The following is a 47,306-nucleotide window of genomic DNA, read 5'->3' as shown; positions in this document are numbered from 1 at the left end:
GAATATATCATCCCCTCGCCCTTCGACCCGCGACTGATGGAAATCGTGCCCGCCGCGGTCGCCAAGGCGGCGATGGACACCGGCGTCGCCGGACAGCCGATCGAGGACATGGCGGCCTATCGCAACAGCCTGAAAGCGCGGCTCAACCCGACGACCTCGGTGCTGACGCTCGCCTATGAAGCCGCGCGCGCCAATCCGAAGCGCGTCGTCTTTGCCGAGGGCGAGGAAGAAGTGGTACTGCGCGCCGCAATCCAGTTCCGCGACGGCGGTTACGGCATCCCGGTGCTCGTCGGACGCGAAGGCTTGCAGGACAAGCTCAAGGAGATGGGGGTCGCCGACCCCGAGAGCTTCGAGGTCCACAACAGCGTCAATTCGCCGCATGTGCCGCAGATGGTCGACATGCTGTACGAACGGCTGCAGCGCCGCGGATATCTGCGCCGCGATATCGAGCGCATGGTCAACCGCGACCGCAACATCTTCGGCTCGCTGCTGCTCCAGCTCGGGCTCGGCGACGCGATGATCACGGGCACGACGCGCACCTATTCGCAGACGATGCGCGAAGTGCGGCGCGTGATCGACCCCGCCGAGGGCCAGACCAATTTCGGTATCCACGTCCTCGTCGGACAGCACCACACGGTGTTCATGTCCGACACGACGGTCAACGAACGCCCGTCGGCACAGCAACTCGCCGACATCGCCGAACGCACCGCGCAGGTCGCGCGCCGCATGGGCCATGAACCGCGCGTCGCCTTTCTCTCCTATTCGACCTTCGGCAACCCGCCGGGATCGTGGCTCGACAATATCCGCGACGCGGTGGCGATCCTCGACGCGCGCAAACCGGGGTTCGAATATGAAGGCGAAATGTCGCCCGACGTCGCGCTGAACCCCAAGGTGATGGCAAATTATCCCTTCTGCCGCCTGTCGGGGCCCGCGAATGTGCTGGTCATGCCGGGGCTGCAGTCGGGCAATCTGTCGGCGAAGCTGCTGCGCGAACTCGGCGGCAGCGCGGTAATCGGGCCGATGCTCGTCGGCATGGAAAAGCCGGTGCAGGTCGCGACGATGGCATCGACCGCATCGGACCTGGTGACGCTGGCGGTGCTCGCCGCCGGCGGGATCACCGAGTAAGGCCGGACAAAGAAAAGCGGCGGTCGCCCCGGGGCGCCGCCGCTCTTTTTCCTGTCCGAATGCGCCCGGTCTACGGACCGCCGGGAGCCCCGGCACCCGGCGCGCCGACCGCGCCGATATTGCCGAAGATATCCTGGAAGAAGCTGCGTTCGCGGCCGAGCGTCGGGGTCTTGTCGCCTTCGGGGCTGATCTTGCTGACCAGTTCGATTCCGGTGCGATCGACCGCGGCGACGTTGCCGGCATTGTCGAAGCGCACGCGCAGCACCTGCTGCGCCACCGGGCGCGGGTTGGCAAAGGCGAGCTGGCGCGTTTCGCGCGACACATAATAATATTCATTGTCGCTGAACTGGCCGACGAAGGTCGGGCGGCCGAGCGTCTTTTCGACCGACTCGCGATTGTCGATGCCCGGCGCGATCGCGTCGGTCAGCACCGGGTCGGCGACATAGCCCTGCCGCCCCTTGAGCTGGGTGCAACCACCACTGGCGAGCGCGAGCGCGACGACGCCCAGCAGCAGGGGCGCCCGGCGGGCCGAAAAACTGGTCGTGAAGTGCGGCATCAAATGGTCTCCGTTGCGCTGCCTTGCCGCTCGCCCCCGCGACTGCGCATGTTGTGGGGCCTCTTAGCGCCAAGCGGGCGGCGCGCACAAGCTGCTTGTGGCGCGGCAAAGCTTGCTGCAGCCTGACCGGCGGGCCTTTCGCGCCAACGCAAATCCGCCTAAGCGGGGCGCATGATCTCGTTTCGCAAACTCTTCAAGCCCGACCCCGACCCGCGCGAGGCGCGCCGTCCGCTGTGGAATGCCGTGGTCGCGACCGCGCGCGCGCCGCACTGGTACCAGGCCGGCGGCGTTCCCGACACGCTCGACGGGAGGTTCGACATGATCAGCCTGGTGATGGCGCTCGTTCTTCACCGCATCGACGAGGATCCCGCGCAGACGCTGGCGGGGGTCGAGATCACCGAATTGTTCGTCACCGACATGGACGGCCAGATGCGCCAGATCGGCTTCGGCGACATGGTCGTCGGCAAGCAGATCGGCCGGATGGTCGGGGCGCTCGGCGGGCGGCTCGGCGCCTATCGCGCGCCCGACGGGTCGGACGACCTGCGCGCCGCGCTGGTCCGCAACCTGTGGCGCGGCGAGGCGCCGGGCGCGGCCGAGCTGGATTATATGATAGCAGGCGTGGCGCGGTTGCGCGGCGCGCTCGGCGCGATGCCGGTCGCCGAGCTGGTCGTCGCCGACCGCCTGCCCGACGGCACGCCATGACGACGCCCGAATATTCGCATGTCGTGACGCTCGCCGAGGCGGGGGCGGGCAAGACGGTGACGCTGACCGCCGACGACGCAGCGCGCGCGGCGATCGCGAAGCGGCTCGACCTGGTGCAGTTCGAGCGATTCGAGGCGCGGATCGAGGTGCGCGGCGTCGCGGGCGGGATCGGTCTGCGCGGCGAGGTGCAGGCGAAGCTGGTGCAAAGCTGCGCCGCGACCGACCTGCCGGTGCCCGCGACGATCACCGAAGGTTTCGACCTCAAATATCTCCGCGACCTGCAGCCCGACGAGGATGGCGAGATCGAGGTCGAGCTGGGCACCGAGGATATCGACATATTGCCGCTCGAGCACGACCGCGTCGATCTGGGCGAAGTCGCGGTGCAGACGCTGTCGCTCGCGCTCGATCCCTTTCCGCGTCACCCCGATGCCGATCGCATCCTCGCCGAAAAGGGCGTGCTGAGCGAGGAGCAGGCGGGGCCGTTCGCCGCGCTCGCGGCGTTGCGCGGCAAGCCGAAAGCCTAGCGGCGCTCGGGCTCCTCGTCCTCGGGCACATCCTCTTCGCGCTTCGGCGGGTCGGCGAGCAGGTCGGCCATCGCGTCGTCGAGACCCGATTCGCGTCTGGCGGGTGGCGCGGCCTCGGCCGCTTCGCCCTTGGCGTCGCTCTCGCCTGCGGCTTCGGCCGCCGCTTTCTCGTCGCGCGTCGGCGGCAGGCTGCCGCCGAGCGCCTTGGCGAGGCCGATCAATTGCTCGCCGATCACCTTGTCGACCGCGGGCGCGATCTCGGCGGGTTTGAAGCGCATATAGCCGCCGAGGACATAGTCGAAGCGGATCGCGGCGCCGGTCGGGGTCGGCTTGATCTGGATCGTCAGCGTGCCGATGAGCGCCTCGCCCTGCAGCGGCCCGAAGGCGCCCGACAGGCGGAGCAGTTCGTTCGGCTTGGCGAAGAGGATGCGCGCATGCTGGACGCTGCCCATGCCGACCGTCTTGTCGGGGCCGGTGCCGGGGAGTTTTTCGCAGAAGCAGCCCCCCGCCTGCGAATCGAGCCAGAAATTGGCCGCGTCGCCCGACCAGCTATGCTCCTGCGACCACCATTTCTGGGGCATTTTGAGCATTTTCCAGACGTCTTCGGGGGTCGCAGCGACCTGCGCCGTGTGCGCGACGGTGAAGCCGAGTTCGCTCTGGTCGATGACTTTCGCCTGCGCCGGCTGCACGGCGAGCGCGGCCAGAATCGCGGCGCCCGATATCGTCGAAAATTTCATCGCCCATCCCCTTTGCCGCCATTCTTAAACGGCGGCGGGGACGCTGGCTAGCCGGTCGTCGCGGCGCTGAGGATCGTTTCGATCGCGTCGTTGACGACGTCGATATCGGCCATGCCGTCGACATGCGTCACGATGCCGCGCGCTTCGTAGATCGGCAGGATCGGCGCGGTCTTGGCGCGATATTCGGCCATGCGGGTGCGCACCGTTTCCTCATTGTCGTCGGGACGGCGCTTGAACTCATGGCTGCCGCACACGTCGCAGGTATTTTCGACCTTCGGCAGCTTATAGCGATCGTGATAGCCCGCGCCGCAGTTGGCGCAGCTGAAGCGACCGGTAATGCGGTCGACGAGCGCATCCTCTTCGACGAGCAGTTCGATGACATGGTCGAGCTTGCGCCCGCGCGCGTCGAGGATCTCGTCGAGCGAATCGGCCTGCGCCGCGGTGCGCGGATAGCCGTCGAAGATCACCGAGACATCGGGACCGAGTTCGTCGAGCCGTTCACCGATCAGCCCCGAGACGATTTCGTCCGAGACCAACTCGCCCGCATCCATCACCGCCTTGGCCTGGACGCCGATCGGCGTTCCCGCCTTGACCGCGGCGCGCAGCATGTCGCCGGTCGAGAGCTGGACCATGCCATGCCCTTCCTCGAGGCGGACCGCCTGCGTTCCCTTGCCCGCCCCCGGCGGACCCAGCAAAATGATATTGAGCGTCATGACGGCCCCTGTTTCCCTGCCCTGTTCGAGACTCGCGTAGCGGGCGCGTCAGCGCCGCGCAACGCCGCCCTTCAATTTGGCCTTCTTGATCAGGTCGCCATATTGATGCGCGAGCATGTGGCTCTGAATCTGGGTGATGGTGTCGATCGTCACATTGACGATGATCAGCAGGCTGGTGCCGCCGAGCTGGAAGGGCAGCCCCGACCGCGCGATGAAATATTCGGGGATCAGACAGATCGCCGCCAGATAGGCCGCGCCGATCACGGTGATGCGCGTCAGCACATGGTCGAGATAGGCGGCGGTATTCTTGCCCGGGCGGATGCCGGGGATGAAGCCGTTCTGGCGCTTCAGATTGTCGGCGGTTTCTTCGGGGTTGAAGACGACCGCGACGTAGAAGAAGCAGAAGAAGACGATGCCCGCGGCGTAGAGCAGCATGTAGAGCGGCTGGCCGTGCGCGAGATACTGGTTGAGCGAGATCAGGAAATCGCCGCTCGCGCTGTCTTGCGAGACATTATTGCCCATGAACTGCGTGATCGTCAGCGGCATCAGCAGCAGCGACGAGGCGAAGATCGGCGGGATCACGCCGGCGGTGTTGACCTTCAGCGGCAGGTGGCTGCGGTCGGCCTGCATGCCGCCGCGCTGCGTCGCGCGCTTGGGATATTGGACCAGCACCCGTCGCTGCGCGCGCTCCATAAAGCTGATGAAGGCGATGACGAGGATCGCGCCGACGATCACCGCGAGCACGGTGCCGCCGCCCATATTGCCGTCGCGGACCTGGCTGAACATCTGCGCAAAGCTGCGCGGCAGCTGGGCGAGAATGCCCGCCATGATGATGAGCGAGACGCCGTTGCCGATACCGCGGCTGGTGATCTGTTCGCCGAGCCACATCAGGAAGAGCGTGCCGCCAACGACGCTGATCACGGTGGTGATGCGGAACATCATGCCCGGATCGAGGACGACGGTGATACCCTGCGCGCCGGTCGACGCCTCGGCGGTCAGCGCGAGGAAATAGGCCTGGATCGCGGTGAGCAGCACGGTGCCGTAGCGCGTGTACTGGTTGAGCTTCTTGCGCCCGCTTTCGCCCTCTTTCTTGAGCGCAGCGAGGCTGGGGGCCAGCGCAGAGGCGAGCTGCACGACGATCGACGCCGTGATATAGGGCATGACGCCGAGCGCGATGATGCTGAGGCGCTCGAGGCTGCCGCCCGAAAAGGTGTTGAAGATGTCGAGGACGCCGCCCGAGGCGGCCTGCTTATAGGCCTGCGCCAACGCGACGGGATCGACGCCCGGCAGCGGCACGAAGGACAGGAAGCGGAAGACGATCAGCGCGCCGATCGTGAACCAGATGCGGTTCTTGAGTTCGGTCGCCTGGCCGAATTTCGAAAAGTTCAGATTTTGGGCGAGCTGGTCGGCGCGAGAGGCCATGTCGTTCTTTCCTCAGTGGCGGACCGCGCCCCCCGCGACCCGGCGCCTATGTGCGTTCGCCGGTGCCGAAGCGCAAGGGGAAAGGCCCTGCTTTAGCGGTGGGCCGTTTCGCCCGATCCCGCCCATGCCCGCCGGGTCGACCGGAAACGGACAGGTCACATATGAAGGGGCGGTTCTTTCGAACCGCCCCCTATATTCATTCAGCCTTGGCTTCTTCGGCCTTGGCGGGCAGCTCGACCTTGCCGCCGGCCTTTTCGACCGCCTCGATCGCGCCCTTCGACGCGCCGGCGACCGCGAAGCTCAGCTTGGTGGTGAGCTCGCCCTTGGCGAGGAGGCGAACGCCGTCCTTGCCGCCGCGAGCCACACCAGCGGCCTTGAGCGCGGCGTGATCGATCACGGCCTTGGCATCGAGCTTCTTCGCATCGACCAGCTTCTGGACCATGCCCAGGTTGACGATGGCAAAGTCCTTGCCGAAGATGTTGTTGAAGCCGCGCTTCGGGATGCGCATGTGGAGCGGCATCTGGCCGCCCTCGAAGCCGTTGATCGCAACGCCGCTACGGGCCTTCTGGCCCTTCTGGCCGCGACCGGCGGTCTTGCCCTTGCCCGAGCCGATACCGCGGCCGACACGCATGCGGCCCTTGCGGGCGCCGGCATTGTCACGAAGATCGTTAAGCTTGATAGTCATATTGCACTCGCTTTCGCTGTGTTCGCGCTGGGAACCAGATTAATCCGGTTCGATTTCACTCGATGGCTGGAAGCCGGGATAGGCGCCGGCCTTGTCCATCACGATGGCCTGGGCAACATAGCCACGGCCATCGACCTGGGTAATCGACGGGCTGCCGTGCAGCTGCCACCCCCGGTTGAGCAGGCCTTCGACGCGCGCGCAAAACGCGCTGTCGTCGGGACCGGTCAACAGGCGGTAGAGCTTCATCGGGCTTAGCCCTCGACCACTTCCACCATGTGCGGAAGCTTGCGGATCATGCCGCGCACTTCCGGGGTGTCGACCAGTTCGACCTCGCGATGCATCTTGCCCAGGCCGAGGCCCGTCAGGATCGCACGCTGGCTCTTGGGACGACGGATCGGCGAGCCGATCTGACGGATCTTGATCTTCTTGTCAGCCATGGTCTTACTCCGTCACCGCGGCAGCTTCGGCCTCGGCAGCGCGGTCGGATGCACCGCCACGCTTGATGAGGTCCGACACCTTCTTGCCACGACGCTGCGCAACCGACTTGGGGCTGGTCTGCTCGCCGAGCGCTTCGAAGGTCGCGCGGATCATGTTGTAGGGGTTCGAGGTGCCGTTCGACTTGGTCACGACGTCGGCGACGCCGAGCGATTCGAACACGGCGCGCATCGGGCCACCGGCGATGATACCGGTACCGGCGGGTGCCGAGCGAACGGTAACCTTGCCGGCGCCGAAGTGGCCGAGGCCATCATGGTGCAGCGTGCGGCCATCGCGCAGCGGAACGCGGATCATCGCCTTCTTCGCGGCAGCGGTCGCCTTCGAAATGGCTTCGGGCACTTCGCGCGCCTTGCCATGACCGAAACCGGCGCGACCCTTGCCATCGCCGACGACGACGAGCGCGGCGAAACCGAAGCGCTTGCCGCCCTTCACGGTCTTCGAGACGCGGTTGATGTGGACGAGCTTTTCGATCAGCTCTTCACCGCCTTCTTCGTCGCGCGGGCGACGATCGTCGCGGCGACCACGGCCACCTTCGCGACCGCCACGGCCGCCATCGCGTCCGCCGCCACGGCCGCGGCGCGGAGCCTGGCCCTCGGTGGTCGCTTCGACAGCGCCTTCGACGTTCTGAATTTCGTCAGCCATATTAGAACTCCAATCCGCCTTCGCGAGCCGCGTCGGCCAGCGCCTTGATGCGCCCGTGGAACAGGAAACCGCCGCGGTCGAACACGACCTGGGTCACGCCGGCCTTCTTGGCGGCGTCGGCGAGGCGCTTGCCGACATCGGCAGCCGCTGCGGTGGTGGCGCCGGTCTTGCCGCGGACATCCTTGTCGAGCGTCGAAGCCGAAGCCAGCGTCGTGCCGGCGGCGTCATCGATGAGCTGCGCATAGATGTGACGGCCCGAACGGTGCACCGAAAGGCGGGGACGCCCGGCGGCACGCTGGCGAAGGGCGGTGCGGACGCGCTGGCGCCGCTTCTGGAAAGGGGTAAGATGTGCCATGGCTTACTTCTTCTTGCCTTCTTTGCGGAAGATATACTCGCCGCGATATTTGATGCCTTTGCCCTTATAGGGTTCGGGCTTGCGCCAACGGCGGATTTCCGCCGCGACCTGACCGACCTTCTGCTTGTCGATACCGGTGATCTCGATCGTCGTGTTGTCCGGCGTCTTGATCTCGATACCTTCGGGCACATCGAAGTCGACGTCGTGGCTGTAGCCGAGCTGCAGCTTGAGCGTCTTGCCCTGCGCGTTGGCACGATAGCCGACACCGGTGATTTCGAGCACCTTGGTGAAGCCGTCGGTCACGCCGGTGACGAGGTTCTGGACCAGCGTGCGCTGCATGCCCCAGAAGGCGCGCGCCTGCTTGGTGGCGTTGGCGGGCTGGACCGAAATCTCGCCTTCCTTGACCTCATAGGTGATGTCGTCGGCGAGCGTGAGGGCCAGGGTACCCTTGGGGCCCTTGACCGCCAGCTGACCGCCGTCGATGCTGGCCGTGACCCCCGAAGGAATGGCGACCACTTTTTTACCAATACGCGACATCAGAACACCTCCGCCAGCACTTCGCCGCCGACATTATGTTCGCGGGCTTCGGCGTCCGACAGAACGCCGCGCGGGGTCGACACGATGGTGATGCCCAGGCCGTTGCGCACGATCGGCAGTTCTTTCGAACCCGAATAGACGCGGCGGCCCGGCTTCGAGACGCGGGCCACGTGGCGGATCGCCGGCTGGCCTTCGAAATATTTCAGCTCGATGCGGATGCCCTTGTGCTGGCCCTTGGCGCCCAGCGCTTCTTCGCTGTAGCCGCGGATATAGCCTTCGCGCTGGAGCACATCGAGAACACGGACGCGCAGCGTCGAGGCCGGCGTCAGGACGCTGTCCTTCTTCGCCTGCTGGCCGTTGCGGATGCGGGTGAGCATATCACCCAGAGGATCGGTCATTGCCATCTTGCGTCTTCCTTACCAGCTCGACTTCACAACGCCGGGGATCAGGCCCTTGTTGGCCAGATCGCGGAGCTGGATACGGCAAAGCCGGAACTTGCGATAATATGCGCGCGGACGACCGGTCATCTCGCAGCGGTTGCGGATGCGGGTCGGGTTGCCGTTGCGCGGAACTTCCGCCATCTTGAGGCGCGCGATCAAACGCTCGCCATCGTCGAGCGACGTGTCCGCCGCAATCGCCTTCAGCTTCGCATAACGGCCGGCATATTTCTTCACCAGCTTCTTGCGACGCTCATTCTTGTTCACTGAACTCAGTTTCGCCATGACTTAAGTTCTCTTTCCTCTTGAAAGAGCCTGCCTGGTCCCATGCGGGGATCAGGCGGCTTCCTTTTCCTGCGCTTCGATCGGGAAGGGGAAGCCGAACAGCTTGAGCAGTTCGCGGGCTTCTTCGTCCGTACGGGCGGTGGTGGTGACGATCACGTCCATGCCGCGCACCGTGTCGATGCGGTCATAGTTGATCTCGGGGAAGATGATCTGTTCCTTCAGGCCCATGGCATAGTTGCCACGACCGTCGAAGCTGGTCGCCGACACGCCGCGGAAGTCGCGGATGCGGGGCATCGCGATCGTGATCAGGCGGTCGAGGAACTCGTACATGCGTTCGCGGCGCAGGGTGACCTTGCAACCGATCGGCATGCCTTCGCGCAGCTTGAACTGGGCGATCGACTTCTTGGCCTTGGTCACGACGGGCTTCTGGCCGGCGATCAGTTCCATTTCGGCGGCCGCGATTTCGACCTTCTTCTTGTCCTGGACCGCGTCGCCCACGCCCATGTTCAGCGTGATCTTCTCGATCTTCGGCACTTCCATCACATTCTTGTAACCGAACTTGTCGGTCATCGCCTTGACGATCACGTCGTCATAGCGCGTGCGCATGCGCGGGGTGTAATTGTCAGCCATTGATCGTCTCCCCGGACTTCACGGCCACGCGGACCTTCTTGCCGTCCTTGGTTTCAAAGCGGACGCGCGTCGGCTTGCCGGTCTTGGGATCGGCGAGCGCGACCTTGCTCGCGAAGAGCGGCGCTTCCTTGCGCTCCAGGCCACCCTGCGGGTTGGTCTGAGTCGGCTTGCGGTGACGGGTGATGACGTTGACGCCAGCGACGACGACCTTGCCGTCCTTGGGCAGGCTCTGCGTCACTTCGCCGGTCTTGCCCTTGTCCTTGCCGGACAGGACGACGACGGTGTCACCCTTCTTGATCTTGTTCGCCATGGTTAGAGGACCTCCGGCGCCAGGCTGATGATCTTCATATAGCCACGCCCACGCAGTTCGCGGACGACGGGGCCGAAGATACGGGTGCCGATGGGCTCTTCATTCTTGTTGACGAGCACGGCGGCGTTGCTGTCGAAACGGATCACCGAACCGTCGGCGCGGCGCACATCCTTCGCGGTGCGGACGATGACGGCGCGATGGACGTCGCCCTTCTTCACCTTGCCGCGCGGCTGGGCTTCCTTGATCGACACGACGATGACGTCGCCGACGCCGGCGACGCGACGCTTCGACCCGCCCAGCACCTTGATGCACTGGACGCGCTTGGCGCCGCTGTTGTCGGCGACTTCCAATTGTGACTGCATCTGGATCATCGATGCATTTCCTTCTTGTTTGGCCTACCGGGCAATCCCGGCGGTTCCGTGAAAACCAGCTTAGGCGTCGGCAGCCGTCTTGGGCTTGCTGTGGGTGTCGACCTTGTCGAGCACCTTCCACGTCTTCAGCTTCGAAATCGGCTTCGTTTCCTCGATGCGGACGGTTTCGCCAGCCTTGATGGCGTTGTCCTCATCATGGGCGTGATACTTTTTCGAACGACGGATGATCTTGCCGTAGAGCGGGTGCTTCACCTTGCGCTCCACTTTCACCACGACGGTCTTGTCGCCCTTGTCGGACACCACGGTGCCGGTCAGAATGCGCTTCGGCATCGTCAGTCTCCTTACTTCGCAGCCGAGCGCGAACGCTCGGTCTGCTGCGTCTTGATGCGGGCGATCGAGCGCCGCACTTCCTTGACGCGCGATGCCTTTTCAAGCTGGCCGGTGGCCGCCTGGAAACGCAGGTTGAACGCCTCACGCTTCAGTTCGCCAAGCTGTTCGGCGAGCTGGTCGTCGGTCTTGGCCTTGAAATCTTCGGTCTTGGCCATGTCCTTAGCCCTCCAGGTGCGAGGTGTCGCCGAGGCGGGCGATAACCTTCGTCTTGATCGGCAGCTTCATCGCGGCGCGTTCGAACGCCAGCGCGGCCACCGGGCCCGGAACGCCGTCGAGTTCGAACAGGATGCGACCCGGCTTCACGCGCGCTGCCCAGAATTCCGGCGAACCCTTGCCCTTGCCCATACGGACTTCGGCCGGCTTCGACGACACGGGGACGTCGGGGAAGATACGGATCCACAAACGGCCCTGGCGCTTGATCGCACGGCTGATCGCACGGCGAGCCGCTTCGATCTGGCGCGCGGTGATGCGCTCGGGTTCCATCGCTTTCAGCCCGTAGGAGCCGAAGTTCAGCGCGGTGCCGCCCTTGGCGTTGCCGTGGATGCGGCCCTTGAACGCCTTGCGGAACTTGGTTTTTTTCGGTTGCAGCATGTCAGCAGTCCTTAGCGGCGGTCTTCGCGCGCCGGGCGCACGCCCGACGTCTGCGCGTCGAGCATCAACCGGTCGGTCGCCATCGGGTCATGACCCAGGATTTCGCCCTTGAAGATCCACACCTTGATCCCGCACACGCCATAGGCGGTGTGCGCGGTCGCTTCGGCATAGTCGACGTTCGCGCGCAGCGTGTGCAGCGGAACGCGGCCTTCGCGATACCATTCGGTGCGCGCGATTTCCGCGCCGCCCAGACGGCCGGCGCAGTTGATGCGGATGCCCTCGGCGCCGAGACGCATCGCCGACTGCACCGCGCGCTTCATCGCACGGCGGAAAGCCACGCGGCGCTCGAGCTGGTCGGCAATGCCTTGGCCGACGAGCTTGGCGTCGACTTCGGGCTTGCGGATTTCGACGATGTTCAGCGACACGTCGGCACCGGTGAGTTCGCCGAGCTGCTTGCGCAGCTTTTCGATGTCGGCGCCCTTCTTGCCGATGATGACGCCCGGACGGGCGGCATAGATCGACACGCGGCACAGCTTCGCCGGACGCTCGATCACCACCTTCGAGATCGCGGCCTGCGGCAGCGTCTTGAAGATGAAGTTGCGGATCTTGAGATCCTCAACGAGCATGCGGCCATAGTCCTGGCCTTCGGCGAACCAGCGGCTGTCCCAGGTGCGGTTGACCTGCAGGCGCAGGCCGATCGGATTGCTCTTCTGGCCCATCTTACGCCTCTTCTTCCTGTTCGCGCACGACGATGCGGATGCGGCTGAACGGCTTGACGATCCGGGTCGACTTGCCGCGGCCGCGAGCGTGCCAGCGCTTCATCGAGATCGACTTGCCGACGCTTGCTTCCTGGATGACCAGCGCATCGACGTCGAGGTTGTGGTTGTTTTCCGCGTTGGCGACGGCGCTGGCGAGAACCTTGCGCACGTCGACGGCCATCGCCTTCTTCGAGAAAGCGAGGACGTTCATCGCGTCTTCGACCTTGCGGCCGCGGATCAGCGCAGCGACGAGGTTCAGCTTCTGCGCCGAACCGCGAATCTGCGTGCCGACCGACAGCGCCTCGTTATCCGCAACGCGGCGGGGGGATTTTGCCTTGCCCATTAGCGTTTGCCCTTCTTGTCGGCCGCGTGGCCGGGGAAGAAGCGCGTCGGCGCAAATTCACCCAACTTCATGCCGACCATGTCTTCGTTCACCGACACCGGCACGAACTTGCGGCCGTTGTAGACGTTGAAGGTCAGCCCCACGAACTGCGGCAGGATGGTGGACCGACGCGACCAGGTCTTGATCGGGGCAGAGCTGCCGCCGTCCTGGGCCGTTTCGGCTTTCTTGAGCAGATGGAGGTCCACAAACGGACCCTTCCAGACCGAGCGAGCCATGGCTTACCTCTTCTTCTTCGCGTGACGCGACCGGATGATCATCTTGTCGGTCGACTTGTTCGAGCGGGTGCGCGCACCCTTGGTCGGCTTGCCCCACGGGGTCACCGGATGACGGCCACCCGAGGTGCGGCCTTCACCACCGCCGTGCGGATGGTCGACCGGGTTCTTGGCAACGCCGCGGGTCAGCGGACGCTTGCCGAGCCAGCGGCCGCGACCGGCCTTGCCCAGGTTGGTGTTCTGGTTATCGGGGTTCGACACCGCGCCGACCGTGCCCATGCACTCGCCGCGAATGTAACGCTGCTCGCCCGAACCGAGACGCACGATGACGAGACCGCGGTCACGACCGACGACCTGTGCATAGGTGCCGGCCGAACGGGCGATCTGGCCACCCTTGCCCGGCTTCATCTCGATGTTGTGGACGATCGTGCCGACCGGCATCTGCGACAATTCCATCGCATTGCCCGGCTTCACGTCGGTCTTCTTGCCCGCGACGACGACGTCGCCGACCGCCAGGCGCTGCGGCGCCAGAATATAGGTCTGCTCGCCATCCTCATACTTCACCAGTGCGATGAAGGCGGTGCGGTTGGGGTCATATTCCAGACGCTCGACGGTGGCCGGCATGTCCCACTTGCGACGCTTGAAGTCGATGAAGCGGTACTTCTGCTTGTGGCCGCCGGCGATGCCGCGCGAGGTCACATGACCCTTGTTGTTGCGACCGCCGGTCTTGTTCTTGCCTTCGGTCAGCGCCTTGACGGGCTTGCCCTTCCACAGCGACGACTTGTCGACGAGGATCAGGCCGCGCTGCGCGGGGCTGGTCGGATTATAGGATTTAAGTGCCATTGTTCTTGCCTCTTCCTACAATCAGACGCCGGTGGTGACGTCGATCGACTGGCCTTCGGCCAGGCGAACGATCGCCTTCTTCACGTCGCTGCGGGTGTAGGGCTTGCCCTTCCAGCGCTTGGTCTTGCCCTTGGCGACGAGCGTGTTCACGCCGATCACCTTGACATCGAACAGCGCCTCGACGGCGGCCTTGATGGCGGGCTTGGTCGCGTCGTTCGCAACCTTGAACACCACCGCGTTATTTTCGCTGAGCAGGGTCGACTTTTCGGTGATCACCGGAGCGAGGATCACGTCATAGTGACGCGCGTCGACAGTTTTTGCCTTAGCCATTGAAACGGGCCTCCAGCTTTTCGACCGCCGCGCGGGTCAGGACCAGCGTGTCGGCACGGATGATGTCATAGACGTTGGCACCAGCCGCCGGCATCGAGTCGATACCGATCAGGTTGGCCGACGCCATGGCGAAGCTTTCATGGACCGCATCGCCGTCGATGAAGAGTGCGCGGTTGCCGAGTTCGAGCTTGCCGAGCTTGCCGGCGAGCGCCTTCGTCTTGGCATCCTTGAGCTCGAGCGTGTCGAGAACGACGATCTTGCCGCCCTTCGCCTTGTCGCTGAGCGCCATCTTGAGGCCGAGCGCACGGATCTTCTTATTCAGCGAGTGACCGAAGGTGCGGGCCCGGGGACCGTGCGCCTTGCCACCGCCGATGAAGATCGGCGCCTTGCGATCGCCGTGACGCGCGGTACCGCCGCCCTTCTGGCGACCGAACTTCTTGCCGGTGCGGGCGACGTCGCTGCGTTCGCGGGCGGCGCGAGCCGGACCACGACGCTTTTCGAGCTGCCACGACACGACGCGGTGCAGGATGTCGGCGCGCGGATCGACGCCGAAGACGTCGTCGTTGAGGTCGATGTCGCTACCGGCCTTGCCGTCGATGGTCTGAACCTTGACCTTCATGTTCAGGACTCCTGCGCGCCGTCGGTGGCCGCGGTGTCGACGACGGTTTCTTCGACCGGCGTTTCGACCGGCGCGTCAGCCGGGGCATCGTTGCTGTTGGCCGCGCTCTTGATGCCCGCCGGATAGGGGGCCTCGGGGTGGCGGGGCAGTTTCACCGCGTCGCGGACGAGCAGCCAGCCGCCCTTCGAGCCAGGGACCGAGCCCTTGACGAAGAGAAGGCCGCGCTCGGCGTCGGTGCGGACGATTTCGAGATTCTGCTGGGTGCGGTTGCGCGCGCCCATGTGGCCGGCCATCTTCTTGTTCTTGAAGACGCGGCCCGGATCCTGGCGGTTACCCGTCGAACCATGGGCACGGTGGCTGATCGACACGCCGTGCGTGGCGCGCATGCCTCCGAAACCCCAGCGCTTCATCGCGCCGGCAAAGCCCTTGCCCTGCGTGACGCCCTGGATATCGACGATCTGGCCGGCGACGAAATGGTCGGCCGACAGTTCGGCGCCGACGTCGAGCGTCGCGTCGTCAGCGACGCGGAATTCGACGACCTTCGCCTTGGGTTCGACTTCGGCCTTGCCGAAAGCGCCGCGCTGGGGCTTGGCGACGTTCTTCGCCTTCGCCGAGCCGGCACCGAGCTGGACGGCGACATAGCCGTCACGTTCTTGTTCGCGCACGGAAATGACCTGGCAGCCTTCGAGGCTCAGGACGGTGACGGGCACGTGGCGGCCGTCGTCCTGAAACAGGCGGGTCATCCCCATTTTCTTCGCGATCACGCCAGTCCGCATGATCAATACTCCTCAACAGAGGCCGGGCGGACCATTCCGCACGGCTTGCGGGACCCGATGAGGCAAGCCTCTCCGGAACCCTCCCAGCCCATAATTTCGATGCATCGCCCCGTCCGGGCTGAGGTGCCGCCTTCCCGAAGGAGGAGCGGCGAGACGGGGGACGCAGCCCGGACCATGATGCTTCCGAGGAAGCGGTCCGGCGGTATCCACCCTATCGTGATACAGGCGGCGAACCGTCCTGCCGATAGAGACCCCCGCTTTCGCGGGGGCAGCGTTGGCTTAGGCCAACTTGATCTCGACGTTCACGCCAGCAGCCAGGTCGAGCTTCATCAACGCGTCGACGGTCTGCGGGGTGGGCTGCACGATGTCGAGCAGCCGCTTGTGGGTACGCACCTCGAACTGCTCGCGCGACTTCTTGTCGACATGGGGGCCGCGGTTCACGGTGAATTTTTCAATACGCGTCGGAAGCGGGATCGGGCCGCGAATAAGCGCTCCGGTACGACGCGCCGTGTCGGCGATGTCGGTGGTGGCCTGATCGAGCACGCGGTGATCAAAGGCCTTCAGGCGAATGCGAATATTCTGCGTTTCCATGACTGTTCCAGTCGAATCCCGTCTAACGATGCGAAAGAGCCGAAATGGCTTGTACCGGCCCCCATCAGGAAGCCGGCCCGGCCATCAAAAACCTTTAAGCTACGAGCCGCGCGAATCAGTCCGAATCGCGCGGCTCGCGGCCCTATATTACTTTGTGATGGTCGCGACAACCCCTGCGCCGACCGTACGGCCACCTTCGCGAATCGCGAAGCGCAGACCCTGGTCCATGGCGATCGGGGCGATCAGCTTGACCGACAGCTGGACGTTGTCGCCCGGCATGACCATCTCGGTCCCCTCGGGGAGGATGACCTCGCCGGTGACGTCCGTGGTGCGGAAGTAGAACTGCGGACGATAGTTCGCGAAGAACGGCGTGTGACGGCCGCCTTCGTCCTTCGACAGGACGTAGACTTCCGAGGTGAACTCGGTGTGCGGCTTGATCGTGCCGGGCTTGCAGAGAACCTGGCCACGCTCGACTTCTTCACGGCCGACGCCGCGGATCAGCGCACCGACGTTGTCGCCAGCCTGGCCCTGGTCGAGCAGCTTGCGGAACATTTCGACGCCGGTCACGACGGTCTTCTTGGTGTCCTTGATGCCGACGATTTCGACTTCTTCACCAACCTTGACGACGCCGGTTTCGATACGGCCGGTGACGACGGTACCGCGACCCGAGATCGAGAACACGTCTTCGATCGGCATCAGGAAGGGCTTGTCGAGCGGACGTTCCGGCTGCGGGATCCACGCGTCGACGGCAGCCATCAGCTTCAGGATCGCGTCCTTGCCGATGTTGTCGTCGCGACCTTCGAGGGCAGCGAGAGCCGAACCCGGGATGATCGGAATATTGTCGCCGTCGAAGTCGCGCTTCGACAGTTCTTCGCGGATTTCCAGCTCGACGAGTTCGAGCAGCTCGGGATCGTCCAGCTGGTCGACCTTGTTGAGGAAGACGACCATGGTGGGGACGCCGACCTGCTTGGCGAGCAGGATGTGCTCCTTGGTCTGCGGCATCGGGCCGTCAGCGGCCGACACGACGAGGATCGCGCCGTCCATCTGGGCGGCACCGGTGATCATGTTCTTCACATAGTCAGCGTGACCCGGGCAGTCGACGTGCGCATAGTGGCGGCCATCGGTTTCATATTCGACGTGGGCGGTCGAAATGGTGATGCCGCGCTCGCGCTCTTCGGGAGCCTTGTCGATGTTCGCGAAGTCGACGGCGGCGTTGCCGGCGACGTTTTCGGCGAGCACCTTGGTGATCGCTGCGGTCAGCGAGGTCTTGCCATGGTCGACGTGACCGATGGTGCCGATGTTGCAGTGCGGCTTCGTCCGCTCAAATTTAGCCTTGGCCATGATTAAAGAACCTTCTTCTTTAGGTGTTTCGTTTGATCAGTCCGGACGGGCCTGCTGAATCAGGCGCCGCCCTTAGAGGGCTTTGCCGCGCGGCGCAAGTCCGCGCGGCTCTGTCCCTATCAGGCCATACGGGCCTTCACTTCTTCGGCGACGTTGGTCGGCACTTCCTCATAATGCGAGAATTGCATCGAGTAGCTGGCGCGACCCTGGCTGAAGCTGCGCAGCTGATTGACGTAGCCGAACATGTTCGCCAGCGGAACGATCGCCTCGACGACCTGGGCGATGCCCCGGCTGTCGGTGCCCTGGATCTGCCCGCGACGGCTGTTGAGGTCACCGATCACGTCACCCATGAATTCCTCAGGGGTAACGACTTCGACCTTCATCACCGGTTCGAGCAGCTTGATGCCGGCTTTCGCCGCCACTTCGCGCATCGCCGCACGGCCCGCGATTTCGAACGCCAGCGCCGACGAGTCGACGTCGTGATAGGCGCCGTCCGTGAGCTTGATTTCGAAGTCGATGATCGGGAAGCCGATCATGTGACCGTTTTCGGCCGACTCGCGCATGCCCTTTTCGACCGACGGGATATATTCGCGCGGAATGTTGCCGCCCTTGATCTCGTCGATGAAGGTGATGCCCGAGCCGCGTTCGCCGGGAGCGACGCTGACCTTGACGCGGCCGAACTGGCCCGAGCCGCCCGACTGCTTCTTGTGGGTGTAGTCGACGTCGACCGGCTTCGCGAGCGATTCGCGGTACGCCACCTGCGGCGCGCCGACGTTCGCTTCGACCTTGAACTCGCGCTTCATGCGATCGACGAGGATGTCGAGGTGAAGCTCGCCCATGCCCTTGATGATCGTCTGGCCCGATTCATGGTCGGTCGACACGCGGAACGAGGGATCCTCGGCGGCCAGGCGGTTGAGCGCGATGCCCATGCGTTCCTGGTCGGCCTTGGTCTTCGGTTCCACCGACAGCTCGATGACCGGCTCGGGGAATTCCATCCGCTCGAGGATGATCGGCGCGCTGGTGGCGCAGAGCGTGTCCCCGGTGGTGGTTTCCTTGAGGCCGGCGAGCGCGACGATGTCGCCAGCATAGGCTTCTTCGATGTCTTCGCGGCTGTTCGCATGCATCAGCAGCATACGACCGACCTTTTCCTTCTTGTCCTTCACCGAGTTCAGGTAGGTGCCCTTGTTGAGCGTTCCCGAATAGATGCGGGCGAAGGTGAGCGAGCCGACGAACGGGTCGTTCATGATCTTGAAGGCGAGCAGCGACAGCGGCGCCGAGTCCGAGGTCTCGCGCGAGTCGGGCTGGTCGTTCGCCGGGTTGATGCCCTGGACGTCAGGGATGTCGAGCGGCGAAGGCAGATAGTCGACAACCGCGTCGAGCAGCGTCTGGACGCCCTTGTTCTTGAACGCCGAGCCGCAGAGGACCGGAACGAACGCCTGCGCCAGCGTGCCCTTGCGGATCAGCGCCTTGAGCTGGGCGACGTCGGGGGCATTGCCTTCGAGATAGGCTTCCATCGCGTCGTCGTCCTGTTCGACGGCGAGCTCGACGAGCTTTTCGCGATATTCGGCAGCCTTGTCGGCGAGGTCGGCGGGGATTTCCTCATAGAAGAATTCGGCGCCGAGGCTTTCGTCCTTCCAGATGATCGCACGCTCGTTGACGAGGTCGACGAGGCCCTTGAAGCCGCCTTCGGCGCCGATGGGCAGATAGAGGACGGCCGGAACCGCACCGAGGCGATCGATGATCGTCTGGACGCAATAATAGAAATCGGCACCGGTGCGGTCGAGCTTGTTGATGAAGCACATGCGCGGCACGCGATACTTGTCGGCCTGGCGCCACACGGTTTCCGACTGCGGCTCGACGCCGGCAACGCCGTCGAACGCGGTGATCGCGCCGTCGAGCACGCGCAGCGAACGCTCGACTTCGATGGTGAAGTCGACGTGGCCGGGGGTGTCGATGATGTTCAGGCGATGCTCGGGACCCTGACCTTCGTCAGCCTTCCAGAGACAGGTGGTCGCAGCCGACGTGATCGTGATGCCGCGTTCCTGTTCCTGCTCCATCCAGTCCATCGTCGCGGCGCCGTCATGGACTTCGCCGATCTTGTAGGACTTGCCGGTGTAGTAGAGGATACGCTCGGTCGTCGTGGTCTTGCCGGCGTCGATGTGCGCCATGATCCCAAAGTTGCGATAATGTTCGAGCGAATGGCTGCGTGCCATGGTCTTTTCCTTGGATTTGGGGGGAGGCCTTTGGAGCCACCCCCGATATAGGAACGATTGTTACGATTGCGAGACGCGCCGACCGATGCGGCGTCGCCCCGCGACCGCTTACCAGCGGTAGTGGCTGAAGGCGCGGTTCGCTTCGGCCATGCGGTGCGTGTCTTCGCGCTTCTTCACCGCGTTGCCGCGGTTGTTCGACGCGTCGAGCAGTTCGCCCGACAGACGCGCGGCCATCGTGGTCTCGCTGCGGTTGCGCGCGGCGGTGATCAGCCAGCGGATCGCGAGCGCCTGCGCACGGTCCGGACGGACCTCGACCGGAACCTGGTAGGTCGCACCGCCGACGCGGCGGCTGCGGACTTCGATGTTCGGGCGGATGTTCGCCAGCGCTTCGTGGAACACGCCGATGGGTTCCTTCTTGGCGCGGGCTTCGACCGTCTCGAGCGCACCGTAGACGATGCTTTCGGCGGTGGACTTCTTCCCGTCCAGCATGACGCTGTTCATGAATTTCGACAGCACGACATCCCCGAAACGGGGATCGGGCAGGATTTCGCGGCGTTCAGGACGACGACGACGAGCCATAGGTAATTCCTTTTAACAACAGCATCCCGGCGCAAGGCGCTGCGGGATGATCAAAAGCCGAAAAGCGGTCCTTACTTCGGACGCTTCGCGCCGTACTTCGAACGGCTCTGCTTGCGGTCCTTCACACCCTGCGTATCGAGCACGCCGCGCAGGACGTGGTAACGCACACCGGGAAGATCGCGGACACGACCGCCGCGGATCAGCACGACGCTGTGTTCCTGGAGGTTGTGGCCTTCGCCGGGGATGTAGGTGATGACTTCGCGCTGGTTGGTCAGGCGGACCTTCGCAACCTTGCGGAGCGCCGAGTTCGGCTTTTTCGGGGTCGTCGTGTAAACACGGGTGCAAACGCCACGCTTCTGCGGGTTTGCGTCCATCGCCGGGACCTTGGACTTCACCTTCTGGGGAGTCCGGCCCTTGCGGACCAGCTGGTTGATCGTGGGCATGAATGCTTCACCTTAAAATGTTCGCCCATCAAAGCGAACGGTTACTGTACCGCGGTGGATGAAGCATCGGTCCGACGCCTGCGGAAAACCGCAGAAAACGGGCGACCTTGTAACAGCAAAAGACCCCGGCAGACCTGCAAGATCTTCCGGAGGCTCCATCCGCGCCAGCAATGTTCAAGCGCTGTTGTGCCCGAAGTTGGCGGAAGTCCGCCGCTTTCGAACGGGGGCGCCCCTAGCCCCGATTCCCCCGGCGGTCAAGGGGCCAGCAATATTGTTGCGCCGGTCGGGGCACGCTATCGGACGGTCCATGCCCCCCGTCCGCCATGCCAGTTTCGCCCCGCATGTCTACCCCGACACGCGGCTGCTGATCCTCGGCAGCCTGCCCGGCGCGCGGTCGCTCGCCGAGCGGCGCTATTATGCGCATCCGACAAACCAGTTCTGGCGGCTCGTTGGCGAAGTGATCGACCGGCCGCTGGCGGCGATGGATTATGACGATCGGCTGGCGGCGCTGCGCAAGGCGCGCATCGGCCTGTGGGACGCGATCCGCACCGCCGAGCGGCGGTCGAGCAGCGACAGCGAGATTCGTGGAGTGGAGGCGCAGGATCTGGCGGCGCTGGTCGCGACGCTGCCCGACCTTCGGATGATCGCGTTCAACGGCGGCAAGGCCGCGGCGATCGGACGGCGGCAGTTGCCGGCGCTCGAAGGCGTGGCACTGGTCGACCTGCCGTCGAGCAGCGCGGCGAATACCCTCCGGTTTGCGACGAAAGCCCCGCGATGGCTATCGCTGGGTGATGCACTTGCCAAATGAACTTCTCATCGCGCGTGGGGCTGGCGGGATTCCTTGATGGTATTTATGATGATCGGTACAACTCGCCGCGCGCCGGCGTTGCTCAGATGATCATCGTCATAATAGTAGATTCCCTGCGCATCCGCATTCACACATCGATCGGTAGCAGCAACGCAGAATGCGGATTCCACGCGGGCGGCATGCACCGACGGTACTTCTGTCACTAAGCGGTCGAAAAGTTCCCTCACCTCGATCGTTCGCTCTTTGTAGCGATTATAGGATGTGCTGACGACAGGTTGCCGTTGACCGTCGAATAGCGCTTTCTTGAAGGCATATCGGGGGACATTCCATCCGGCCTCAGGTACAGGGTAGACCAGCACCACATTGAATTCACTGGCGAGTTCACGAATCCGGCTCTCATAGCCATGAAGGACTCGCATGCGGCGCGCAGGATCGTCCCAACGGCTTTGCGTGCGTTCGTCCAAGTCAGCAAATATTCGGTCGCCTGACTCTATGCCCCCTTCGCCATTATCATATCGGTCGCCGCGAAGGTACATCGGAAAACGAGCCATAAGAACGACGGACCCAACGCCAAGCGATCGCGCGAATTCTAGCGTGTCTCTGTTGAATTGCGAGCATTGATGGTTTTTCACCGGCTCGAACTTGCGAAAACCGGCTAGCGGTAAACACGATCCATAAGTCGCATAATAATAGCTAATCCCAGCCTTTTGCAATTCTGCCATCATCACCTGCGAAGCCGCCCAGGCATGGCTATCACCGATTATCAGCACCGGCGGGCGCGCATCACCGCTCAGATACAGGCAGTCAGCACGTGGGTGACGGGGAAGGCTCGAGCGCTCATCGGAAAAGCATGTCATAGGCGCTTTGTCATCGGATGACTGCGCAAACTGCAACACGGCTGGATCGAAACGCTGCGGCAATCCGCTCATGTAATGTCCAGTGACACCCAGGATTGCGATGACCCCCGCAACTGCGGCGCTCGCCGTGAAAAGCTTTCCACGCGTTGGCAGGAACAGCTTCTCCGGCTTCCGAAAGAGCTGTTCAACAAAACGCCAGCTGAAATAGGCCAGTATCAGAGAGGCCAGCGCCAGTAACGCCATCAGAATCGGCGCAGGCTCATTGATGCTGCGTATGCGGGCAAAGGCAAACAGCGGCTGATGCCAAAGATAGGCGCTATAGCTGATCAATCCGACCCCAACCAAAGCCGGTAGACTCAACAGTCGGTTGACCCATGTTTCCCCGGAAGCGAAGAGGATCACCAGCATCGTGCCAACGACCGGTATGATTGCGTAAAGGCTCGGGAACGGCGTTGCCTCGTCAAACGTGAAAACCGCATAGAAAATCATCGCCAGACCTGCTGCGCTCAGCCAATTGTTCGGCGTCGGCCGCCGATCGCGAAGCATGAAGGCACAGGCCGATCCTGCCATCAATTCCCATGCTCGTGTGGGCGCGAGAAAGAAGTTGGCGCTCGGTTGGTGGCGCCATGCCCATTCGCTGGCAAGTAAGCTGAAGACGGCTATCGCGACGATCGTCAAGAAAATCTTCCGCCGCCCTAATCGCCACAGCAACAGGAGAAGAACGGGGAACACCAGATAATATTGCTCTTCGACGGCCAAGCTCCATGTGTGAAGCAACGGACTCAACTCCGCCGTAGGTGAAAAATAATTTTGCTCTCTCCAGAAAAGAAAGTTCGAAGAGAAAATCACTACGGCAAATGCACTTCTCGCAAATGCACTCAGTTGATTGGGTGTCATCCAAATCAACGCGAATGGGATGCAGCAAAATATAACTAGGAATAATGCCGGAAGGATACGCCGGGCGCGTCGTTCATAGAAATGAACAATAGAAAACTTGCCGCTTTCCAATTCGTCGATCAGTATCCCCGTGATCAGATAACCGCTGATGACGAAAAACACGTCTACGCCTACGAAACCGCCGCCGAAAATCGACGCGCCGGCATGAAAGAGAATGACAGGAATGACAGCAACGGCCCTCAGACCGTCAATCTCACTCCGATAACCCATATCTTCTCATCCCCACCAAATGCGTAGCGATGTCGACATAGAGAGGAAGAATCAATCTGTCTGCCGCCATTCTGATGCCATCGGCTCAGCACATCTAACCCCACCACCAATCCAGACTCCTTGTTCTCTCTACTGGCCACCGCTAAGCGCCGCCGCATGACCGCGCGCCTCGCCGATATCGACAGCTGGATCTTCGATCTCGACAACACGCTCTATCCGCCGTCGGCGAAGCTGTTCGACCTGATCGACGAGCGCATGGGCGCCTTCATCATGCGGCTGCTCGATGTCGACGCGGTCGAGGCGCGGCGGGTGCAGAAGCAATATTTCCACGACCATGGCACGACGATGGCGGGGCTGATGCGCCATCACGGCGTGCTTCCCGAGGATTTCCTGGTCGACGTTCACGCCATCGCGCTCGACCGCATCGCCCCCGATGCGCGGCTGCGCGCAGGCCTCGAACGGCTGCCCGGCCGCAAGCTGATCTTCACCAACGCCGATGCCGATTATGCGGCGCGGGTGCTGGAGGCGCGCGGAATCGCCGACCTGTTCGACGGCATCTGCGACATCCGGATCACCCGATATACGCCCAAGCCCGACCCCGCCGCCTACCGGATGATGGTCGACCATCTGGGCGTCGTTCCCGAACGCAGCCTGTTCGTCGAGGATATGGCGCGCAACCTGACCCCGGCGAAGGCGCTGGGTATGACGACCGTGTGGCTGGACAATGGCAGCGAAAGCGGCCATCGCGACCACCTGCCGGATCAGGTCGATTTCCATGTGAACGACATTTCGGACTGGCTCGACAATTTGCCGACACCCTGGGGGATTTCATGACGACCGACCTGCAATCGACGATCGAGGCCGCCTGGGACGATCGCGACAATCTGGGACTGACGACGACGGGCGCGGTGCGCGACGCGGTCGAGACCGCGCTCGCGGGGCTCGACGACGGCAGCTTTCGCGTCGCGGAGCGCGATGTGGACGGCACCTGGCAGGTCAACCAGTGGCTGAAGAAGGCGGTGCTGCTGTCCTTCCGCCTCAACGACATGGAAATCATCGAGGGCGGCGCCGGCGGCGCGACCTGGTGGGACAAGGTGCCGTCGAAATTCGCCGGCTGGGGCGAGAATCGCTTCCGCGACGCGGGCTTCCGCGCCGTCCCCGGATCGATCGTCCGCCGCGGCGCCTTTATCAGCAAGGGCGCGGTGCTGATGCCGAGCTTCGTCAACATCGGCGCCTATGTCGGCGAGGGATCGATGGTCGACGCCTGGGCGACGGTCGGCAGCTGCGCGCAGATCGGCGCCAATGTCCATCTGTCGGGCGGCGCGGGGATCGGCGGCGTGCTCGAGCCGCTGCAGGCCGGACCGGTGGTGATCGAGGACGGCGCCTTCATCGGCGCGCGCGCCGAGGTCGCCGAGGGCGTGATCGTGCGCGAGGGCGCGGTGCTGTCGATGGGCGTCTATCTCGGCGCCTCGACGAAGATCATCGACCGCGCGACGGGCGAGGTCTTTATGGGCGAGGTTCCGGCTTACTCGGTCGTCGTGCCGGGGTCGCTGCCGGGCAAGCCGCTCCCCGACGGAACGCCGGGGCCGTCGCTCTATTGCGCGGTGATCGTCAAGCGCGTCGATGCCAAGACGCGCGCGAAGACCGGAATCAACGAGTTGCTGCGCGACTGAAATTGCGGGTCAAACGGCGCTCGTCGAGGGCTGGGCGCCGTTGGTAGACAATCGCGGGCCATTTCACTATTGCGAACTAGTCGCATAAAGACGGGCTGCATCTCGATCGCGGCGCGGTTGGGGGGAGTCATGTCGGCCTTTGTTTTTCGCACGTCGTTCGCGGCGATCCTGCTGGCGTCGGCGGCCCCCGTCTGGGCGCAGGAGCCAACCGGCGACGCGCCCGCCGCGATCCCGGTTCCCGTCAATGGCGCCGAGCGCTATACCCCCGCCGACTTCACCCGCTTTGCCCCGCGCACCGCACTCGACATGGTCGAGAAGGTCCCCGGCTTCCTGATTGTCACGGGCACCAACGGCGGCGATCGCGGGCTGGGGCAGGCGACCGAGAATGTGCTGATTAACGGCGAGCGCATCGCGAGCAAGACCACCGATGCGCGCACTGCGCTGTCGCGGATCACCGCGACGCAGGTGGCCTATATCGATATCGTCGACGGCGCGAGCCTGAGTGTCCCCGGCCTGACCGGGCAGGTCGCCAATGTCGTGCTGGTCGCGGGCGCCGGCGCGACCGGCGGCTTCAAGACCACGATCCGCTGGCAGCCCGAATGGCGCCCGCGCATCGAGGATAATTGGCTGAACGGTGAGATTTCGACCACCGGCAAACTGGACGGCACGCAGGTCACGCTGAGCCTGAAGAATGAGGCAAACCGGTCGGGCCATTGGGGGCCCGAGCGGCGCTTCGACGGCGATGGCAATCTGTTGTTCGTGCGCGACGAGTTTGGCGCCTATGACGGCGACCGGCCGCGGCTGTCGGCGGCGCTCGCGCGCACCACGGCGAATGGCAACAAGTGGAATTTCAACGCCGGCGGGCAGTTGCAGCTGCTGCGCGAGCAGGTGACCGGCACTTCGGTCCAGCCCGTCTTCGGCCGGGTGACCGAGGAATTCCGGTTCACCGAAGACGAATATAATTTCGACATCGGTGGCGATTACGAGATGGGGCTGGGCAAGGGCCGCCTCAAGCTGATCTCGCTCTATCGTTTCGAGCACAGCCCCTTCGTCGACAGCTTCATCGTCGATCGCGAGAACGACGGTCGCAAGGGCGAACGCTTCAGCCAGACCGCCGACGAGAGCGAATCGATCCTGCGCGGCGAATATAGCTGGCGCACCGGCAGCGGGACCGACTGGCAGGTCGCGCTCGAAGGCGCGTATAATACACTCGACGTTGATGCCGAATTTGCGGTGCTGCAACCGAACGACAGCTTCCTGCCGGTTCCTTTCGGCGGCGAGCGGACCAAGGTCGAGGAAAAGCGCGGCGAGGCGTCGCTGACCTGGGGCCGCGCGCTCGCGCCGAACCTGACCGCGCAGCTCAACCTCGCCGCCGAATATAGCGAGCTGAGCTCGTCGGGGCCGGACGGCGCGACGCGGCGTTTCGTCCGGCCGAAGGGCAAGTTCGCGCTGGCGTGGAAGGTGGGGTCGAAGACGACGATCAACTGGTTCGTCCAGCGCCGCGTCGACCAGCTCAATTTCTTCGACTTCGCGAGCTCGGTCGACGTCGCGAACGGGCAGGGCAATGGCGGCAACGGCCAGCTCGTCCCGCCGGTCGTCAACCGCACCGAGCTCGAATGGGTGCAGGACATGGGCAAGTGGGGCAATGCGTCGGTCGCCTTTGCCTATGGCTATGCGCAGGATCTCGTCGACCAGATCCCGCTATCGGCGACCACCGAAGGACGCGGCAACCTGCCGCCTGCGCATCTCTATCGCGTCACCACCAAGGGGACGTTGCTGCTCGACCCGCTGGGTTGGAAGGGCGCGCGGATCAACGCCGACGTCACCTGGCGCCGCAACCGCGTGCGCGACCCGCTGACCGACCAATGGCGCGACCAGAGCTTCGGGCAGGAATATATAGCCGACCTCAGCCTGCGCCACGATGTGCCGGGCACCAATTTCGCGTGGGGTGGCGGCTATTTCGACGAACGATTCAGTCCGGGTCTCCGGCTCGACGCGATCGAGAAGGAATATACGGTCGGGCCCTTCGTCACCGCCTTTGTCGAGCACAAGAATGTCGCGGGCTTCACGGTCAAGCTGTCGTACCGCAACCTTGCGGGGATGAAGGACGGGTTCGACCGTATCGTCTATGTCGACCGGCGCGACGGACCGATCGCGTTCAGCGAGAGCCGCCAGCGCAAGTTCGGGCAATATTTCCAGCTGACGGTGACCGGGACGCTGTGATCTGGACCCCGGCTTTCGTCGGGGAACAGCAGCTCAGCGTTCGCTGAGGTAATAACGCTCGCGCGCGGTCAGGTCGTCGTTGAGGTCATAGACGATCGGCTGGCCGGTCGGGATTTCGAGCCCGGTGATGTCGGCGTCCGAAATGCCCGACAGATGCTTGACGAGCGCGCGCAGGCTGTTGCCATGCGCCGAGATCAGCACCGTCTTGCCCGCCGCGAGCTCGGGTTCGATTTCGGCCTGATAATAAGGCAGGACGCGCGCGATCGTGTCCTTGAGGCTTTCGGTGTTCGGGATCGCGATGCCGGCGTAGCGCGGATCGCTGGCGAGGTCGTAGGGCGAGCCGGCGTCGAGCGGCGGCGGCGGGATGTCGAAGCTGCGGCGCCAGATCTTGACCTGATCGTCGCCATGCTTCGCCGCGGTCTCGGCCTTGTCGAGCCCGGTGAGCCCGCCATAATGGCGTTCGTTGAGGCGCCAGTCCTTGGTCACCGGCAGCCACAGCCGCCCCATCGCTTCGAGCGCGAGGTTGAGCGTCTTGATCGCGCGCGTCTGGACCGAGGTGAAGCAGGTGTCGGGCGCGATGCCCTTGGCCTTCATCAACTCGCCCGCGGCCTTCGCCTCGGCCGCGCCCTTTTCGGTCACATCGACGTCCCACCAGCCGGTGAAGCGATTTTCTAGATTCCACTGCGACTGGCCGTGACGGATGAGGATGAGCTGCGGCATTTCCGGTCCTTCCCAAGGAGTGATCGCGGGCGCCATAGCGCGGCTTTTGCGCAAAGGCCAAGGCCCCTCTTGAAATGGTTTCAGCCGCCACCAGATTCGCCTCATCCGGCCGCCATCACGGGGCCGGGTGGCGATCGCGGCGCGCTGCCGCGGTCCCTGACTTCGCTTTGCAAAAGGAAGAAAGACCCATGCGTAACAGCTTCGACTGGACCCCCTATCGCCGTTCGACCGTCGGTTTCGACCGCTTGTTCGAATTCCTCGAAACGAGCGGTTCGGGCGCCGAAAACTATCCGCCCTTCGACATCGAGAAGATCGCCGACGACCATTTCCGCATCACCGTCGCGGTGGCGGGGTTCAAGAGCGACGAGATCGACATCACCGCGCAGCAGAATATGCTGCTCGTCAGCGGCCGCAAGGCGGCGGTGGGCGAAGGCGAAGGCCGCCAGCTTCTTTATAGCGGAATCGCGACGCGCGCCTTCGAACGCCGCTTCCAGCTCGCCGACTTCGTGCGCGTGAGCACCGCCGATCTGGCCGACGGCCTGCTGGTCATCGACCTGGTGCGCGAAGTGCCCGAGGCGATGAAGCCGCACAAGATCGCGATCGGCGGCACGCAGCCGACCCTGTTCGACGGCGACAAAAAGGCCGCGTAACCGCGCCTCTCCCGGCTTGAAATAGGCGGGGTCCGGAGTCCCTTCCGGGCCCCGTTTTCATATCTGGAGCGCGCGCGTCATGAAGCGGCTGAACGGGTCGGGTTTGTAATCGGCGAAGGGCTCGCAATCCTCGAAGCCATAGCGGCGATAGAGCGCGAGCGCGGGTTCGAAGGCGGGGCTCGACCCGGTTTCGAGGCTGAGCCTTTCGGCTCCGCGCGCTTGTGCTTCGGCGAGGATATGGTCGAGCATGCGCGCGGCGACGCCCTGGCGCAGGAAGGCGTCGTGCGTGCGCATCGACTTGATCTCGCCATGGCCCGCATCGAGCATCTTGAGCGCGCCGCAGCCCGCGAGGGCGCCATCGCGGTGGATCGACCAGAAGGTCACATTGCCTGCACGCAGCCCGTCGAAATCGAGGAAATGACAACTGCCCGCCGGCGAATTGGCGAGCATGCCGGCAAAATGCTGCTCGAGCAGCGCGCGGATCGCGGCGCCCGACAGATCGTCCTCGACGATATGCCAGGCGCCGCTATCGGCCATCAGAGAATCTGGTCGAGCGTCGACAGGCAAGCGTGTGCGAGCAGCTTCGAGCGTTCGGGCGACCAGCCCTGCACGGGATCGGGGAGGTCGCGATTGTCCTTGAACGGCATTTCGAGCGTCATCGACACCGCGCCGAAGCGTTCGGCGAGCTGGGTCGTCGACATCGTCAGATTCGCTTGGCCCGGCGCCGATTCGACATAGCCGAGATCGACCTGGAAATCGGGGGTCGCGGCGGCGAGCGCGGCCTGGAAATCCTTGTACTTCTGCTGCTGCTCGGGCTTGAGCGAGGGGATGCCCTCGAAGCCCGCGAAGAAGACCGCCGGAATCGCTTCGTCGCCATGGACGTCCATCGCCCAGTCGACCCCGGTCTCGTCCATCGCATTGCGCACGCACAGGACTTCGGGGCTGCGCTCGGCGGTGGGCTCGTGCCATTCGCGGTTGAGATTCACCCCCGCAAAATTGGTGCGCAAATGGCCGCGGCGCGAGCCGTCAGGATTCATGTTGGGCACGATGTGGAAGCGGCATTTGGCGAGCAGCGAGCGCGCGTGCGGATCGGCGGGGTCGGTGAGCTTTTCGAGCGCGCCTTCCATCCACCATTCGGCCATGCTCTCGCCCGGATGCTGGCGCGCATAGAGCCACACCTGCGTGTCGCCGCTGCCCATTTCGAGGCAATCGATCGGCTGGCCTTCTAGGCTGTGGCCGAGGCAGCGATAGGTGACGCCCTCGCATTCGGCGACCGACGCGATCAGGTCGTGATGGCGTTCCATCGAGTAAGGCGCAAAATAGGCGACCCACAGGATCGGGCTTTCGGCGGTGTGCTGGACGATCAGCGAGCCGCCGTCGGCATCGGCGTCGTAACGCGTGTCGAGGCGGAACCAATGTTCGCGGTCGGTGCTGGCGCACACGGCATAGTCGGGCCAGCCGTCGGGATAGGCCGAGGAGGCGACGCCGGTGATGGCGAGTTCCAGCGCATCGCCGACGGCGCAGCCGACGCGAAAGTGGAACCATTGGAAGAAGTCCGATTCACGATCCCTGCGGATCGAGAGCCGGGCGGTGGTGCCGGCGAGCGACTCCACGACGATATTGCCGCTGTCGAAGGCGGCGTCGATGCTGATTGTCATGGAACGCTGATAGTGCGTCCCGATTCGCCGGGAAAGTCCTTGAATAGGGCTTCGGCCAATTTTGCGGCGGCGAGCGACGGCTGCGCGGCGGGCGCCTTCGCGGGGACGGCGGCAAGCGCGCGCCCTTCCCAAAGCGCATTGCCCGTCGCTGCGTCGTCGATGCGTACCGACAATCCGATGTCGTAGATGCGGCGCGGACCGCCACCGAAACTAAAGCCGACGCCGAGCCCGACGCCCGAGCGGTAACCGCCGGTGCCGCCGCCCACGCCGACCGACACCGGGCTGTTGCCGCCGCCGCTCACCCGTTCGCTGCGGTCGAAATCGATACGTACGAGCAAGGGCGCGCGTTCGCCCGATCCCGCGGCGACGAGTCCCTGGCGCTGCAATTGCTGGTCGACCGCGGTGCGGTAGCTGTTCCATTCGATCGACGGCATGCCCGCGGCCGGGCCGTCGACCGGTGCGGTCGCGATAGCGTAGCGCGTGCCGGGCGCCCAGCCGGGAACCGCGTTGTGGAACCGGGTGACTTCGACCGGCGGGACGGCGGTTGCGCAACCGCCGAGCGTCAGCGCCGCTGCACCGAGCAGGGCGACAGAGAGATGAAGCTTCATAGCCGGCATCATGCGCCAGCCATTATGGCTTGGCAATGAACGGGATGCGCCACGCGCCCCCCGCTCGAAGCTCAGCGATAGAAAATGTGGTTGTCGATCTGCGCGATGCGCGTCTTGCGCCAGCCGGGCGAGACGTGGCGCGCGTGGAAGAAGAGCGCGCCGGGCGCCTGGTTCTTCCAGCTGCCGTCGCGCGCGATCTGCGCGATGGCGACCGCGTTCGACCACAGGGTCGAGGATTCGCGGATCGCCGGCATCTTGCCGCCGCGCACGAAGCTGAACTGGCTCGGCTGGTGGACGACGCCGCACAGGCTGGCCGGGAAGCGACCCGATTCGGCGCGGTTGATCACGACATGCGCGACCGCGAGCTGGCCGACGAGCGATTCGCCACGCGATTCGAAATAGACCGCGCCGGCAAGGCAGCGCAGTTCGGGATCGAGCGTTGCCGGACGCGGCGTCGCGGCGACGAGCGCGGCGAGCGATTCGGCGGTGACCGGCGCCGCATCGGGGACGTCGGCCTGATCATCATCGATCGAGGGAGTATCGACCGCAGTTTCGGTCGAAAGATCCGCCTTCTGGAGCAATTCGGGCACGGCGCTCGACGAAGTTGCTACGGGCAGGCTGGCCTGGGCGGCCAGATCATTGGCGAAACCGGGTTCCGCGATGACCAGCATGGTGGCGACTGTCATACCGACGGCAGCCACGCTGGCGACGTTCAAGATGCGACTCATAAAATCCGTCAAAAGGGCGGCTGACGGGCCAAAAGAAAAACAGGCGGGGGACTTATTTCTGTACCCGCCTGCGGCCGTCATCCGACTGCGTGTCCGAACCTTTAACCGGGTATCTCGACCGAAGCCGATGCAACCCGAGGGACGACCTACGCGTTAATTTGTGAGCGCCACCTATTGTGCGGCGCAACAATGTCAAGCCAAAGCGGCCCACTCGGCGACGAGTTGTGGCGCATCTGCGATATCCAGTTCGACGATCCAGAGGTCCGGGTCGGCCTTTTTGCGCCGGTCGTAATAGGCCGCGCGCGTGGTTTCGCCGTCGCCGTCGACAGCGCCGACATCCTCCCAGATATAGCGGCCCGCCATCGAAAAGCGCCGTTCGAGCAATGGTCCCGCGACGCCGCGATCGCTGCACTGGATGAGAATCACCCCCGACTGGTCGTCGCCCGAGGCGATGACGGTCGCAAAGCCCCCCGCCGCGCCGGTGCGACGGATCAGGAGGTCGATGAGGAAGCGGCTGGTGAGCCGGGTCATGGCCGAAACGGCGCCGCGGCCTCAGGCCGCGTCACGCGTCTCGCTGTCGGCGAGCAGCGCATAAAGCGCTTCGTCGCTCTTGGCGCCGCGCAGCCGGTCGGCAATCGCCTCATTGCGCAGCATGCGCGACACGCCCGCGAGGGCCTTCAGATGATCGGCGCCAGCATCGAGCGGCGAGAGCAGAACGAACAACAGGTCGACCGGCAGGCCGTCGACAGCCTGGAAATCGATCGGCCGCGCCAATTGCATGAACAGCCCGCGCACCCCAGTGAGGTCGGCCATCTTGGCATGCGGCAACGCGATGCCGCGACCGAAGCCGGTCGAGCCCAGCCGCTCGCGTTCGAGCAGCGCCTCGCTGACTTCGCCCGAATCGAGCCCGAGCGAGCGCGCCGCAAGGTCGCCGACGAACGGAAACAGCGCCTTTTTCGAATCGAGCTGGACGTGCGCGCGCACGGTCGCCGGATAGAGAAGGGAAGAAAGGTTCATGCGTCTGGTCAAATCTCAAACAACCCGGCACGCGGCACGCAATTGCCTTGCTCGGCAATCGTTCGCGGATCGGTCTGGTGTCCCCGCCATCGCGGCCCCGGGTATCGCGGATGTATCGTTGGGCGCGGCCCTTATGCCGGATGGCGGAGAAAATCCAGTCCTATTGCGGTTCGACCCAGCCGATGGTGCCGTCGGTCCGGCGATAGACCATGTTGTGTGCGCCGGTCTTGCTGTTGACGAAAAGCAGCGCGTTGGTGTTGCGGAGGTCGAGCATCATCACCGCGTCGGACACGCTGCTGCTCGGAATATCGACGCGCGTTTCGGCGATGATCGCCGGGGCATCGCCGGCATCCTCTTCCTCACTGCCGCTGTCGAAGACGATATAGCTCGCATTGTCCTGGATCTCGTCGACCGTCGGCGAGGGCACGCTGGGTCCGTTGTTGCGGTCCTTCAGCCGGCGCATATAGCGGCGCAGCTGCTTTTCGATCCGTTCGGCCGCGCCTTCGAAAGCGACATGCGCGTCCTGCGCCTGGCCATGACCCTTGAGCACGAGGCCCTGCATCACATGCGCGACGATGTCGCACTGGAAACTGTCGTGCGGTCCCTTACCGAAGGTCGCATGGGCGCCGATTGCGCGGGAGAAATATTTGTCGGCAATCGCGTTCATCCGATCCGACACGTGCGACTGCAGCGCTTCGCCGGTTTCGATCTGGTGTCCAGAGACGCGGATTTCCATTTTTCTTCTCCTTCTAGGCCGGGCGATGGTCAGGGAGAGGCCATCACACCGTATCGTGCCACAGCGGCTGGTTCAGCCCTGTGACGAAATCGGCATGGCGCGCCAGTTCGGCGGGCGATGCCATATGCGGGCGCGGTTCGCGCCATGGTCGGTCGGGGACGTGGATCGGAAGGGGAGCGGCGGTCGCAGCGGCCGGCACGCCCGGGGTCGCGGCAAGACCAAGCCCGATCTGCCGCCCGCCGGTCATTTCGATATAGAGATGCGCGAGCAGTTCGGCGTCGAGCAGCGCGCCATGCTTGACGCGGTGGCTGCGGTCGATGCCGTAGCGCGTACACAGCGCATCGAGGCTGTGCTTCGCGCCCGGATGGAGCTTGCGCGCCATCTGCACCGTGCAGCACATGCGCGTCATGTCGAGCGCGGGGCGCCCCGCACGCGCCAGCTCGGCATTGACGAAACCGAAGTCGAAGGCGGCGTTGTGCGCGACCAGCGGCGCATCGCCGAGAAATTCCATCAGTTCGTCGACGCGCGACGCGAACAGCGGCTTGTCCGACAGGAAGGCGATCGACAGTCCGTGCACCGCCTCGGCCGCCGCCGGCATGTCGCGTTCGGGGTTGAAATAGGCGTGGAAGCTGTTGCCGGTCTCGCGGCGATCGACCAGCTCGATGCAGCCGATTTCGACCAGTCTGTCCCCGGTCTTCGGGTCGAACCCGGTGGTTTCCGTATCGAAGATAATCTCTCGCATCGAAGCCATAATCTGGACCCTAACCGGCGCGGAAACAAGAGGCGATGGCGCGAATCTGGCGATGCGTCGCGCTTTTGGGGCGGCCCGTTTCGATGATGAAATCGGCGCGCGCGCGCTTGACGCGGTCGGGCACCTGCAGCCGCCGGATCGCCTTGAGCTTGGCCAGCGTCATGCCCGGCCGGCGCATCACGCGCTTGCGCTGCATCCACGCCGGCGCCGAGACGACAGCGATCGCCCCGACGCGGCGCCAGCCGCCCTTTTCGAAGAGCAAAGGCACGTCGAGCACGACGACGTCGCGCGCGCGATGCTTGGCGAGGAAGCGCTTCTGCGCGCGGCCCACCGCAGGGTGGACGATGGCTTCGAGCGCCGCGAGTTCGTGCATGTTGCCAAGCACTTGCGCGCCCAGCTTTTGCCGGTCGACGCCCTTCGGACCGGTCGTGCCGGGAAAGCGTGCCTCGATCGCCGCGACCAGCGCGCCACCGGGACCCTGGAGTTTGTGGACCTCGGCATCGGCGTCGAACACCGGGATGCCCTCGGCGACGAACATCTTCGCCGCAGTCGACTTGCCCATTCCGATCGACCCGGTGAGACCGAGCAGGAAAGGCCGGCGGAGCCGCGAGGCCGGGCGCTTGAAATGGCTCATGCGGTCAGCAGCGCGCGCAATTCCTCGTCGCGTCCCTCGGGCGGTGCCTTGCCGAAGAAGAGCTCGAAGGCGAGCGCGGCCTGGCCGATCAGCATGTCGAGCCCGTCGACGGTGTCGAGTCCGCGCGACTCGGCGGCGGCGAGCAGCCCGGTGGTGAGCGGCGAATAGACGAGATCGTAGACGATCGCGTCGTCGGGCAAATGCGAGAGGTCGAGGTCGAGCGGCGGCTGGCCTTTCATGCCGAGGCTGCTGGCGTTCACCAGCAGCGCGGCGGGAGGCAGCGTGGCATCGAGCGCAACCACCTCGCCCTTCAGACCGAAGGTCGCGAGCAGACCCATCGCTTTGAGTGGCGAACGGTTGAGGATGGTGACAGGGCCGACCCCGGCGCGAGCGAGCGCGAACAGCACCGCGCGCGCCGCCCCGCCGGCCCCGACGACGACGACCGGCGCGCCCTCAAGATCGAGTTCGGCGAGCGGGGCATAGAAGCCCGCCGCATCGGTGTTGGTCCCGATCAACGCGCCATCGCGCTGGCGCACGACGGTGTTCATCGCGCCGATCGAACCGCGAATGTCGCCCGGATCATCGACCAGATCCATGATCGCGGCCTTGTGCGGCATGGTGACGTTGCAGCCGCGCCAGTCGGGGTCCTCGCGGCGCTCGGCGACATAGTCCGCGAGTGCGTCGGGTTTGACATGCGCGCGGCGATAATCGCCTTTAAGGCCGAGCGCTTCAAGCCAGAAGCCGTGGATCAGCGGCGATTTCGACTGCGCGATCGGATCGCCAATCACCTCTGCATAGGGGATGCTCATGACGGTGCCAGCCCGGTCGCGCGCAGCCAGGCGAGCAAGGGAAGCATCGGCATGCCGATGATGGTCCAGGGGTCGCCTTCGACCCGGTCGAACAATTGCACGCCCGCTCCCTCGATTTCGTAACAGCCGACGGTCCAGCGGATGCTGTCCCATTCGCGCGCGACATAGTCGGCGATGAAGGCGTCCGACAAGGGGCGCATCCACAGCTTCGCTTCGCCGATCGCGCGCCAGACGGGCGCACCGTCGCGCGCCGCGACGACGGCGCTGAACAGCCGGTGGCGCGTCCCCGCCATGCGGCGCAGGTGGCTTTCGGCTTCTTCGGGGCTTTCGGGCTTGGTCAGCATCGCGCCGTCGTCGAGCGCGAGGGTCGAGTCGGCGCCGAGCACGGTGACGCCGGGCAGCCGCGACGAAATCTTGATCGCCTTCGCCTCGGCGAGCGCGTCGGCGATGTTGCGGGCGGTCTGGCCCGCCGCCTGCAGCGACGCGGTCAGCGCCTCCTCGTCGACATGCGCGGCGCTGGTCTCGAAGGTCAGCCCGGCGGCGCGGAGCATCGCGGCGCGGCCGCTGCTTTGCGAAGCGAGGAGCAGGGTCATGCCGCGCTACGGTCCTCGACCAGCTTGATCACCGCGGCGGCGGTTTCCTCGATCGAGCGGCGCGTCACGTCGATCACCGGCCAGCCGTTGTCGGCGAACATGCGGCGGGCATAAGCGAGTTCGGCCTTGACTGTGTCGTCATCGACATAGGGCGTTTCGGGCGCCTGATTGAGCGCGAGCAGCCGGTTGCGGCGCACCTGCACCAGCCGGTCTAGACCCGTGGTCAGCCCGACGACGAGCGGCTTCTTGAGGTGATAGAGCGCATCCGGCGGCGGCGATTCGGGGACGATCGGGATATTCGCGGTCTTGAAGCCGCGATTGGCGAGATAGATGCTCGTCGGGGTCTTCGAGGTGCGCGACACGCCGGCGAGCACGATGTCGGCCTGTTCCCAATTTTCCCAGCCGATGCCGTCGTCGTGTGCGACGGTAAATTGAATGGCCTCAACGCGTGCGAAATAAGCCGCGTCGAGCTGATGCTGGCGGCCGGGGCGCGCCTTGGCTTCCTGTCCGAGCATCGTCGACAGCGCGTCGGTCACCGCGTCGAGCGCCGCGACGAGCGGCAGGTCGCGCGCCCGCGCGCGCCGTTCGAGGCTGACGCGCAGGTCGCCGTTGACGAGCGTGAACAGGATCATCCCCGGGCTCGCCTCGACCTCGGCCATGATCCGGTCGAGGTGCGATTCCGAACGCACCATCGGCCAGAAATGGCGCACCACCTCGACATCGTCGAACTGCGCGATCGCCGCCTTGGCGATATTTTCGAGCGTTTCGCCCGTGGAATCGGATATGAGGTGCAAGTGGAGCCGGCCCATGCCCCACCATGGCGGAAAGCCGCGGAAAAAGGCAAGCGGAGACGTGCCGTACGGGGGCTGTGGATAAGTTTCGGGACAAGCGCAGGGGTAGAATCGGCACGGTGGATTCATCCCCGGCGCTGCCGATTCCACTCCACACCTTGTCCACAAGTCGCGCCACTTATCCACAGGCTGTGAAGAACGAGGAAAGCGGCCCCCGACTCCGCCGCAAAGATGCGAGGCTGTGGAGTCAAGCTGTTGGCAAAAGCGGCGCGCCTGCCTAAAGCCGCGCTATCCGCCCGCCAACAAACCACCACCATATTCTTATATATTATATTGGAAGAGAAAGAGGTCTGCGCCATGGCTTCCCCTAAGAGCTTGCTCGCGACGCTGCGCGGGGTACGGCAGGAGCAGCCCGCGCTGTGGCTGATGCGCCAGGCGGGACGCTATCTTCCCGAATATCGCGCGCTTCGTGAAACCAAGGGCGGATTCCTCGAGCTCTGCTACGATCCCGAGGCCGCCGCCGAGGTGACGCTGCAGCCGATCCGCCGCTTCGGTTTCGACGGCGCGATCCTCTTTTCCGACATCCTCGTCATCCCGCACGCGCTGGGGCAGGATTTGTGGTTCGAGGCCGGGGAGGGCCCGCGGCTCGCTCCGCCGCTCGTCGATCATGCACTCGCCTCGCTCGAAGCCGCACCGCAGCGGCTCGACCCCGTCTATGCCACCGTCGCGCGGGTCGCGGGCGCCTTGCCCTCCGAAACGACCTTCCTCGGCTTTGCAGGGAGCCCCTGGACCGTCGCGACCTATATGATCGCGGGCGCGGGGTCGAAGGACCAGGCGGCGGCGCGGCGCATGGCGTTCGGTGATTCAGCCGCGTTTCAGGCGATCATCGACGCGATCATCGACCTCAGCATCACCTATTTGTCGGGCCAGATCGAAAACGGGGTCGAGGCGGTCCAATTGTTCGACAGCTGGGCAGGCAGCCTTTCCCCCGCGCAGTTCGAACGCTGGGTGATCGCGCCCAATGCCGAAATCCTGCGCCGGTTGAAGGCGCTCCATCCCGACACCCCGATCATCGGCTTTCCCAAGGGTGCCGGCGGCAAATTGCCGGCCTATGCCAATGAAGTCGGCGCCGATGCGATCGGGCTCGACGAGACCGTCGACCCGGTCTGGGCCGATGCTAATCTGCCGGCGCAGCTGCCGGTGCAGGGCAATCTCGACCCGCTCGCGCTTGTCGCGGGCGGCGAGGCGCTCGACGCGGCGATCGACCGTATCCTTGCGGCCTTCCCCTCGCGTCCCCATATCTTCAATCTCGGCCATGGCATCGTGCCCGACACGCCGATTGCGCATGTCGAGCATCTGATCAAGCGCGTGCGGGGATAGGCATGGAACTGGCGGGTTTCCTGGGGTCGGCGATGCTGTGGGTCAAAGCGGCGCATATCATCTTCGTGATCTTCCTGATGGCCGGGCTGTTCATGCTGCCGCGCTTTTTCGTCTATCATCACCAATGCGCCGTCGGGTCGGACGAGGATGCGAAATGGATCGATCGCGAAAGACGGTTGCTCCGCATCATTCTCGATCCGTCGCTGACCATCGTCTGGATCCTCGGCCTCGCGCTCGCCTTCAACGGTAATTATTGGAGCGAGCCCTGGTTCCTCGCCAAACTCCTGCTCGTGATCGGCCTGTCGGGCTATCATGGCTGGATGGCGGGCTATGCGAAGAAGCTCGCCAAGGGGCAGCGTCCGATGAGCGAGAAGGCGCTGCGGATGCTCAACGAGGTCCCCGGCGTCGCCGCGGCGGTCATTGTCATCCTCGTCGTGGTCCGTCCCTTCTGAGGCTTCGATCTGGCGCAGCCCCGATTGACTTGGGCAAAAGCCGGTTCTAGGGGCCGATCAACCCCGCTTCCTGCGGGCGGCGCTTCCATGCGCCGATGCTATCGGTAACGGCCGTCCCACGGCCGGATAGGCACCAGCCGGTGCAACGAACTTAGTGTAATTTTCTCCCGATATTCATACCCGGAATCCATCCCATGCATCTCAAAGAACTCAAAACCAAAGCGCCCGCCCAACTCGTCGAAATGGCCGAGGAACTGGGCGTCGAGGGCGCGTCGACGCTGCGCAAGCAGGACCTGATGTTCTCGATCCTGAAAGAACTCGCCGAAGAGGGCGAGGAAATCATCGGATCGGGCACGATCGAGGTCCTCCCGGACTCGTTCGGTTTCCTGCGCTCGTCGGACGCGAACTATCTGGCCGGTCCCGACGACATTTACGTCTCGCCGAACCAGGTTCGCAAATATGGCCTGCGCACCGGCGACACCGTCGAAGGCGAGATCCGTGCCCCGCGCGATGGCGAGCGCTATTTCGCGCTGACCAAGCTGATCAAGGTCAATTTCGACGACCCCGAAGCGGTCCGCCACCGCGTCAATTTCGACAATCTCACGCCGCTCTATCCGAACCAGAAATTGTCGCTCGACACCGTCGACCCGACGGTCAAGGACAAGTCGGCGCGCGTCATCGACCTCGTCAGCCCGCAGGGCAAGGGTCAGCGCGCGCTGATCGTCGCGCCGCCGCGCACGGGTAAAACGGTGCTCCTGCAAAATATCGCCAAGGCGATCACCGACAACCACCCCGAGGTTTACCTCATCGTCCTGCTCGTCGACGAACGTCCCGAGGAAGTCACCGACATGCAGCGCAGCGTGAACGGCGAGGTCGTCTCCTCGACCTTCGACGAACCCGCGACGCGCCACGTTCAGGTCGCCGAAATGGTGATCGAAAAGGCCAAGCGTCTCGTCGAGCACAAGAAGGATGTCGTCATCCTGCTCGACTCGATCACGCGCCTCGGCCGCGCCTACAACACTGTCGTCCCCTCGTCGGGCAAGGTGCTGACCGGCGGTGTCGACGCAAATGCGCTGCAGCGCCCGAAGCGCTTCTTCGGCGCCGCGCGCAATATCGAGGAGGGCGGTTCGCTGTCGATCATCGCGACAGCGCTGATCGATACCGGCAGCCGCATGGACGAGGTCATCTTCGAAGAATTCAAGGGCACGGGTAACTCGGAAATCGTGCTCGACCGCAAGGTCGCCGACAAGCGCATCTTCCCGTCGCTCGACGTCGGCAAGTCGGGTACCCGCAAGGAAGAATTGCTCGTCGAGAAGGACAAGCTGTCGAAGATGTGGGTGCTGCGCCGTATCCTCATGCAGATGGGCACGGTCGACGCGATGGAGTTCCTGCTCGACAAGATCAAGGATTCGAAGACCAACGAGGATTTCTTCGACAGCATGAACCAGTAAGCCGGCGTCATGGCCGTGCTCGAACATGCCTTGCTCCCCGTCCGTGCGGGCAGCGAGGCGGCGTTCGAGGCGGCCATCGCCGCGGCGCGGCCGCTGATCGCCGCATCGCCCGGCTTTATTTCGCTCGAGATTCGCCGTCCGACAGGAACCGGACAGCCCTATCTGTTGTTGGTCGAATGGCGGTCGGTCGAGGATCATCGCGACGGGTTCCGCAGGTCGGATCGTTACGAGCAGTGGCGGGCATTGCTGCATCGCTTTTATGACCCTATTCCAGAGGTCAGCTATTTCGGGGACAAGCTGTGATATTGGATATTTTGACACACGCGGCTGCCGCCGCACCGAGCTTCGGGTCGCCGGCCGAAATCTGGCAGCACATTGTCAATGACTTCAGCAATATCGGGTCACCTGCGGCGATGTCGGCCTTTTTGCAGGTGCTGATGATCGACATCGTCCTCGCGGGCGACAATGCGATCGTCGTCGGCGCGCTCGCGGCGGGGCTTCCCGCCGACCAGCGGCGCAAGGTCATCATCATCGGCGTGCTTGCCGCGCTGGTGCTGCGCGTCGCCTTTGCGCTCGTCGTCCAGCAGCTGATGGGCATCGTCGGGCTGATCTTTGTTGGCGGCCTGCTGCTGATCTGGGTGGCCTGGAAAATGTGGCGCGAATTGCGCGAAGGTGCGCATTCGGCGGGTTCGCCCGAAGTCCATGGCGACGAGCATTCGGGGCTGAAGCCCGCCAAGAGCTTTGCCGCCGCCGCTTGGGCGGTCGCGGTCGCCGACGTCAGCATGAGCCTCGACAATGTGCTCGCGGTCGCCGGTGCGGCACGCGAACATCCGGGCATCATGATTGTCGGCCTGATCGTTGCGGTCGCACTGATGGGCGTCGCGGCGAATATCATCGCGAAGTATATCGAACGCTACCGCTGGATCGCCTATATCGGCCTCGCCGTGATCCTCTATGTTGCGGTCAAGATGATCTATGAAGGCTGGATCGACCCGAGCGTCGGTATCGGCACGCTGTTCGGCTAGACTTTGTCGGGCATCCATCGCATCACCGGTCCATGACGGGGGATGCGATGGTTCCGATTGCGACGCTGCTGAGCCGGGGCGAAGCCTTGGTCGTCGCAGCCAAGCTCGACGCAGCGGGTATTCCGGTCGACGTCGGCGGCGAATTTTACACCAGCGTATCGCCCGACATCCTCGCTATCGGCGGATTCCGGATCCTGATCCCGATCGGATGCCATGACGAAGCGAGCGCGATTTTGCGTGAGACTGCCGAGGATTTTGCGCCCGAATTTCCGCACGCCATGCGTTCGGCGATGGCGCGTCTTTCGGTCGCATGGCTCGGCGTGACCGCGATATTCGCGTTGCCTTTTGCGCTGGTTGCGGGTCTCCAGGGGCTCGGCTTTTTTCTCGTTGCGCCTTTTCTCCTGATGACAACGCCGGTGAATCCCGCGGTTCGCGGCGATTATTATTTGAGCGGCCAGCCGAGTTGAATCGGCGGGCACCGACCCCCAAATCCGATCGATGTCCCAGCTTCATATGACCCGCGTCGCCGTCGGCTGTCCCGACTATCCTTCGCTTGCATCGCGTATTGCGATGCGGGCCGAAGGCGGTGAGGTGCGTTTCACGACGCGGTTCAAGCCGAAGCGCGTCGACGAACTGATCGGCGGAAAGTTGCATTTCATCGTGAAGCACATACTCGTCGGGCGGGTCGAAATCTTGCGTTTCGACGAGCGCGAGGACGGGCGGATCGATATCGTCTGCGTCGCGGACCTCGAGCGCATCCACCCGCAGCCCAAGCGTGCGCATCAGGGCTGGCGCTACCTGGCCGAGGCCGATGCCCCCAAGGGCGTCGACGAAAGCGACGGGATCGGCGACCTGCCGCCCGAGCTTTATCGCGAGCTTGCCGAACTCAGCCTGATCTAGAGCGCCGCGCGAAAGCTGTCGGCGCTTGCCATCGCCCAATAACGGGCTCCGGCGACCGAATCGGGGTCGTCGAGCAGCACGCCGCGTTCGTAGAATTTATAGATTCGGTCAATCGAGTCCGAGCGCGCCGAATTGAGCCGTTCGTGCAAATGGTGCGGCATGATCTGCCACGGGGTTTCGAGCCCCATCGCGCAGGTGATGTCCCAGAGCGCGTTGACCGTCGCCGCCTGGAAGCGGCGGACGCGTTCGGCCTTTTCTTCGACCACCAGCCCGCGCTGGCGGCCGGGATCCTGCGTCGCGACGCCGGTCGGGCAGCGGTCGGTGTGGCATTGCAGCGACTGGACGCAGCCGAGCGAGAACATGAAGGCGCGCGCGGCGTTCGACCAGTCGGCGCCCAGCGCGGCGTTGACTGCAAGTCCGGCGCCCGAATGGACCTTGCCCGACGCGGCGAGCCTGATCTCTTCCTTGAGGCCGCAGCCGACGAGCGCGTTGCGCACGAAGATCAGCCCTTCGCGCAGCGGCATGCCGACGCGGTTCGAAAATTCGACCGGTGCTGCGCCGGTGCCGCCCTCGGCGCCGTCGACGACGATATAGTCGAGGCGGACGCCGGTCTCGATCATCGCCTTCATGACGGCATAGATTTCGTGCGGCTGGCCGACGCAGAGCTTGATTCCGACGGGCTTGCCGCCCGCCAGTTCGCGCAGTTTTGCGGCCCACAGGACGAGTTCCACCGGCGTCGAAAAGGCCGAATGCGCGACGGGCGAGATGCAATCCATGCCCTCGGGAACGCCGCGCGTCGCCGCGATCTCGGCGCTGACCTTGGGTCCGGGGAGCACCCCGCCATGGCCGGGCTTGGCACCCTGGCTGAGCTTGATCTCGATCATCCGTATCTGGTCGGTCTGCGCGGCGTCGCGAAAGCGTTCGGGGTCGAAATGCCCGGCCTGGTCGCGGCAACCGAAATAGCCGCTGCCGAGCTCCCATACGATGTCGCCGCCATGCTTGCGGTGATAGGGGCTGAAGCCGCCTTCGCCGGTGTCGTGATAGAAGCCGCCGAGCTGGGCGCCGCGGTTGAGCGCCTCGATCGCATTGGCGCCGAGCGAGCCGAAGCTCATCGCCGAGATATTGAGCAATGCGGCATCATAGGGCTGGCTGCATTGCGAACTGCCGACCGCGACGCGGCGCGTGCGGTCGGGCGCGATCGCCGGCGCCATGCTGTGGCTCATCCACTCATATTCGTCCGAATAGACGTCGAGTTCGGTGCCGAAGGGATGCGAATCGAGGTCGCCCTTCGCGCGTGCATAGACGAGGTCGCGTTCGGTGCGCGCGAAGGGGCGCCCGTCGAGCGGGCTTTCGACGATATAGGCGTAGAGGAAGGGACGCAGCGCCTCGAACAGCCAGCGGACACGCGCGATCAGCGGGTAATTGCGGCGCAGGCTATGGTGTGACTGCACGGCGTCATAGAGCGCGATGCCGAGCAGCGGCACCGAGAGGAGCAGCGTCCAGCGCGCCGGATGCCACCACGCCGCGCCCGCGATCGCGAGGATCAGGACGGGGATGGCGATCCAGCGCGGCACCCGCAGCATCGCGTCAGCCCGCCTGCGCGGCGAGCATCGCGGCCATCTTCTCCCACACCTTGTTGATCGCCTTCAACGGCCGCACCATCACCTTGAAATCGACGATCTTGCCCTCGTCGTTCCAGCGGATGATATCGACGCCGTTGATCTGGATATCGTCGAGGGTGGTGGCGAATTCGAGCATCGCCTGGTCGCCGTCGACGATCTCGCGCAGGTAGCGGAAATCGTCGCCGCCGAGCGCGTGGCTCGCGGCATGAAGATAGGCAAAGACCTTGTCCTGCCCCTCCTGCGGGGTGTGGACGACGGGCGAATGGAAGACCGCATCTTCGGCGAGCATCGCGCGCAGCGCCTGCGGATCGCCGCCGCCCACCATATAGGCGTGCCAGGCGGCGACCCCGGCCTCGGCGCCGCTCATGCGAGTGCCTCGGCAAAGAAGGCCCTGGTGCGGCCGTCGGCGAGCTGTGCGCCCTCCTCGTTGCGGCGATTGCCCATCGCCGCGGCGAAACCATGGTCGAGGCCCTGATAATCGTGGATCGTCACCTTCGGATGCGCGTCGAGCCCTTCGTGGATGCGCTTCTGCGCATCATGGTCGACGAGATGGTCCTCGGTCGGGATATGAAGCATCAGCGGGTGCGCGATCGCATGGCTTTCGTTCAGCATCTGGTCGATCATCACGCCATAATAGCCGACCGAGGCGTTCACGTCGGTGCGCGCGGCGGCCATATAGGCGAGGCGTCCGCCGAGGCAGAAGCCGACGCAGCCCACTTTCGCGGCGCCCTCTGCATGGAGCCAGCGGATCGCCGCTTCGATATCCTTGACGCCATTGTCGGCGTCATATTGGCCGAAATAGCCGAAGGCTTCCTGCAGTTCCGCCTCGATATCGGGGTTGAGTTCGACCCCGGGGGCGAAGCGCCAGAAGATGTCGGGCGCGATCGCCAGATAGCCCTCGGCCGCCCAGTCGTCGCATTTCTTGCGGATGCCGGCATTTACCCCGAAGATTTCGGGGATGACGATGATCGCGCGCGAGCTGTCGGCGTCGGGACGCGCGACATAGGCGGGGATGTCCCCCTCGCCGTCGAGCGCGGGGATGGTCGTGTTGGTGGCGGACATGAGGGGACTCTCCTGACTCTTGCTTCTTGGCAGTGAAAGCGCGAAGCTAGCCGCCGCAGCGGCGCGGCTCAAGCGCGCCACAAGCTTTTTTGCGGGGCGGAGACAGGCGATGAAATTCAATATCGAGATCGATTGTACCCCCGAAGAGGCGCGGCGGCTTTTCGGCCTGCCCGACCTCGAGCCGCTCCACGACATCTATCTCGACCGCGTCAAGGAGCTGATGGCCAAGGGGATTACGCCCGACATGGTCCAGACGATGGTCAAGAGCTGGGTGCCGATGGGCGAAGGCGGACTGGGGCTGGTGCAATCGCTGATGAGCCAGTTCGGTGGCGGCCTGATGGGCGGCGCGAGCAAAGCGGCGGAAGCGGACGACAAGTCCGCGAAGGGACGCAAGAGCTGAACCGAGACGAAGGCCGCGAAACGATTTTCGCGCTGTCGAGCGGGATGCCGCCGGCGGCGATCGGCGTCGTGCGCGTCAGCGGGCCGGCGGCGGGGGACGCGCTCGCGGCGCTGGCGGGGCGCTTGCCCGAGCCACGCCGCGCTGTGCTGGCGGAGCTTAAAGCAGCCGATGGGTTGCCGCTCGATCGCGCGCTGGTCCTGTGGTTCCGGGGTCCGGCGACCGCGACGGGCGAGGATCTGGCCGAACTGCATCTGCATGGCGGCCGCGCGGTGGTCGCGGCGGTCGAGGCTGCGCTCGATGCGATGCCGGGGCTGCGCCGTGCCGAGGCGGGGGAATTCACGCGGCGCGCCTTCGAGAACGGGCGGATCGACCTTGCCGAGGCCGAGGGGCTCGCCGACCTGCTCGCCGCCGAGACCGAGAGCCAGCGGCGGCAAGCGCTCGGCATGGCGAGCGGGCATGTGTCGCGCGCGGTCGAGGCGTGGCAGGAGCGGCTGCTGACGCTGATGGCGGGGGCGGAGGCCGAGCTGAATTTTGCCGATGAGGATGATGTCGAAGTTGGCGAAAGTGTCGCGCAGCGTTTGCGGGAGGGGATGGCGGCGCTGGCGGGCGAGTTGGGCGGATGGCTGGCGCGGCCGGCGGCGGAGGTAATCGCCGAGGGGCTGTCGGTGGTCATCGCGGGGCCGCCCAATGCCGGTAAATCGACCCTTATCAATGCTTTAGCAAAGCGCGAGCTGGCGATCGTGTCGCCGGTCGCGGGGACGACGCGCGATGTGATCGAGACCGCGCTGGCGCTCGACGGGATCGCGATGCGCTTTTCGGACACGGCAGGATTGCGCGCCGAAAGTGCCGACACGATCGAAATGATCGGCATCGACCGCGCGAAGGCGGCGGTCGAGGCGGCGGACATCCTGCTTTGGCTCGGCCCGCCGAAGGAGGCACCCGCGCATATCCGCGCGATTCTGGTCGCGGCGCAGTCCGATCGCTGGAAAGGCGACGCGGCGGCGGAGGCCGAGGCGGCGCGCTGCGACCTGACACTATCGGCAGCGACGGGTGAGGGGATGGACAAGCTCCACCGCATGATCGTCGAAATGGCGCGCACGCTGCTGCCGCGCGAGGGCGAGGCGGCGCTGCGGCGGCGCCAGCGCGAGGCGCTGGGCGAGGCACGCGACTGGCTGACGATCGAGGCGCGATCGCGCGAGGCGGGCGACCTGATCCTGCTCGCCGAACGGCTGCGGCTCGCGGGCGGGGCGCTCGACCGGATCACCGGGCGCGCCGGGGTCGAGGAGATGCTTGACGCCCTGTTCGGTCGTTTCTGTATCGGGAAATGATGTTCCACGTGGAACAGGCAATCGGTCGCGCGCCGGTGGATTTGCGCGCGCGAATCCTGTAAGCGCCGCCACAATCATGCACAGCAGCGCAACATATGATGTCATCGTCGTCGGCGGTGGGCACGCCGGAACCGAGGCCGCCGCCGCCGCCGCGCGGCTCGGCGCACGCGTCGCGCTCGTCAGTTTCGACCCGGCGCTGATCGGGACGATGTCGTGCAACCCGGCGATCGGAGGGCTCGGCAAGGGGCATCTGATGCGCGAGGTCGACGCGCTCGACGGCTGGATGGCGCGCGCGGCCGACAGTGCCGCGATCCATTACCGGATGCTCAATGCGTCGAAGGGCGCGGCGGTGCAGGGGCCGCGTGTCCAGGCCGACCGCAAACTCTATCGCCAGGCGATCCAGGACCGGCTCGCCGCGGAGGCGGGCATTACCGTCGTCGAGGGCGAGGCGTCGGCGCTGATCCTGTCGGATGACGGCGCGCGCGTCGCGGGGCTCGAACTCGGCGACGGGACGAAATTGGCCGCGGGCGCCGTGGTGCTCGCGACGGGCACATTCCTCGGCGGCAAGCTGTTCCGTGGCGAGGAGCGGATGGAGGGCGGGCGCATCGGCGAGGCGGGCGCGCATCGGCTTGCGCAGCAGCTCCGTGC

Annotated in this window: 65 protein-coding genes; 18 read left to right on the top strand and 47 right to left on the bottom strand. The window is 64.7% G+C overall.

Translation table 11 applies throughout. The features are described from left to right. The coding region (locus tag B1A78_RS04410) for a phosphate acyltransferase (protein ID WP_256837466.1) at positions 1 to 1,125 on the top strand (1,125 nt) is incomplete at its 5' end. A 70-nt stretch (positions 1,126 to 1,195) separates the two neighbouring features. Here B1A78_RS04410 and B1A78_RS04405 read toward each other — a convergent pair. Further along, positions 1,196 to 1,681: an outer membrane protein assembly factor BamE gene (locus tag B1A78_RS04405; RefSeq protein ID WP_077145785.1), complete on the bottom strand. Its 486-nt coding sequence runs from the start codon at positions 1,679 to 1,681 to the stop codon at positions 1,196 to 1,198. 171 nt (positions 1,682 to 1,852) lie between these two features. Here B1A78_RS04405 and B1A78_RS04400 point away from each other — a divergent pair, with 171 nt between their 5' ends. Continuing rightward, a complete protein-coding gene (locus tag B1A78_RS04400; RefSeq protein ID WP_077145784.1) occupies positions 1,853 to 2,383 on the top strand; it encodes a ubiquinol-cytochrome C chaperone family protein in 531 nt (176 codons plus the stop codon). Then, positions 2,380 to 2,907, top strand: coding sequence for a DUF177 domain-containing protein (locus B1A78_RS04395; protein ID WP_077145783.1), 528 nt, complete (start codon positions 2,380 to 2,382; stop codon positions 2,905 to 2,907). Before B1A78_RS04400 ends, B1A78_RS04395 begins: the two co-directional genes overlap by 4 nt. Here the strand turns inward: B1A78_RS04395 and B1A78_RS04390 are convergent. From B1A78_RS04390 to rpsL, 29 genes are all read right to left on the bottom strand, one after another. Beyond that, complete coding sequence (locus tag B1A78_RS04390; protein WP_077145782.1) at positions 2,904 to 3,644, bottom strand: SRPBCC family protein; 741 nt, start codon at positions 3,642 to 3,644, stop codon at positions 2,904 to 2,906. The genes B1A78_RS04395 and B1A78_RS04390 overlap by 4 nt on opposite strands. 47 nt (positions 3,645 to 3,691) lie before the next feature. Then, the gene (locus B1A78_RS04385) at positions 3,692 to 4,357 is read right to left on the bottom strand and encodes an adenylate kinase (RefSeq protein ID WP_077145781.1); all 666 of its coding nucleotides are present in this window, start codon (positions 4,355 to 4,357) and stop codon (positions 3,692 to 3,694) included. A 48-nt stretch (positions 4,358 to 4,405) separates the two neighbouring features. Continuing rightward, a complete protein-coding gene (gene secY, locus B1A78_RS04380; protein ID WP_077145780.1) occupies positions 4,406 to 5,779 on the bottom strand; it encodes a preprotein translocase subunit SecY in 1,374 nt (457 codons plus the stop codon). 196 nt (positions 5,780 to 5,975) lie between these two features. Beyond that, positions 5,976 to 6,464, bottom strand: a complete 489-nt coding sequence (gene rplO, locus B1A78_RS04375; RefSeq protein ID WP_077145779.1) for a 50S ribosomal protein L15 — start codon at positions 6,462 to 6,464, stop codon at positions 5,976 to 5,978. A gap of 39 nt (positions 6,465 to 6,503) precedes the next feature. Continuing rightward, positions 6,504 to 6,710 (bottom strand): DUF1737 domain-containing protein, encoded by a 207-nt coding sequence (locus tag B1A78_RS04370; RefSeq protein WP_077145778.1) that lies wholly within the window; start codon positions 6,708 to 6,710, stop codon positions 6,504 to 6,506. Between the two features lie 5 nt (positions 6,711 to 6,715). Next, on the bottom strand, positions 6,716 to 6,901 hold the full coding sequence (gene rpmD, locus B1A78_RS04365) for a 50S ribosomal protein L30 (protein ID WP_037515666.1): 186 nt from the start codon (positions 6,899 to 6,901) through the stop codon (positions 6,716 to 6,718). A gap of 4 nt (positions 6,902 to 6,905) precedes the next feature. Further along, the gene (gene rpsE / locus B1A78_RS04360; protein WP_077145777.1) at positions 6,906 to 7,601 is read right to left on the bottom strand and encodes a 30S ribosomal protein S5; all 696 of its coding nucleotides are present in this window, start codon (positions 7,599 to 7,601) and stop codon (positions 6,906 to 6,908) included. A 1-nt stretch (position 7,602) separates the two neighbouring features. Beyond that, positions 7,603 to 7,956 (bottom strand): 50S ribosomal protein L18, encoded by a 354-nt coding sequence (rplR, locus tag B1A78_RS04355; protein ID WP_077145776.1) that lies wholly within the window; start codon positions 7,954 to 7,956, stop codon positions 7,603 to 7,605. Between the two features lie 3 nt (positions 7,957 to 7,959). After that, complete coding sequence (gene rplF, locus B1A78_RS04350; RefSeq protein WP_077145775.1) at positions 7,960 to 8,493, bottom strand: 50S ribosomal protein L6; 534 nt, start codon at positions 8,491 to 8,493, stop codon at positions 7,960 to 7,962. Continuing rightward, positions 8,493 to 8,897 carry a 30S ribosomal protein S8 gene (rpsH, locus tag B1A78_RS04345; RefSeq protein WP_054589697.1) on the bottom strand — a complete coding sequence of 135 codons (405 nt, stop codon included), beginning with the start codon at positions 8,895 to 8,897 and terminating at the stop codon, positions 8,493 to 8,495. The genes rplF and rpsH overlap by 1 nt, the downstream gene beginning before the upstream one ends. A 12-nt stretch (positions 8,898 to 8,909) precedes the next feature. After that, positions 8,910 to 9,215, bottom strand: coding sequence for a 30S ribosomal protein S14 (gene rpsN, locus B1A78_RS04340; RefSeq protein ID WP_077145774.1), 306 nt, complete (start codon positions 9,213 to 9,215; stop codon positions 8,910 to 8,912). Positions 9,216 to 9,266: 51 nt separating this feature from the next. Then, the gene (gene rplE / locus B1A78_RS04335; protein WP_077145773.1) at positions 9,267 to 9,845 is read right to left on the bottom strand and encodes a 50S ribosomal protein L5; all 579 of its coding nucleotides are present in this window, start codon (positions 9,843 to 9,845) and stop codon (positions 9,267 to 9,269) included. Then, complete coding sequence (rplX, locus tag B1A78_RS04330) at positions 9,838 to 10,155, bottom strand: 50S ribosomal protein L24 (RefSeq protein WP_077145772.1); 318 nt, start codon at positions 10,153 to 10,155, stop codon at positions 9,838 to 9,840. The genes rplE and rplX overlap by 8 nt, the downstream gene beginning before the upstream one ends. A 2-nt stretch (positions 10,156 to 10,157) precedes the next feature. Beyond that, positions 10,158 to 10,526, bottom strand: a complete 369-nt coding sequence (rplN, locus tag B1A78_RS04325; protein WP_056341829.1) for a 50S ribosomal protein L14 — start codon at positions 10,524 to 10,526, stop codon at positions 10,158 to 10,160. Between the two features lie 60 nt (positions 10,527 to 10,586). Then, positions 10,587 to 10,856 (bottom strand): 30S ribosomal protein S17, encoded by a 270-nt coding sequence (rpsQ, locus tag B1A78_RS04320; protein WP_039578283.1) that lies wholly within the window; start codon positions 10,854 to 10,856, stop codon positions 10,587 to 10,589. Positions 10,857 to 10,867: 11 nt separating this feature from the next. Beyond that, positions 10,868 to 11,071, bottom strand: coding sequence for a 50S ribosomal protein L29 (gene rpmC / locus B1A78_RS04315; RefSeq protein WP_054589693.1), 204 nt, complete (start codon positions 11,069 to 11,071; stop codon positions 10,868 to 10,870). 4 nt (positions 11,072 to 11,075) lie between these two features. Beyond that, on the bottom strand, positions 11,076 to 11,507 hold the full coding sequence (rplP, locus tag B1A78_RS04310) for a 50S ribosomal protein L16 (protein ID WP_077145771.1): 432 nt from the start codon (positions 11,505 to 11,507) through the stop codon (positions 11,076 to 11,078). Positions 11,508 to 11,518: 11 nt separating this feature from the next. After that, positions 11,519 to 12,226, bottom strand: a complete 708-nt coding sequence (rpsC, locus tag B1A78_RS04305; RefSeq protein ID WP_077145770.1) for a 30S ribosomal protein S3 — start codon at positions 12,224 to 12,226, stop codon at positions 11,519 to 11,521. A gap of 1 nt (position 12,227) precedes the next feature. Next, positions 12,228 to 12,608: a 50S ribosomal protein L22 gene (gene rplV / locus B1A78_RS04300; RefSeq protein WP_056341841.1), complete on the bottom strand. Its 381-nt coding sequence runs from the start codon at positions 12,606 to 12,608 to the stop codon at positions 12,228 to 12,230. Continuing rightward, complete coding sequence (rpsS, locus tag B1A78_RS04295) at positions 12,608 to 12,883, bottom strand: 30S ribosomal protein S19 (RefSeq protein ID WP_037556370.1); 276 nt, start codon at positions 12,881 to 12,883, stop codon at positions 12,608 to 12,610. The genes rplV and rpsS overlap by 1 nt, the downstream gene beginning before the upstream one ends. A 3-nt stretch (positions 12,884 to 12,886) precedes the next feature. Further along, on the bottom strand, positions 12,887 to 13,723 hold the full coding sequence (gene rplB / locus B1A78_RS04290) for a 50S ribosomal protein L2 (protein ID WP_077145769.1): 837 nt from the start codon (positions 13,721 to 13,723) through the stop codon (positions 12,887 to 12,889). 21 nt (positions 13,724 to 13,744) lie between these two features. Then, positions 13,745 to 14,053, bottom strand: coding sequence for a 50S ribosomal protein L23 (locus B1A78_RS04285; RefSeq protein ID WP_077145768.1), 309 nt, complete (start codon positions 14,051 to 14,053; stop codon positions 13,745 to 13,747). Continuing rightward, complete coding sequence (gene rplD, locus B1A78_RS04280; protein ID WP_077145767.1) at positions 14,046 to 14,672, bottom strand: 50S ribosomal protein L4; 627 nt, start codon at positions 14,670 to 14,672, stop codon at positions 14,046 to 14,048. Before rplD ends, B1A78_RS04285 begins: the two co-directional genes overlap by 8 nt. Positions 14,673 to 14,674: 2 nt before the next feature. Next, positions 14,675 to 15,448 (bottom strand): 50S ribosomal protein L3, encoded by a 774-nt coding sequence (gene rplC, locus B1A78_RS04275; RefSeq protein ID WP_077145792.1) that lies wholly within the window; start codon positions 15,446 to 15,448, stop codon positions 14,675 to 14,677. Between the two features lie 279 nt (positions 15,449 to 15,727). Then, positions 15,728 to 16,039 carry a 30S ribosomal protein S10 gene (rpsJ, locus tag B1A78_RS04270; RefSeq protein WP_003042199.1) on the bottom strand — a complete coding sequence of 104 codons (312 nt, stop codon included), beginning with the start codon at positions 16,037 to 16,039 and terminating at the stop codon, positions 15,728 to 15,730. A gap of 147 nt (positions 16,040 to 16,186) precedes the next feature. Further along, positions 16,187 to 17,380: an elongation factor Tu gene (tuf, locus tag B1A78_RS04265; RefSeq protein ID WP_077145766.1), complete on the bottom strand. Its 1,194-nt coding sequence runs from the start codon at positions 17,378 to 17,380 to the stop codon at positions 16,187 to 16,189. Positions 17,381 to 17,499: 119 nt separating this feature from the next. Beyond that, complete coding sequence (fusA, locus tag B1A78_RS04260) at positions 17,500 to 19,593, bottom strand: elongation factor G (protein ID WP_077145765.1); 2,094 nt, start codon at positions 19,591 to 19,593, stop codon at positions 17,500 to 17,502. A gap of 108 nt (positions 19,594 to 19,701) precedes the next feature. Continuing rightward, entirely contained in the window at positions 19,702 to 20,172 is a 471-nt protein-coding gene (gene rpsG, locus B1A78_RS04255) for a 30S ribosomal protein S7 (RefSeq protein ID WP_077145764.1), read from the bottom strand. Positions 20,173 to 20,243: 71 nt separating this feature from the next. After that, on the bottom strand, positions 20,244 to 20,615 hold the full coding sequence (gene rpsL / locus B1A78_RS04250; RefSeq protein ID WP_037515637.1) for a 30S ribosomal protein S12: 372 nt from the start codon (positions 20,613 to 20,615) through the stop codon (positions 20,244 to 20,246). A 307-nt stretch (positions 20,616 to 20,922) separates the two neighbouring features. Between rpsL and B1A78_RS04245 the strand changes: the two genes are divergently transcribed. Then, positions 20,923 to 21,423 carry a DNA-deoxyinosine glycosylase gene (locus tag B1A78_RS04245; protein ID WP_077145763.1) on the top strand — a complete coding sequence of 167 codons (501 nt, stop codon included), beginning with the start codon at positions 20,923 to 20,925 and terminating at the stop codon, positions 21,421 to 21,423. A 5-nt stretch (positions 21,424 to 21,428) separates the two neighbouring features. On the opposite strand, the gene B1A78_RS04240 is transcribed toward B1A78_RS04245, so the two are convergent. Then, a complete protein-coding gene (locus tag B1A78_RS04240; protein ID WP_077145762.1) occupies positions 21,429 to 23,447 on the bottom strand; it encodes an acyltransferase family protein in 2,019 nt (672 codons plus the stop codon). Between the two features lie 156 nt (positions 23,448 to 23,603). Here B1A78_RS04240 and B1A78_RS04235 point away from each other — a divergent pair, with 156 nt between their 5' ends. The 3 genes from B1A78_RS04235 to B1A78_RS04225 all read left to right on the top strand — a co-directional run bounded on the left by B1A78_RS04235 (position 23,604) and on the right by B1A78_RS04225 (position 27,343). Continuing rightward, positions 23,604 to 24,281 carry a pyrimidine 5'-nucleotidase gene (locus B1A78_RS04235; RefSeq protein WP_077145761.1) on the top strand — a complete coding sequence of 226 codons (678 nt, stop codon included), beginning with the start codon at positions 23,604 to 23,606 and terminating at the stop codon, positions 24,279 to 24,281. After that, entirely contained in the window at positions 24,278 to 25,120 is an 843-nt protein-coding gene (gene dapD, locus B1A78_RS04230) for a 2,3,4,5-tetrahydropyridine-2,6-dicarboxylate N-succinyltransferase (RefSeq protein WP_077145760.1), read from the top strand. The genes B1A78_RS04235 and dapD overlap by 4 nt, the downstream gene beginning before the upstream one ends. A gap of 129 nt (positions 25,121 to 25,249) precedes the next feature. Then, positions 25,250 to 27,343: a hypothetical protein gene (locus B1A78_RS04225; RefSeq protein ID WP_077145759.1), complete on the top strand. Its 2,094-nt coding sequence runs from the start codon at positions 25,250 to 25,252 to the stop codon at positions 27,341 to 27,343. A 33-nt stretch (positions 27,344 to 27,376) separates the two neighbouring features. Here the strand turns inward: B1A78_RS04225 and gpmA are convergent, their stop codons facing one another. Continuing rightward, entirely contained in the window at positions 27,377 to 28,063 is a 687-nt protein-coding gene (gene gpmA / locus B1A78_RS04220) for a 2,3-diphosphoglycerate-dependent phosphoglycerate mutase (protein ID WP_077145758.1), read from the bottom strand. Between the two features lie 188 nt (positions 28,064 to 28,251). On the opposite strand from gpmA, the gene B1A78_RS04215 reads away from it, so the two are divergent. Then, entirely contained in the window at positions 28,252 to 28,713 is a 462-nt protein-coding gene (locus B1A78_RS04215) for an Hsp20 family protein (RefSeq protein ID WP_077145757.1), read from the top strand. A 57-nt stretch (positions 28,714 to 28,770) separates the two neighbouring features. Here the strand turns inward: B1A78_RS04215 and B1A78_RS04210 are convergent, their stop codons facing one another. The 12 genes from B1A78_RS04210 to B1A78_RS04155 form a co-directional block, all read right to left on the bottom strand. Next, positions 28,771 to 29,250 carry a GNAT family N-acetyltransferase gene (locus B1A78_RS04210; RefSeq protein ID WP_077145756.1) on the bottom strand — a complete coding sequence of 160 codons (480 nt, stop codon included), beginning with the start codon at positions 29,248 to 29,250 and terminating at the stop codon, positions 28,771 to 28,773. Continuing rightward, the gene (locus B1A78_RS04205) at positions 29,250 to 30,371 is read right to left on the bottom strand and encodes a M14-type cytosolic carboxypeptidase (RefSeq protein WP_077145755.1); all 1,122 of its coding nucleotides are present in this window, start codon (positions 30,369 to 30,371) and stop codon (positions 29,250 to 29,252) included. The genes B1A78_RS04210 and B1A78_RS04205 overlap by 1 nt, the downstream gene beginning before the upstream one ends. Then, on the bottom strand, positions 30,368 to 30,979 hold the full coding sequence (locus B1A78_RS04200; RefSeq protein ID WP_083733827.1) for a DUF4136 domain-containing protein: 612 nt from the start codon (positions 30,977 to 30,979) through the stop codon (positions 30,368 to 30,370). Before B1A78_RS04200 ends, B1A78_RS04205 begins: the two co-directional genes overlap by 4 nt. Before the next feature lie 71 nt (positions 30,980 to 31,050). Further along, a complete protein-coding gene (locus tag B1A78_RS04195; RefSeq protein WP_077145753.1) occupies positions 31,051 to 31,707 on the bottom strand; it encodes a cell wall hydrolase in 657 nt (218 codons plus the stop codon). Between the two features lie 192 nt (positions 31,708 to 31,899). Continuing rightward, the gene (locus tag B1A78_RS04190) at positions 31,900 to 32,238 is read right to left on the bottom strand and encodes a DUF1491 family protein (protein WP_077145752.1); all 339 of its coding nucleotides are present in this window, start codon (positions 32,236 to 32,238) and stop codon (positions 31,900 to 31,902) included. A 21-nt stretch (positions 32,239 to 32,259) separates the two neighbouring features. Next, entirely contained in the window at positions 32,260 to 32,724 is a 465-nt protein-coding gene (locus B1A78_RS04185; protein ID WP_077145751.1) for a PTS sugar transporter subunit IIA, read from the bottom strand. A gap of 160 nt (positions 32,725 to 32,884) precedes the next feature. Beyond that, the gene (gene hpf, locus B1A78_RS04180) at positions 32,885 to 33,460 is read right to left on the bottom strand and encodes a ribosome hibernation-promoting factor, HPF/YfiA family (protein WP_077145750.1); all 576 of its coding nucleotides are present in this window, start codon (positions 33,458 to 33,460) and stop codon (positions 32,885 to 32,887) included. Positions 33,461 to 33,503: 43 nt separating this feature from the next. After that, the gene (gene dnaQ, locus B1A78_RS04175; protein ID WP_077145791.1) at positions 33,504 to 34,202 is read right to left on the bottom strand and encodes a DNA polymerase III subunit epsilon; all 699 of its coding nucleotides are present in this window, start codon (positions 34,200 to 34,202) and stop codon (positions 33,504 to 33,506) included. A gap of 19 nt (positions 34,203 to 34,221) precedes the next feature. Continuing rightward, entirely contained in the window at positions 34,222 to 34,845 is a 624-nt protein-coding gene (coaE, locus tag B1A78_RS04170; RefSeq protein WP_077145749.1) for a dephospho-CoA kinase, read from the bottom strand. Beyond that, complete coding sequence (aroE, locus tag B1A78_RS04165) at positions 34,842 to 35,654, bottom strand: shikimate dehydrogenase (RefSeq protein ID WP_179101972.1); 813 nt, start codon at positions 35,652 to 35,654, stop codon at positions 34,842 to 34,844. Before aroE ends, coaE begins: the two co-directional genes overlap by 4 nt. Then, positions 35,651 to 36,247, bottom strand: a complete 597-nt coding sequence (locus B1A78_RS04160) for a Maf family protein (protein WP_077145748.1) — start codon at positions 36,245 to 36,247, stop codon at positions 35,651 to 35,653. The genes aroE and B1A78_RS04160 overlap by 4 nt, the downstream gene beginning before the upstream one ends. Beyond that, positions 36,244 to 37,056 (bottom strand): pyruvate, water dikinase regulatory protein, encoded by an 813-nt coding sequence (locus B1A78_RS04155; RefSeq protein ID WP_077145747.1) that lies wholly within the window; start codon positions 37,054 to 37,056, stop codon positions 36,244 to 36,246. Before B1A78_RS04155 ends, B1A78_RS04160 begins: the two co-directional genes overlap by 4 nt. A gap of 339 nt (positions 37,057 to 37,395) precedes the next feature. Here B1A78_RS04155 and hemE point away from each other — a divergent pair, with 339 nt between their 5' ends. The 7 genes from hemE to B1A78_RS04120 all read left to right on the top strand — a co-directional run bounded on the left by hemE (position 37,396) and on the right by B1A78_RS04120 (position 42,246). Next, positions 37,396 to 38,418 carry a uroporphyrinogen decarboxylase gene (hemE, locus tag B1A78_RS04150; RefSeq protein ID WP_077145746.1) on the top strand — a complete coding sequence of 341 codons (1,023 nt, stop codon included), beginning with the start codon at positions 37,396 to 37,398 and terminating at the stop codon, positions 38,416 to 38,418. A 2-nt stretch (positions 38,419 to 38,420) separates the two neighbouring features. Then, positions 38,421 to 38,870: a CopD family protein gene (locus B1A78_RS04145; RefSeq protein WP_077145745.1), complete on the top strand. Its 450-nt coding sequence runs from the start codon at positions 38,421 to 38,423 to the stop codon at positions 38,868 to 38,870. Positions 38,871 to 39,064: 194 nt separating this feature from the next. Further along, positions 39,065 to 40,321, top strand: a complete 1,257-nt coding sequence (rho, locus tag B1A78_RS04140; RefSeq protein WP_037557490.1) for a transcription termination factor Rho — start codon at positions 39,065 to 39,067, stop codon at positions 40,319 to 40,321. 9 nt (positions 40,322 to 40,330) lie between these two features. After that, positions 40,331 to 40,624, top strand: a complete 294-nt coding sequence (locus B1A78_RS04135) for an antibiotic biosynthesis monooxygenase (RefSeq protein WP_077145744.1) — start codon at positions 40,331 to 40,333, stop codon at positions 40,622 to 40,624. Further along, a complete protein-coding gene (locus tag B1A78_RS04130; RefSeq protein ID WP_077145789.1) occupies positions 40,624 to 41,346 on the top strand; it encodes a TerC family protein in 723 nt (240 codons plus the stop codon). Before B1A78_RS04135 ends, B1A78_RS04130 begins: the two co-directional genes overlap by 1 nt. Before the next feature lie 47 nt (positions 41,347 to 41,393). Then, positions 41,394 to 41,813 carry a hypothetical protein gene (locus B1A78_RS04125; protein WP_144037679.1) on the top strand — a complete coding sequence of 140 codons (420 nt, stop codon included), beginning with the start codon at positions 41,394 to 41,396 and terminating at the stop codon, positions 41,811 to 41,813. Between the two features lie 31 nt (positions 41,814 to 41,844). After that, positions 41,845 to 42,246, top strand: a complete 402-nt coding sequence (locus B1A78_RS04120) for a DUF1489 family protein (protein ID WP_077145742.1) — start codon at positions 41,845 to 41,847, stop codon at positions 42,244 to 42,246. On the opposite strand, the gene B1A78_RS04115 is transcribed toward B1A78_RS04120, so the two are convergent. From B1A78_RS04115 to B1A78_RS04105, 3 genes are read right to left on the bottom strand one after another with little or no spacing between them, the layout of a single operon-like run. Beyond that, positions 42,243 to 43,829, bottom strand: coding sequence for an FMN-binding glutamate synthase family protein (locus B1A78_RS04115; protein ID WP_083733825.1), 1,587 nt, complete (start codon positions 43,827 to 43,829; stop codon positions 42,243 to 42,245). The two genes, B1A78_RS04120 and B1A78_RS04115, sit on opposite strands and share 4 nt — an antisense overlap. A 4-nt stretch (positions 43,830 to 43,833) precedes the next feature. Beyond that, positions 43,834 to 44,235 carry a nuclear transport factor 2 family protein gene (locus B1A78_RS04110; RefSeq protein WP_077145741.1) on the bottom strand — a complete coding sequence of 134 codons (402 nt, stop codon included), beginning with the start codon at positions 44,233 to 44,235 and terminating at the stop codon, positions 43,834 to 43,836. Then, positions 44,232 to 44,930 (bottom strand): dienelactone hydrolase family protein, encoded by a 699-nt coding sequence (locus B1A78_RS04105; protein ID WP_077145740.1) that lies wholly within the window; start codon positions 44,928 to 44,930, stop codon positions 44,232 to 44,234. The genes B1A78_RS04110 and B1A78_RS04105 overlap by 4 nt, the downstream gene beginning before the upstream one ends. Before the next feature lie 109 nt (positions 44,931 to 45,039). Between B1A78_RS04105 and B1A78_RS04100 the strand changes: the two genes are divergently transcribed. The 3 genes from B1A78_RS04100 to B1A78_RS04090 all read left to right on the top strand — a co-directional run. Next, positions 45,040 to 45,330 carry a DUF6489 family protein gene (locus B1A78_RS04100; RefSeq protein ID WP_077145787.1) on the top strand — a complete coding sequence of 97 codons (291 nt, stop codon included), beginning with the start codon at positions 45,040 to 45,042 and terminating at the stop codon, positions 45,328 to 45,330. Positions 45,331 to 45,353: 23 nt separating this feature from the next. Continuing rightward, on the top strand, positions 45,354 to 46,658 hold the full coding sequence (mnmE, locus tag B1A78_RS04095; protein WP_256837467.1) for a tRNA uridine-5-carboxymethylaminomethyl(34) synthesis GTPase MnmE: 1,305 nt from the start codon (positions 45,354 to 45,356) through the stop codon (positions 46,656 to 46,658). A gap of 76 nt (positions 46,659 to 46,734) precedes the next feature. Further along, positions 46,735 to 47,306, top strand: a 572-nt coding sequence (locus tag B1A78_RS04090; RefSeq protein WP_144037678.1) for an FAD-dependent oxidoreductase, incomplete at its 3' end; no start/stop codon positions are given.

This window comes from Sphingopyxis sp. KK2 (assembly GCF_001990265.1).
In the GTDB taxonomy this organism is placed as follows: domain Bacteria; phylum Pseudomonadota; class Alphaproteobacteria; order Sphingomonadales; family Sphingomonadaceae; genus Sphingopyxis.
Note: the sequence above shows the minus strand (reverse complement) of the source record. Positions and strands in the feature narration are given on the sequence as shown.

Bases quoted from the DNA above. Each gene is read 5' to 3' on its own strand.
- B1A78_RS04115 (WP_083733825.1), bottom strand. From the start codon at position 43,829: ATGCTGCGGGTGCCGCGCTGGATCGCCATCCCCGTCCTGATCCTCGCG.
- B1A78_RS04125 (WP_144037679.1), top strand. From the start codon at position 41,394: ATGGTTCCGATTGCGACGCTGCTGAGCCGGGGCGAAGCCTTGGTCGTC.
- rplP (WP_077145771.1), bottom strand. From the start codon at position 11,507: ATGCTGCAACCGAAAAAAACCAAGTTCCGCAAGGCGTTCAAGGGCCGC.
- rplX (WP_077145772.1), bottom strand. From the start codon at position 10,155: ATGGCGAACAAGATCAAGAAGGGTGACACCGTCGTCGTCCTGTCCGGC.
- B1A78_RS04100 (WP_077145787.1), top strand. From the start codon at position 45,040: ATGAAATTCAATATCGAGATCGATTGTACCCCCGAAGAGGCGCGGCGG.
- gpmA (WP_077145758.1), bottom strand. From the start codon at position 28,063: ATGCCGCAGCTCATCCTCATCCGTCACGGCCAGTCGCAGTGGAATCTA.
- B1A78_RS04235 (WP_077145761.1), top strand. From the start codon at position 23,604: ATGACCGCGCGCCTCGCCGATATCGACAGCTGGATCTTCGATCTCGAC.
- rplV (WP_056341841.1), bottom strand. From the start codon at position 12,608: ATGGGCAAGGCAAAATCCCCCCGCCGCGTTGCGGATAACGAGGCGCTG.
- B1A78_RS04240 (WP_077145762.1), bottom strand. From the start codon at position 23,447: ATGGGTTATCGGAGTGAGATTGACGGTCTGAGGGCCGTTGCTGTCATT.
- B1A78_RS04215 (WP_077145757.1), top strand. From the start codon at position 28,252: ATGCGTAACAGCTTCGACTGGACCCCCTATCGCCGTTCGACCGTCGGT.
- hemE (WP_077145746.1), top strand. From the start codon at position 37,396: ATGGCTTCCCCTAAGAGCTTGCTCGCGACGCTGCGCGGGGTACGGCAG.
- rpsL (WP_037515637.1), bottom strand. From the start codon at position 20,615: ATGCCCACGATCAACCAGCTGGTCCGCAAGGGCCGGACTCCCCAGAAG.
- B1A78_RS04135 (WP_077145744.1), top strand. From the start codon at position 40,331: ATGGCCGTGCTCGAACATGCCTTGCTCCCCGTCCGTGCGGGCAGCGAG.
- B1A78_RS04105 (WP_077145740.1), bottom strand. From the start codon at position 44,930: ATGTCCGCCACCAACACGACCATCCCCGCGCTCGACGGCGAGGGGGAC.
- rpsN (WP_077145774.1), bottom strand. From the start codon at position 9,215: ATGGCGAAACTGAGTTCAGTGAACAAGAATGAGCGTCGCAAGAAGCTG.
- B1A78_RS04190 (WP_077145752.1), bottom strand. From the start codon at position 32,238: ATGACCCGGCTCACCAGCCGCTTCCTCATCGACCTCCTGATCCGTCGC.
- B1A78_RS04395 (WP_077145783.1), top strand. From the start codon at position 2,380: ATGACGACGCCCGAATATTCGCATGTCGTGACGCTCGCCGAGGCGGGG.
- B1A78_RS04370 (WP_077145778.1), bottom strand. From the start codon at position 6,710: ATGAAGCTCTACCGCCTGTTGACCGGTCCCGACGACAGCGCGTTTTGC.
- dnaQ (WP_077145791.1), bottom strand. From the start codon at position 34,202: ATGCGAGAGATTATCTTCGATACGGAAACCACCGGGTTCGACCCGAAG.
- B1A78_RS04390 (WP_077145782.1), bottom strand. From the start codon at position 3,644: ATGAAATTTTCGACGATATCGGGCGCCGCGATTCTGGCCGCGCTCGCC.
- rpsE (WP_077145777.1), bottom strand. From the start codon at position 7,601: ATGGCTGACGAAATTCAGAACGTCGAAGGCGCTGTCGAAGCGACCACC.
- dapD (WP_077145760.1), top strand. From the start codon at position 24,278: ATGACGACCGACCTGCAATCGACGATCGAGGCCGCCTGGGACGATCGC.
- B1A78_RS04110 (WP_077145741.1), bottom strand. From the start codon at position 44,235: ATGAGCGGCGCCGAGGCCGGGGTCGCCGCCTGGCACGCCTATATGGTG.
- rplF (WP_077145775.1), bottom strand. From the start codon at position 8,493: ATGTCGCGTATTGGTAAAAAAGTGGTCGCCATTCCTTCGGGGGTCACG.
- B1A78_RS04225 (WP_077145759.1), top strand. From the start codon at position 25,250: ATGTCGGCCTTTGTTTTTCGCACGTCGTTCGCGGCGATCCTGCTGGCG.
- rpsS (WP_037556370.1), bottom strand. From the start codon at position 12,883: ATGGCTCGCTCGGTCTGGAAGGGTCCGTTTGTGGACCTCCATCTGCTC.
- B1A78_RS04210 (WP_077145756.1), bottom strand. From the start codon at position 29,250: ATGGCCGATAGCGGCGCCTGGCATATCGTCGAGGACGATCTGTCGGGC.
- B1A78_RS04405 (WP_077145785.1), bottom strand. From the start codon at position 1,681: ATGCCGCACTTCACGACCAGTTTTTCGGCCCGCCGGGCGCCCCTGCTG.
- aroE (WP_179101972.1), bottom strand. From the start codon at position 35,654: ATGAGCATCCCCTATGCAGAGGTGATTGGCGATCCGATCGCGCAGTCG.
- B1A78_RS04145 (WP_077145745.1), top strand. From the start codon at position 38,421: ATGGAACTGGCGGGTTTCCTGGGGTCGGCGATGCTGTGGGTCAAAGCG.
- B1A78_RS04245 (WP_077145763.1), top strand. From the start codon at position 20,923: ATGCCCCCCGTCCGCCATGCCAGTTTCGCCCCGCATGTCTACCCCGAC.
- rplN (WP_056341829.1), bottom strand. From the start codon at position 10,526: ATGATCCAGATGCAGTCACAATTGGAAGTCGCCGACAACAGCGGCGCC.
- rplD (WP_077145767.1), bottom strand. From the start codon at position 14,672: ATGAAGGTCAAGGTTCAGACCATCGACGGCAAGGCCGGTAGCGACATC.
- rpmD (WP_037515666.1), bottom strand. From the start codon at position 6,901: ATGGCTGACAAGAAGATCAAGATCCGTCAGATCGGCTCGCCGATCCGT.
- rpsQ (WP_039578283.1), bottom strand. From the start codon at position 10,856: ATGCCGAAGCGCATTCTGACCGGCACCGTGGTGTCCGACAAGGGCGAC.
- B1A78_RS04285 (WP_077145768.1), bottom strand. From the start codon at position 14,053: ATGGCTAAGGCAAAAACTGTCGACGCGCGTCACTATGACGTGATCCTC.
- secY (WP_077145780.1), bottom strand. From the start codon at position 5,779: ATGGCCTCTCGCGCCGACCAGCTCGCCCAAAATCTGAACTTTTCGAAA.
- rpsC (WP_077145770.1), bottom strand. From the start codon at position 12,226: ATGGGCCAGAAGAGCAATCCGATCGGCCTGCGCCTGCAGGTCAACCGC.
- hpf (WP_077145750.1), bottom strand. From the start codon at position 33,460: ATGGAAATCCGCGTCTCTGGACACCAGATCGAAACCGGCGAAGCGCTG.
- B1A78_RS04160 (WP_077145748.1), bottom strand. From the start codon at position 36,247: ATGACCCTGCTCCTCGCTTCGCAAAGCAGCGGCCGCGCCGCGATGCTC.
- rplB (WP_077145769.1), bottom strand. From the start codon at position 13,723: ATGGCACTTAAATCCTATAATCCGACCAGCCCCGCGCAGCGCGGCCTG.
- rplC (WP_077145792.1), bottom strand. From the start codon at position 15,448: ATGCGGACTGGCGTGATCGCGAAGAAAATGGGGATGACCCGCCTGTTT.
- rpsG (WP_077145764.1), bottom strand. From the start codon at position 20,172: ATGGCTCGTCGTCGTCGTCCTGAACGCCGCGAAATCCTGCCCGATCCC.
- rplE (WP_077145773.1), bottom strand. From the start codon at position 9,845: ATGGCTGACAATTACACCCCGCGCATGCGCACGCGCTATGACGACGTG.
- rpmC (WP_054589693.1), bottom strand. From the start codon at position 11,071: ATGGCCAAGACCGAAGATTTCAAGGCCAAGACCGACGACCAGCTCGCC.
- B1A78_RS04195 (WP_077145753.1), bottom strand. From the start codon at position 31,707: ATGAGTCGCATCTTGAACGTCGCCAGCGTGGCTGCCGTCGGTATGACA.
- B1A78_RS04155 (WP_077145747.1), bottom strand. From the start codon at position 37,056: ATGGGCCGGCTCCACTTGCACCTCATATCCGATTCCACGGGCGAAACG.
- B1A78_RS04120 (WP_077145742.1), top strand. From the start codon at position 41,845: ATGTCCCAGCTTCATATGACCCGCGTCGCCGTCGGCTGTCCCGACTAT.
- B1A78_RS04400 (WP_077145784.1), top strand. From the start codon at position 1,853: ATGATCTCGTTTCGCAAACTCTTCAAGCCCGACCCCGACCCGCGCGAG.
- rpsJ (WP_003042199.1), bottom strand. From the start codon at position 16,039: ATGGAAACGCAGAATATTCGCATTCGCCTGAAGGCCTTTGATCACCGC.
- B1A78_RS04185 (WP_077145751.1), bottom strand. From the start codon at position 32,724: ATGAACCTTTCTTCCCTTCTCTATCCGGCGACCGTGCGCGCGCACGTC.
- rpsH (WP_054589697.1), bottom strand. From the start codon at position 8,897: ATGGCAATGACCGATCCTCTGGGTGATATGCTCACCCGCATCCGCAAC.
- rplR (WP_077145776.1), bottom strand. From the start codon at position 7,956: ATGGCACATCTTACCCCTTTCCAGAAGCGGCGCCAGCGCGTCCGCACC.
- tuf (WP_077145766.1), bottom strand. From the start codon at position 17,380: ATGGCCAAGGCTAAATTTGAGCGGACGAAGCCGCACTGCAACATCGGC.
- rplO (WP_077145779.1), bottom strand. From the start codon at position 6,464: ATGACTATCAAGCTTAACGATCTTCGTGACAATGCCGGCGCCCGCAAG.
- rho (WP_037557490.1), top strand. From the start codon at position 39,065: ATGCATCTCAAAGAACTCAAAACCAAAGCGCCCGCCCAACTCGTCGAA.
- fusA (WP_077145765.1), bottom strand. From the start codon at position 19,593: ATGGCACGCAGCCATTCGCTCGAACATTATCGCAACTTTGGGATCATG.
- B1A78_RS04385 (WP_077145781.1), bottom strand. From the start codon at position 4,357: ATGACGCTCAATATCATTTTGCTGGGTCCGCCGGGGGCGGGCAAGGGA.
- B1A78_RS04205 (WP_077145755.1), bottom strand. From the start codon at position 30,371: ATGACAATCAGCATCGACGCCGCCTTCGACAGCGGCAATATCGTCGTG.
- coaE (WP_077145749.1), bottom strand. From the start codon at position 34,845: ATGAGCCATTTCAAGCGCCCGGCCTCGCGGCTCCGCCGGCCTTTCCTG.
- B1A78_RS04200 (WP_083733827.1), bottom strand. From the start codon at position 30,979: ATGAAGCTTCATCTCTCTGTCGCCCTGCTCGGTGCAGCGGCGCTGACG.